We start from the raw sequence: 57,671 nt of genomic DNA, 5'->3' as shown, positions 1-57,671 counted from the left end.
ACAGCCGCCACCAAATGTTGCTACTTGCGTTGTTGAGCTCATAAGTATTCCTAAAATGTATATGGGGTTTAAAGGCGAGCATAAATTGTATGCGCCGCAACAACAAGGTTACGGCGCAATTAAGAGGCTAGATCTCTTCGAAAGGTTTTTCAGCAGCTTGTTTGTCTAATTTTTGCTGTAAAAACTCAGGTGATTGAGTGTTACGTGCAAGTGCATAATATGCAGCAGGTACAACAAAAAGAGTTAGTAGGGTCGATACAATAACCCCAGTAAACACGACTACACCTATCACCATACGGCTTTCAGCGCCCGGACCTGAAGCAAGTACTAAAGGTACCGAACTCATAACCGTAGTCAGCGAGGTCATAATAATAGGGCGCAAACGCTGAGTTGCTGCTTGCAAAATAGCTTCACTAAATTCAACGCCTTTATCGCGCAGTTGGTTAGTAAATTCTACAATCAAAATACCGTTTTTAGCACTTAGCCCTATGAGCATGACAATACCTATTTGGCTGTAAATATTTAAAGTAAGTCCTGTAGCCCAAAGTCCGAACATAGCGCCCATTAAACCAAGTGGTACGGTAAGCATAATGACGAACGGATGCATAAAGCTTTCAAACTGCGCTGCCAGTACTAAAAAGGTAACGGTGAGTGCAAGTATAAATACGTAGGTCATCGCTGATGCGCCTTCGTAATAAAGCTGCGACTCGCCTTTGTAATCTACGGCGCCATCTATATCGTTTTCTTGCGCGGCTACTTCGTTTAAAAAGTTAAGCGCTTGCTCAAGCGTATAACCGTCGGATAAGTTGGCGCTTAATGTAATTGCGCGCATACGGTTATATCGGTTTAAGCGCGATGCGGTTGCTTCTTCTTTTAAGCTGATAAGGCTATCAAGTGGGACTAGTTCACCGCTTCGTGATTTAAGGTATATATTTGAAATGTCAGTAGGGTTAGTAAAGTCTTCTTTAGTCCCTTTTAAAATTACATCGTATTCTTCACCACGGTCAATAAAGGTTGTAACACGGCGCTGGCCAAGCATTGTTTCAAGTGTACGGCCTACATCAGATACAGAAACGCCTAAATCAGCGGCCTTGTTTTTATCTATGCTGACTAAAAATTGCGGAAAGGTTTCTTTATAATCATGATCGATTCTTACTAAACCTGGGTTTTGCTCGGCACGCTTAATTATACGGTCACGCCAATCGGCAAGCTGAGCGTAATCATTACCTTGCAATACAAACTCAATAGGGCGAGATGAACCACCACCGCCAATACCACGGCGCATAATGGCAAATGCACGAACATCGGTAACTTCTTGCATTTTACCGCTTATTTCGTCCATTACTTCCCATGTTGAGCGTTTGCGCTTATCCCAATCGGCCATGCCAACAATTGCAACACCGCCGCTGCCCCCCCAGCCAGGCACTCGAACAAGTACGCGACTTAGCTCACCCGCTTGCGAGAAAGGCATTAAGCGTTCTTCAATTTTAGCCATATTAGCGGCATTATTTTCATAACTTGCGCCCTCAGGACCGCTCATCATAATAAAGAACGTGCCACGGTCTTCTTTTGGCGTTAGTTCAGAAGGAACTTGTAAAAACAACGAGTAACTAACAAAGCCAGCTAATAATAGGCTCACCATTAAACCCCATTTACGGGTTATGTTAGTGGAGAGTGAATTACGGTAACTTACTTCAATTTTAGTAAACTGGCGGTCCATCCATTGGCTAAATTTATTTGGTTTGTCTGATACTTTAAGTACTTTAGAACACAAGGCTGGAGCGAGTGTCAGCGCTGTAACACTTGAGAAAAATACGGCAGCACTTACCGCCATAGCAAACTCAGTAAATAACGCTCCTATACGGCCATCCATAAACACCAATGGCACAAAAACAGATATTAGTACAAGCGTGGTTGCTACTATGGCAAAACCTACTTCGCGCGCGCCTCTAAATGCAGCTAGTAACGGCGGCTCACCCAGTTCAATACGACGGTGAATGTTTTCAAGCATTACAATGGCATCATCTACTACTAAACCAATGGCCAGTACTAAGGCAAGCAAAGTGAGTAAGTTGATTGAGTAGCCCATTGCTAATAAAAACATAAAGCTACCAACAAGTGCAACCGGTACGGTAACAGCTGGAATAAGCGTTGCTCGTATATTGCCTAAAAACAAAAATATAACGAGTACGACTAAACCCATAGAGATGGCAAGTGTGCTGTAAACTTCACTAATTGATTCTTTAATAAATACTGATGAATCGTAGCTGTCTTGAATTGTAGTGCCTTCAGGCAAGTTTCGTTTGATTTTTTCAAGCTCACTACGTGCGTTATCTACTACGGTAAGTGTGTTTGCTTTAGCTTGTTTTACAATACCCAGGCCAATCATATTACGCCCGTTACCACGAAATAAGCTTTCGTCATCGGCAGCTTCTAATTGTACGTCGGCAACTTCACCTAAACGCACTAAATAACCTTCATCACCACGTTTAATAACAAGGTTTTTAAAATCGCGCTGATCTTTATAACTACGTGCGGTACGCACGGTAAAGTCGCGATCTATTGATTCTATTTCGCCGGCGGGTAATTCAACGTTTTCTGTACGCAGTGTATTTTCAATATCGCTTGAGGTAATACCGCGTGCAGCCATTGCTTGGCGGTTTAGCCAAATTTTCATAGCGTATTGGCGCTCACCACCAATACGCACGTTAGATACACCATCTACAACGGCTAAACGGTCAACAATGAAACGCTGCGCGTAATCAGAGAGCTGTAACGAGTCCATTGTTTCGCTGTTTAATACAAACCAGGCGATTGGGCTTTCATCACTATTTGATTTAGACACTTCTGGTGGGCGTACCTGATCGGGCAAGCTATCAAGTGCACGTGCAACACGTTCACGTACATCGTTAGATGCTGCATCTATATCGCGGTTAATATCAAACTCAATGGTAATGTTTGAACGCCCATTACGGCTTGATGAATTAATACTTTTAATACCTTCAATACCCGAAATACGGTTTTCTATTATTTGCGTTATTTTGGTTTCTATAATTTCGGCAGAAGCACCAGTGTATTCAGTGCTGATATTTACAATCGGTGTTTCAATATCAGGGTATTCACGAAGCGGTAACATAGTAAATGCAACCAGACCAAAAGTGAGAAGTAGTAAATTAATTACAATGGCAAAAACGGGGCGTTTAACGCTAGTATCAGTAATTTTCACGTATTACCCCTTTACGCTTACTTTACTTCCAGAGCGAATTTTTATTAGCCCTTCAGTAACAATTTGCTGACCATCAGTTAAACCTTCGTCGATAGCAACCCAGCCATTATTTCTGCTTGCAACATGTACTTCAACTTTATTGGCTACTCCGTCTTGAATTTGAAAAACAAAGTGTTTGTCTTGTAAAGGGATAACCGCTTTTTCTGGCACCATTAAAGCTTGGTTGCTGCTTAGCTCAAGTGCTGTATTTAGTAACATACCAGGGCGAAGTAATCCTGATTTATTCGCAAAACTTGCTGTTACTTCAACACTGCGTGTTACCGAATCAATACGTGAGCTAATATGCGTTACCTTGCCGTTAAATGTCTGCCCTGGGTAGGCATCGTTTTGGGTAAGTACTTTCATGCCCATGTTTAATTGTGCTAAATATTTTTCAGGCACTTTAAAATCAACTTTAATAATACTAATATCATCAAGTGTGGTGATTATTGTAGCGTTGTTTACGTATGCACCGACTGATATTTCACGTTTACCTAGCAGGCCAGAAAAAGGGGCTGTAATAGTCATTTCATTTAACTTAGTTTTAGCGCTTTCTAGTTGCGCCTCTGTTGCATCAACGCGAGATAGCTGCTCTTCTAACAATGACTTTGCAGTTGATTGAGAGCGTGAGAGTTCGGTTAAGCGGTTGAGTTGACGTTTCTCTTCTTGTAAATTAATGCCAAGCTCTTTAACTGCAAGTTGTTCTTGCTTACTTTGTAGTTGCACTAATTTTTGTCCTTTACTGACTAAGTCGCCATCTTTAAAATATATATCTGTGACATAATCGTTTTGCGCACTTTTTATATAAATAGCTTGGTTTGCACGTGCACTACCGATTGCTTCTATCATTACCGCGTTTTCTTGTGATGTCACCGTATGCGCAGATACCTGAGTAGACATTTTAGATAAGTCGGCTTGTTCACCATGGCTTGACGGTAAATATAAGTAAACGCTAAATATCAAAAGTAACGTAATAATAAATGGAAAAAGTGCTTTACCTGATTGTCTTGAGTACATCGTTTTCATACCTGAAAATTAATTGTAAGTATTGTACGAAATAAGACCGGAGAAAGGCGGTTATGTGTCTCATAAATTTGTGCGTTAAGCGTAAAAGTTAATGATCCTGATGCAGTGTCCCTCTTTTGTTACATATAAAGTGGTAAATATATGAATTTTAAAACATCCTGTAAGGCTTGTATAACTGCCCGCAAAGTTATTTTATGGGCTATTATTATGTTGATATTTTATATGGTGTTCTATCAGCATGGATAAAAACGATAGAAATCATGTGAAATACAGGGCACAAGGCGCACGTAATGGCATCGAAATATTAATAGTGGGTGCCATTGGGTTGGTGCTTATTATGGGTTTTAATTTATTACGTCCAGATAAAATAAGTATTGTTGAAGTTTTTTTAGTGAGTGCTTGTATCGGTGCTATTTTTATTGGGTTTTTAAAAACCCAAGAACCCTTCTATAGTTTAATATTAAGTGAATCTAAACTTATATATCAGCATAAGTATGGAGCATGGCACCTTTTTCAAAGTAATTTTAGGTATAGTGGTATACCTAAGGTTGAGGACGGGGTTGAATACATTGAGTTAAATACTGTGGGTATCAAAGTAAATGATATTGATGAGTTTTTAGCAAGTTTATCACCTAGAATTGCAGGGAAACTGCTAATAGAACAACGACATTTATTTATGCAAGCTGTTCAAAAACATTGCAAAAATGGTCATTGCCCATCAGAATGGTTAATAGAAGATACACAGTATATCTCTCAAAGGGGAATAAGCTATAATGGGCTTATAGCTATGTTTGCAAATAGAACAAAGCACCTTCAGCTGTTAACAGGTTATGATTTATTGTTACCTGCCAGTGTATTAGATAGAGATATTTGGGCGTTTAGTGCTAACTTAAATAAGTGGAAGCAAAACCCCAGTCAGTTTATAGCGACGCAGAGTAAATAACGTAAATACTCTAGTGCGGTAGTAGGAATAGTAATGAGTCAAGACAGATCCTTTTTAAAAAGTGGGCGAAATACCATAATACATAAAGATAAAAAACACGATTTAGTGATTGTTAACTCTGAAATTCATCCGCGAATTAAAGTAACACAAAATGGCCTAGAGCCTTTTAAAGAAGAGTTGCCAAAAAATCGACGTGATGCAAAAGATCGTTATTTAGAAATAGTGTATGTTGGAAGCCCAGATGTGTTTGGTGAAGAAAAACAGCTATTGTTCATTCAAGCCTTAGATGGGCGTGAATACAAAGTAGATTACAGTAAAATCGGTACTAAGTTGTTTGTACGTATTCATCAAGATACTTATATGTAGCACTTTAATGGCATCTTTATTGCTTATGATTACACTATAGTAATTATTTGACATAAAAGGTGCTTTGTATGAAAGCGTTTGCTTTAATTCCTCTTATTGCTTTGCTTTGCGCATGTGGAGGCGGTGGTGGCAGCGATGATGCCGATGTAGAATCATCTGTTAATGCTGGAAACGACTTACAAATTATTGAAAAAACCGATTTTTCCATTACAGCACAGGGTTCTCCTGCTGATGGAACTTTTACTTGGCAACAAGTAAGCGGTCCAAGCTTAGATGGCTTTCCGTTAGAGGGAGCAGAACAAACGCTCACCGCACCAGATGTAAAAACTGACAGTGAAATAGTTTTAAGAGTGAGCTATCAAAGCTCCGGCACTAGCGCCGTTAGTGACGACATTTCCATCTCAGTTAGTTCTAATAACCAGCTTCCCCTTGTTACTGTTACACAAACATCGCCTGAAACACTTCCTTCTGTATACAAAGACACGGTCACTTTAAGCGGTCTTGAGTCAAGCGATCCGGATGAAAATGGCCAAATTGATAGCTATTTTTGGCAATTGCTATCGGGGCCTGAGTTAAATATTGCGAGCTTTAATGAGTCAACACTCAGCTTTTCTCATCCATTGCTTGAAAGTAACGTAAATTTATCTTGGCAGTTAACTGTTATAGATGATGAAGGCGGTGAGGCAAGCACTCAATATTCAATGACCCTCAACAAAACAAATGAATTAGTGGATGCAAATGCGGGTGCTGATCAAAATATTGAAGAGTTTGAGCAGGTAACACTTGATGCAACTAGCAGTGAAACCGTAACAGATACATACCAATGTAAATGGCAACAACTTACCGGTAATACCGAAACATTAAGTAATAGTAATCAATGCACAACGACATTTTTTGCCTCAGATGTAGACACCGAGACCACATTGAGCTTTGAAGTAACGGTAACTGACTCAAAAGGACGTACAGACACAGATTCTTTATTTGTAGATGTATCGCCAAAAGCTCTCGGGCTTATAAATGATAGTGGTGTGGGTGAGTGTTATAACAATACCCAGCGTATTAATTGTGAAAGCGATGACTTTCCCGCGCAAGATGCAGAACTTGGCCGCGACAGCTTTGCAAACCGTTTGGATAAAGTAGGTAAAGGTAATTTAGCGTTTGATTATACGAAGTTAAATGAATTTGCCGATGAAGTGTCTGACACCAGCAATAGTTTTAGTTGTATTCGCGATAACGTAACAGGTTTGGTTTGGGAGGTGAAAAGTGTGGCATCTGGCACGGTACCAAATACTTCGTTACGTGATGGTCAAAATCATTATTTTTGGGATGTAGGCAACACGACCTTTACAGATACAAGTTCAGCTAATAGTACGTGCCCTGATAATACAAGTTGTGGTGTACAAAGCTATATAAACGAAGTAAATGACTTAGATTTTTGTGGCGGTACGAACTGGCGATTACCTAGTTATACAGAGCTTTTAGGTTTAATTGATTACGGAAAACAAGGTCAAAGTGTATTAATTGACGAGGCATTTTTCCCTAATATGCCAAGTGAAAGTGCATTAAGCCATTTACGTTACTGGACTTCACAAACAGCAGCTGATGGTACAAGTTTATCGCAAGCGTATATTATTGATATGAGTGATGGTAACGATCTTGCTTATCCAAAAGAAAATACTGCTTATGTACGTTTAGTTAGAAGTCGTTAGGAGAAAATAATGAAATTAAAATTACTCTATGCAATAGCAACTATAAGTTTGAGCTTTAATATTGCAGCGGCGCAAACGTGCTACGACGGTGCAGATACCACAACACCGACAGATAGATTTACAATAAATGCAGATGGCACAGTGTCTGATAGCGAAACTGGCCTTATGTGGCAACGCTGTAGTTATGGGCAGACTTACAATACAGAGACACAACTTTGTGAAGGCTCAACACCTTCTCTCACTTGGCAAGAGGCACTACGTGGAGCTAAAAATGATACAACCGCAGATTACGATGATTGGCAAATGCCTAACATTAAAGAATTGGCGAGTATTTTAGAGCACAGTTGCACAGAGCCGAGTATTAATGAAACTGTATTTTTTGGCACTAAGCTTCAAAATTATTGGTCAAATACATCGGGTGTGAGCACAATGAGCTCTGCATGGGTCTATCAGTTTGATAGTGGCCTAAATAGTTTGCATGCTAAAACAAGTAATGTGTATTTACGATTAGTGCGCTATGAAAAATAAAAAAGTGTAAATTTAAAGATATAAAGCGCAACTTTAAAACAGCTGCGCTTTTTTGTTTTTCATAAATTTACGTTATTTCAATAATAAAGCACTCACAGTGTTGTCACTTAGGGGCTTTTTTTGCCATTATAGGCCGTGATTTAATTATGAAGGAACATCACGGTGTATTTAAGCTATTTTGGCCTGAACGAAAAACCTTTTTCTATCTCGCCTAACCCCCATTACTTGTTTTTAAGTGAACGGCACAAAGAAGCCTTAGCGCACCTTACCTATGGATTGGGTGAAGATGGTGGCTTTGTATTATTAACGGGCGAAGTGGGCACCGGAAAAACCACGATCACTCGCAGTATGCTTGAGCAATTGCCTGAAAATACCCAAGTCGCAATGATCCATAATCCAGCACTTTCGGAGCTAGAGTTATTAGCCAGTATTTGTGATGAGCTTAATATTAGTTACGATACTAATAATTCGACGCTTAAAAGCCTTACCGATATTATAAAAAAGCATTTAGAGACTAATAATAAATCGGGTGGTCACACCATACTTATCATTGATGAGGCACAGTTACTTGCTCCTAATGTGCTTGAGCAATTGCGCTTGCTGACAAATATAGAAACCGATCATAAAAAGCTATTACAAATAGTGCTTGTGGGCCAACCTGAACTCCAAGAGCTTTTAAAGCGCAATGAATTAAGACAACTTGCTCAGCGAATAACAGCTCGTTACCATTTATTGCCGCTTACGCAAGGCCAAACCGTGGCTTATATAAAGCATCGTTTGCACGTTGCAGGGTGCGATAAAGGGATTTTTTCGATGGATGCGATGCAAGCAGTTCATCAATTAACGGGTGGTGTGCCGCGCCTAATGAACTTGGTGTGTGAACGTGCTTTAGTGGGCACATTTGCAAAGCAGCAGTTGATAGTTGATGGCGATATAATAAAAAAATCAGCACATGAGTCATTACCAATGGATTTTGTAGCGCCAGTTAATGAAGCGAACAAGGGAACATCATTTGTATCATACAGCTTTGCTTTCGCTACTTTATTTGCCGTAGGTATTGGGCTTTCATTTATTTTATAGTTAGGTAAGTTATGTCTTATTTATTAGATGCGCTAAAGCAGTCGCAGCAATCAGATATGAGTGCTGAGCAGTACGACTTGCAATCAGAGCAGTTAAAACAACAACAAGCACTCAAGCGTTATAAACGATTAGCATTAGTTTTTGGTACAAGCTTAGGTGCTTTTATTGCTGTCGCTGGTGGCTTTACCGCCGGAAAGTGGTTTCAAAGTTCTACCTTATTAAACGCAGCGGGACCCGCTGTAATTAAGGTGGTGGAAAGCAAAAAATCATCGCCTAAAGAAGATGCTAAAAAAATAGATACTGAAGCTGAAAAACAGCAAGTAGCTAAGTTAGAGCCTGCAAAAGTAGCTCCAACAAATACTGCAACAATTGAAGGTCAACTTGTGCATGTGCAAACCCCCAATGGTGTACAGCAAATGTTATTAACCCCAAATGGCCAGTATATTCCTATGCCGTCGAGCCAGGTCACGAGCGCAGCAGGTTATAATCAGCAAAATATGCAACAAGTAATGCCGGTTCAAAATTATAATCAGCCAGCGTTTAACCCACAAAATAATTACAATCCAAATAATGCACAAAATACTTCGGTATTCGGGCAAAATCAAAATACCGCATCGGCTCAACTAGATATGAGTAAATATAAAGTACTGGGTAAGCCAATTAATGGTAGTAATCAATCTCAACAAGTGAGCGATCCTGAACTTGATGCCGTGCCTACAACACTTAAAAATGCATTTGCGCAAGCGATACAAGATGTCGAAAAAAATCAAGATTATGAAGTTACTCAAGCATCAAAAACGTCATCACGTGTTGAGCCTGTGGAGCTACTGCCTGATGGTTTGCAATCAATGTTGCCTAGTATTAAATACCAAGCGCATATTTATTCATCCAGTGCTGATAAACGTTGGATAAAGTTAAATGGACGAGAGCTACATGAAGGAGAGAGTATTGGTGCGCTAACGGTTAGAGAAATAACACCAGAGCAGAGCGTCCTTGATTTTGATGGTTACGAGTTTAGTTTAAAAGCATTGCAAGATTGGCCGCAATAAGCGACCACTCTATGGCAGTATTGAATTTTTATAAAAACGTTCTAAATCAATATTATATTCTTTTGGTTTAACAGTAGATTCAAGGGTATCTAAAGTCTTTTTATTGGCTAAATCTATATCTTGTACTTCCGTATAACGGCTGTGTTTAGCGCTGTAAAATGTTTTTACTATCGGTTTTAGTGGCGATGCAGGGTTGCTTTCAGTCACTAGTCCGACTTTTTGGCTTGATAACCTTACTAAAGTCCCAACCGGGTGAATACCAATGCATTGAATGAATTTAGTAAGCAGCACAGGGTCAAAACTATCGGGGCAGCCTTCTTTTAATATTTTAAATGCTTTAATAGGTTCCATGCCAGCTTTATAAACGCGTTCAGCGGTTAATGCATCATAAACATCAACAATTGAGGCCATGCGCACATATTGGCTTATTTCATTGCCTTTTTTACCAAACGGATAACCTTTGCCATCCAAACGCTCATGATGCATACCAGCAATATCAACAGCGATTCCTTTTAAGCCAGACCCTTCTAAAATTTCTTTACTAAAAAGGGAATGTTTTTTCATTATTTCGAATTCAGCGTCGCTAAAACGACCCGGTTTATTGATAATTTCGTCAGGTATTTTTATTTTACCAATATCATGTAACAAAGCACCTGTTGTTAATTGTTCGATAATCTCTTTATCTATTTCTAAGTGCTTAGCAAAAATACTCATTAAAATAGAAACATTAATAGAGTGCTCAAGTAAATAAGCATCTTTTTGACGCATTTGTGTAAGGCACGCTAACGCATCTTGATTTCTAAACACTGAATCCATAAAGCCACTTGCAAGCTCTCTAAAAGGGGCTATATCTATTTTTCGGCCAGCTTTTATTTCTTTAAATGCTTTGAGTTGAAGTGTTTTAGCTTCGTCATAAAGCTTTTTAGCTTTGCCCATTTCTTGTTCTGCACTGTGTGCTTTTTGCCAAGGGTCTCGTTTGATTTTTACTGCAGAAGTGCTTTCTAGCTCTTTTTCAGGAACTGTATTGACAAGGGTTTTATCAGGATCTATTTCTACTTCTAAGATCCCTGCTTTTTTTAGCTTATCAATATCCGCTTGAGTTTTAACCCAGCCTTGGCTTTTAACTTTAATGCGACCTGTTTGCTTAGTAACATGTTGTACAAACATACCTGGAAGTAATTGTGAAATAAGAATGGTTTTCAATTTATTAACTTATATAGTTTGATTAACTGTAAAGTAACAAACTTTACGCTATTTACATAGTAAAAAGGCACCATTAGGTGCCTCTCGTGTCTATTAAGAAATTAGTTTTCTAATTACTCATCATCTTCAACAAGCGTCATTAGTGATGTGTTACCACCTGATGCTGTTGTATCAATACTGATTGTTTTTTCAGTAATAAGACGTTTGATTAACGTATCGTAATACTCAGAGCTAATTACTGGTAAAATAGCACCTTTACGCTGTGCTAGCTGCTGGCTAAAGTAGCCTAAGCGAGACGAGCGAGCAGCAACTACTGCACCTGCTAAATGAGGGTGAGCCAAGATAGCTTGTAACTGATTAGGTTTAGCAACTTGGAAAACACCTTCAGCAACACCTGTAGAGATAAATTTATCTTTAAAGGCAACAGCTTCATCATAAAACAGCTCAGACGCTACAGTAATTACCGTATTACCTGCGGCAATAGCGGTAATGATAGACAATGCCCAGAAGTTAAATGATGTGCTCTTATCTGCATAACACACGACACAACCACGCGCTTCTAGATGAAGTGTATTAGACTCACCCGTTGGCCCAGGCAGGGTAGTAAATTTACGCATGTGCTTTTCAAGGCGGTTAAGCTGTGCACGAGCTTCTGATAGTGTTAATGCCAAATCGTCTGCTAAATCGTCGATAATTTCTACCGTCGCGATTTTAGCAAGCAACTGACGTACAGCCGAAACACGGTCATTTAGCGGTGTTGCACGCCAAATCTTTTCATCGCGCATTGAGTTAGCCATTAGCTTTTTAACTTGTTCATTTGCACCACTGTAGTGGTGTAAATCAAGTTCGTCTGGCGTCAGGTTTGTCATTTGCACGTTATCTGGTGATGCCTTTTCTTTTACTAAACGTTGTAGGTAGTTAGGGCCACCGGCTTTAGGGCCAGTACCTGATAAACCACGGCCACCAAATGGTTGCACACCAACAATAGCACCAATCATGTTGCGGTTAATGTAAACATTACCCGCACGTGACATTTTAGCAAGGTATTCACAGCGCTCTTCAATACGTGAATGTACACCCATTGTTAAGCCATAACCTGTGTTGTTAATTTGATCCATCACATCATCAAGTTCGCTCGATTTAAAACGCACAATATGAACACATGGGCCAAATACTTCACGTTTAAGTACTGATAAGTCCTTAATTTCATATAAACGAGGCGCAAAAAAGAATGCACCATTTAATGTATTATCAGGAATTTTGCACTCGTAATGCAGTGTTGCATTACCTTTTAAGTACTCAACATGGTCGTTTAAGTTTTTAAGTGCTTTTTCATCAATTACAGGGCCTACATCAGTTGATAGTAACGATGGATCGCCAATGTGTAACTCAGCTAGAGCCCCTTTAAGCATATCGATGATGCCATCAGCTACGTCTTCTTGAATAAATAGAACACGAAGAGCCGAACAACGTTGCCCAGCACTTTGAAAACCAGAACTGATCACATCGTCAACTACTTGCTCAGGAAGCGCCGTTGAGTCAACAATCATACAGTTTTGGCCGCCAGTTTCTGCAATTAACGGTACTTGAATATCGTTACGTGCTGCAAGTGTTTGAGAAATTAATGTGCCTGTTTCTGTAGAGCCGGTAAACATAATTGCTTGAATGCGTTCATCAGGAACAATTGTTTTGCCTACTTCAGAACCACGAGCAATAACCGGTTGAACAACATGTTCAGGTAAGCCAACAGACAGCATTAGTTCAATTGCACGAAGGGCAATTAAGCTTGTTTGCTCAGCAGGTTTTGCTATTACTGTGTTACCTGTAACAATGGCAGCAGCAACTTGGCCTAAGAATATTGCAAGCGGGAAGTTCCACGGGCTGATACATAAAATAACGCCACGGGCTTCAAAGCGTTCATCTTGCGATAGCTCCTCAGCGCGCGCCGCGTAGTAACGGCAAAAATCAACCGCTTCACGTACTTCATCAATACCGTCTTGTGCTACTTTACCCGCTTCTTTAATACAGATAGCAACAAGTTCGTCGTGATGACGCTCTAAAATATCAGCAACGCGACGCAGTAAGTTAGCACGTTCTTTTACTGATGTTTGCGACCATGATTCAAAAGCTGCTTCAGCGTTAGCCAGTAATACTTTCATCTCTTCGCCAGTTTGTAATTTAACGTGGCCGATGATTTCTTTATGATTCGCTGGGTTTTTAACGGCCAATGAGCCTTCAGGTACTTGGCTTTGCTCAATTAAATGCTCATTAAACCAGCTTTCAAGATTCTCTTTGAAAGGGGTAATAACGTTAATGTCGGTTAAATCCATGCCTTTAGAGTTAGCACGTTCTTCACCGTATAAATTAATTGGCATTTTAATTTGCGTATTGTACTTGTTACGTAAGCCTTGTAGTGTTTCTACAGGATCTGGTAATAGCGATTCAACAGGTTTAGATGTATCTACAATGGCATTTACAAATGATGAGTTAGCGCCATTTTCTAATAAACGACGAACAAGGTAAGCAAGTAAATCTTCGTGTTGACCAACAGGTGCGTATACGCGGCACTGAATTTTTTCTTCGTTAACGATTTGGTCGAATAGTGACTCACCCATACCGTGCAAACGTTGAAATTCAAAACCTGTATTGTCGCCTTTGGCTACTTCTAAAATAGTCGCAGCAGTGTAAGCGTTATGTGTAGCAAATTGCGGATAAAGCACATCGCGCGCTTCAAGCATTTTAATTGCACATGCTTTGTAGGAAACATCGGTTGTGGCTTTACGTGTAAATACGGGGTAGTGATCCAAACCATCTTGTTGTGTGCTTTTAATCTCTGTATCCCAATAAGCACCCTTAACTAAACGGACCATCATTTTACGACCAACGCGGGTCGCAAGCTCGGTTAGCCATTCAATTACAAAAATAGCACGTTTCTGGTACGCTTGAACCGCTAAGCCAAATCCTTGCCAATCACCAAGATCTTCATCGCTAAATACCGCTTCAATTACATCTAATGAAATATCTAAACGGTCAGCTTCTTCGGCATCAACGGTAAAGCCGATATCGTATTTTTTAGCGGCAAGAGCAAGTTCTTTTAACTTAGGGACTATTTCTTCCATCACACGGTCTTTATGAGTGAACTCATAGCGTGGATGAATAGCCGAAAGTTTAACTGAAATACCAGGGCTCTTAATTGGACCACGACCATTGGCCGCTTTACCAATTGAGTGTATAGCATTCATGTAGCTGTCAAAGTAACGCTTTGCATCTTTCATTGTGCGCGCGCCTTCGCCTAGCATATCGTAAGAATATACATAGCCTTTTTGCTCTGTATCGGCAGCACGTTCAATTGCTTCGTCAATGGTACGGCCCATAACGAATTGCTTGCCCATAATTTTCATAGCAAAATTTACGGATTTACGAATAACTGGCTCACCTAAACGACCAATGGTCTTTTTAAGCATGCCGAACTGTTGTTCTTTCGTTTTATCTGTGTAGTTAACCATTTTACCGGTAACTAATAATCCCCAAGAGGACGCGTTTACAAATAAAGAATCGCTGCTTCCTAAATGAGAGCTCCAATCACCTTTGGCCAATTTGTCGCGAATAAGTACATCTTGAGTTGCTTTGTCTGGTACGCGAAGCAGAGCTTCGGCCAAACACATTAATACAACACCTTCTTCACTAGAGAGTGAGAATTCATTTAAAAGTGCGTCAACACCGCCTTGTCCATCTTGCTCTTTACGAATGTTTAAAACAATCTGGCGGGCTCTTTCCCATGCACGGCTTCGTGCTTTTACACCCACTTCTGCAAGCGGTAAAATATGATCGATAACCGCATTTTCGTCTATGCGGTAAAAGTCACGAATTTTCTGTCTAATAGGACAGTTAGTAGTTAAATCGCCGTTGAATAACATAAGCAACCCTCAGGAGTGTTTAGGATTTAAAGTAAAATTAATTACCAATAAATTATCAGTGATATTGTGAGTGCATTCTAATTAAAATTCCGCAGAATATGCTGGTTAAATTTCGCGATTTACGATAATTTACAGGGCATAAATTTAACTTATCCGCATAAAATTCTGTTATGACAATTCCAAATAGATTACGCATGCTAGATCGTATCGATTTAGCCATACTAGACGTTCTACAAAAGAACGGCAGAATTTCTAATGTTAACCTGGCAAAACAGGTTAACTTGAGCCCTAGCCCATGCCTTGATCGTGTTAAACGTTTAGAGCAAGAGGGCTACATAGAAGGCTATTATGCAAAACTTAGTGAAGCTAAGCTAAATCAAAGCTTAGTTGCTCATGTGCAAGTTTCGCTTGTTACCTCAAATACAGCCGTATTTAAAGTGTTTAGAGAGCATATTTTAAAAATTAAGCAAGTGGTTGAATGCGACATGGTTGCTGGTGGCTATGATTATTTATTAAAAATACGCGTGTCTAACATGGAAGAGTATAGACAAGTATTGGGGGATTTAGTTGATATACCGGGAGTCGGTACGCACCACACTTATATGGTGATTGAAAAAATTAAACAAGACGATGGTTTACTAATTGATATTTAGTTTGTTCTAAAATGTGTGAGCTTGCGGCTAAGTAAGCTCACACTTAAAACTAAATTAACTTTCTAAACCGTTTTTATTAATTGTAATAACGCGTTGAGGAAATGGAATTTCAATCTTAGCGTTGTTAATTGCTTTATAAACACCGCCGTTAATAGCCAGTTTGGTTTCGATAATTTTAGTAGTAGGCACCCAATATCTGTAGCTGATTGTAACACCGCTATCGGCAAAACGTTCAATACCGACCTGCGATAATGGGTTTTGCGCGACCAGTTTGTGCGCTTTAAGTACCTCTTCAATAAGACTAATGGCGCTATCAGAACATGCACTATAAGCTATGTCTATTTCACCTTTGACCAATGAGTAACTAAACGAGTTGTGAAGTATTTCGCCCACAATATGTTTATTTGGAATAGTAATTTCTACTTTTTCTTCATTGATTAAAATTGTGTAGCCAAGCTCAATTGTTTTAACTTGGCCGCTTACATTTTTAACTTCAATAGTATCACCAACAACAAAAGGTCGAGTGGCTATAATGGCAAGGCCTGCACCATAGTTAGAGAGCATTCCTTGTAGTGCTAAACCTGCACCTAAAGACGCAGCACCTATAGCTGCTACAAATGGCGTAACGCTGATACCTATTTTGCCAAGTGCAATAATTATAACCATTACAATTAGCAGTACTTTTACCACGCTACTGACAAAGTTAGTGAGCGTAATGTCAACATTATGGCGGGTCATTAACGCAGCTACAAATTTGGCAAGCTTTTGCGCTATCCACAAACCAATGAGGACGATAAAAATAGCACCGACAATTTGCATACTGTAGGTAACCATATACTCAGTAAGCATGGTGTAATATTTTTCAAACTGTTCGATTTCAGAACTGATCATAAAGCGCTCTATGTTAGGGCTATGTTGTATTTTTCCAACTATAGCAAAATGTTGACTAAAAATGGATATAACAGCGGTACTATAATCGCTGTTAGTAAAGCGCTTAGCGCCATTGCAACCGATGAGTAAGCGCCAACTTTTGGATGCTCGGCAATAGCAGCGGCAGTCCCAATTGCATGACAAGCTGTGCCCATGGCAACGCCTTGAGATTCGTGATTAAAAATATTAACGAGTTTAAAAAGCATAAAACCAAATAAAGCCCCAAGTAAACCAATAAAAATAACTAAAGCTGCAGCAAGTGAGCTGATTCCACCCAATGAATCAGTGACGATTAAAGATATAGGTGTAGTGACACTGAGTACGGCAACCGATGCACTTAACTGTGCAGGTACATTAAATAATATGCTTAGCAAAAATGCCACAACGGTTGCGTTAACAATTCCTAGGCTACATGTTGCGACTATGAGTAATAGGTTTTTTCGTACATGCGTAAACTGCTGATACAAAGGAAGCGCTAAAGCGACAATTGCGGGCTCTAATAACCAGCTTAGTAGTTTGCTGTTCGAGGCAAATTGCGTATAAGGCAAATTTAGATTAACGAGTAATAAAGCGATAATACTAATACTTAAAAATACGGGGTTGGTGAGCGATTTTAATACGCTGTTTTTTATACTTTGGTTTACGGCCCTTAGTGCTAAAAACAATACAATAATAAAAGGGATACTTAGCCACCATAAAGTAGGCGGTAGCTCTGAAATAGCGGAAAAAGTAAAATCAGTCATTATTTTCTTTTCCCTTAAAGTACGCAATTACACTGCTAACAAGCAATAAGGTAGTTATAGGAACTAGCAACACAACTGATGCTAAAAATGCCCAGTGCGATTTTATAAGGCCGAGATGTTCAATAAATCCCACACCCGCAGGAATGAAAAATATAGGCATAATATTTAAAATAGGGGAGGCGCATGGTTTTACATGTTGCTCTTTTACAATACCCGATAAGAGTAAAACTAATAAAATAACCATAGCGAGTAACGGTGCAGGAAAGCTTCCACCAATAAAGTGCATAATGAGTTTAGCGCAGGCTAAACATAGTAAAATAATAGCGCTACTGAGCAGATATTTCATCAAAGTGGCTCACAGAAAAGATAAGAGCTTAACTTTAACAAATCAAACTCTTTTATGCATTGTCTACCAGTGCTTTGCATTTGCGTAGGTTATGTCCGCTTTTCCTTTTGCTTTAGCAATTGCTTTTTTAGTGTTTGGGTTTAGCAATAAGCGAATTTGGCTGAAGGTTTCTTTAGCGAGTATTTTTCGTTGGTTTGGTTTATAGCTAAGTTGTGTAACACGTTTAATAGCAGCAAGCGTATCGGGTGAGCGCTCGAGTAATGTATTGAGCATGTTTTGCGTGGTTTGTTGAGTATCATCGGTAAGCTGAGTAACCAAACCTAGCTCATTTGCTTGTTGTGCTGTGATTGGGTTTGCGTGGCTTGCAAGCCAAAGTGCTTGGTCACGCTTAACTAAACCGCTCATCATTACATTTGCGCCCATATCGGGGCACAGCCCCCAGCGTGCTTCCATAATGGCAAGCTTGGCATCAACATGAACAATCCTGTAATCGGCACCTAGTGCTATTTGTAAGCCCCCTCCTAAACAGTTGCCATCAATTTGTGCAATAACAGGAACGCTTAGTGACTGCCAGCCTAATACTACTTTTTGCGCTAAGTTTTGATTGCCAGGTAACCATTTGAGCAATAATTTTATAATATTCAATGGTGCCGCCATGACAGCTGATATATCAAGGCCTGCACAAAAATGCTCGCCATCGCCTTTTATTACTACAGCACGAATACTGCGATCTCTTTTTATGCTTTTAATGGCTTTGTTTAGCTCGACAAACATTTGAAAGCTTAATGCATTTTGTTTTTTTGCTCTGCTAAGCGTGACGGTAGCAATGCCATGTTGTTTTTCTAGTTTTATCATTACACACTCCTCTGACCTGTTACTTGAGCTTATGTTGTTAAGTTAACTAAGTAAAGAGAGAAAGTTTTTACACAAAAAATGAATTAATTGAGTAATTCAAAGTCTTATATTGTTGATCTTGCTAATAACAATATAAATATTTTGAAATGAGTGCAGTGATGATAAAAAAGTAAGGTATTTAAGCGTTTTTTTATCTATATAGATGCTAGTTTTGTTATTATGATGTCACTTAAAAGCTTAGAGGTTAATCACTCATGTCTGGCCCACGTTTACACACGATAGAAGAAGCAACTCATCAAGCCTATGATATTTTTTTAGAGCTAGCGCCAAATAACTTGAGCGATAAAGATGTTGAAGACTTTAATCAATACCGAGAAGATCTTGGCTTTATTGAAGAAGATGAGCCAGATGACCAATGGCAAGATTTTGTGGCACTTGAAATTGAACCAGAGCACTTTATTCAAGTGTTAGTCGGTTTAGAATTTGAAAATGAAGATGCCTTATTTGCAAAAATTTTAATTAGTCGTGATAAAGACGCGCCGTTTTGTCATATTTTATGGAAAGAAAGTGAATAAGCCCATTTTGCTTGTTTGTTTATAATTGTGTGCAAGAGAGCGTATTTGTGCGTAAGTATTTATTTTTAATTCTCTTATTGATTAGTAGCCCAAGCTGGGCTGTTGATCCTTTTGAAGATTTTCATGAATATGGACAGCTTTCGGATGAAGAGATCCATGAGTTACACAAAGGTGAAATGCTTTATGGGGATACTGAGTTTGGCTTTATTCTTAGCAAAGGCAACGCTAATTCGACCAGTTTTAAGCTCAAAGGTAATTTATATCAAGACTTTGAGAAGTGGCGTAATCAATTCAAAATAGACTCCCTTTATAAGCGCGATGAAAACGATGAAACAGGCGACAGCGATGTAACAGCTAATCGTGTGTTTGTCTCTGCACAGGGTAATTATAAAGTGGGTGTGAAAAACTCATCCTTTTTTATTTACGGCGATTACGAAGAAGATGAATTTAGCGGCTTAGATTTTAAAAGCACAATTGCAACCGGTTACGGTACTCGTGTATATCAAGGTGTTAAAAACAAAGTTGATATTGATGTAGGACCCGGTTTATATCGCTCCGTTGCTGATGAAGAGTCAGATGTAAGTGAGGATGATATAAATAAAACGGGTTATTTAGTCAGAGTTGCAATGCAATGGGAGCGTTTGGTTTCTAAGCGAACTCGTTTTAATCAAGATGTCAGTGTAGAGCAATCGCTTTCGGGTCTTAATTCTCGCTTTAAATCAGAAACAGCATTAATAAGCCAAGTCATTGGTGCTGTATCACTTAAGTTTGCGTATATGTACCGTTATAATTCAAAACCCGAGGATGATAAACTTAAGTTTGATTCAGAGCTTAGTGCAACCTTGGTTTATAACTTTTAAGTATTTATTTAATTTTAGAGAGTGTTATGTATCAGCATAAGCAGTATGCGGTGTTCATTTTTTTTGTATTAGCATGGATAGGCGGATTTGTTGCACTAGCGTGGAACTTATTAGGTGCAGATGGACCTTTAATGATATTTACTGGTATTTTAGTGCTGGTGAGCTTTTTGTTTCATGGCTTAACAGTAAAAGTTGATGATAATAAAATAAGTTGGGCGTTTGGGCCTGGTGTTGCTGGGCAAAGTATTTTGCTTAGCGAGATTACTGAAGTAAAAGCAGTACAAAATTCATATCGCCATGGTATAGGTATCCGTATTACTCACGATGGTTGGGTGTATACAGTATCTGGTTTTAGTGCAATACAGCTAACGCTTAAGGATGGCACTATGTATCGTGTAGGTACAAACGATCAAAAAGGTTTACTAGCCGCATTGAAAGAAAAGAAAGTATCAATAGCACTTCCTAGTAAGACAAAAAGCGAAACTGAAGTGGTTAAGCGCAACAATATGATATAAAAAAAGCGCCTTAGGCGCTTTTTTATCTGCTGTATACAATATTAGTGGTCGTGGCCACACCCACCTTCGCCATGTACGTGGCCGTGAGTTAATTCGTCTTGTGTTGCATCACGCACTTCTAGAATTTCTACATCAAAGTTAAGTGTTATACCTGAAAGCGGGTTATTACCATCTACAATCACTTCTTCATCTTGAATATCGATGATCATTACTGATTGGTCGCCATCATCTGTTGATGCACGAAATTGCATGCCAACTTCAATTTCCATACCTTCAAACATTGATTTAGGTACCGCTTGCATTAGGTTGTCGTGGCGCTCGCCGTAACCTTCTTCAGGTTCAACCTTTACGCTAAGCGTGTCGCCTGGTTGCTTGCCCAGCAAAGCATTTTCTAGGCCTGAAATTAAATAGCCTGTGCCAATGATAAAGTGTAGTGGCTCACCACCGAACGAGTTATCAATGCTATTGCCATCATTATCCATTACCGAATAATGCATTTTTACCACTTTGTTTGCCGCAACGATCATAGTCATTCCTATTTATTCATCTTCAAGAGAGTAGGGTAGAGGCAGAATGCTTAGCTCTACCTGAGGTGTGTGTTTTGCACGAAGTACCTGAGTTACATCAGTATCGTTTGGCAACACAACGAGGCCTGTTAGTTTATTTGTTTGCTCATCAAAACTTTGCGTTATAAGTTTACCCGCACGGCGCCAGTTTTCGCCTAACTGGGTTTCCAGATCAAGCCCTGAAAGTAGCCCTTCGCTTTGTCCTGAAACGATATACATTGCGCGTTTATTCTTACCAAGGTATTTCATACGGGCCACAGTTTCTTGACCTGTATAACATCCTTTTTTAAAGCTAATGCCACCAATAGCTTGTAGGTTAACCATCTGCGGAACATATTCCCCAATAGCTTCACTACTTAATTGTGGTTCGCCGGCTAAAATTGCTGCTTGTTTCCAGGGCGCATCGTTATCAAGAGTCGATATATTATCAGGAATACTAAATTGGCTATCAACCATCAATAACACGCGATTATCTGCTAACTTTAATGCTTTACCATAACTAAAGTCGCACGCAGTAGCATCGTCTTCAAATGTTATACTAAGCTGAGCAAGTACGTCTGTTAAGTCATCGCCGATTAAGCCAATTAAACGCTCAGAGGAGACATTTATATCGACCTTTGCAAATACAGCGTATTTTTTAAGTTCAACTAACGACTTTTCTACTTCGGCTGCGCTGCCTGTAAGGTAATAGTTATCTTGATGAGAAAATAATTTAAATACACCCCAAAGCTTTCCTTTGGCACTGCAATGGCCAGTCCATAAATAGTTACTGCTGGTTAATTTATTGAGATCTTGAGTAATTTGCCCGTGCAAATAAGATAATTTATCAGCACCGCTAAGGCTAATAAGTTGATGAGATAACGGACATGCATAAACGCTCGACATAAAAACCTTCTTTGCAATATAAATGAAGTGACATAATAACGTAGTTGTTACGTATGGTACAGACAAGCGCTAATTGGCGTGGATTATTATTTTAATCGGCGATTAATAGCTGATAAGTTGACACGCATTTGTTAAACTCGAGTCAATTAAGTATGAGGTTTAAAATGGTTGAAATTCATAGTAAAGCACGTATTCGTTGGGCTTGCCGTCGTGGCATGTTAGAGCTAGATGTTTTGTTTATGCCGTTTGTAGAAGAAGCATACGACTCTTTGAGCACAGAGCAGCAAGCTATCTTTCAGCGTTTGCTAACAGAAGAAGACCCTGATTTATTTGCATGGTTTATGGGGCATCAAGAGTGTAAAGATGAGCAGTTAAATACAATGGTTTCACTTATTTTAGATAGAGTTCGTGTATAGATTTACAGTTACAGATAATAAAGCAGACCATAAACCAGTTGTGGTCTTTTTTTGTATGCTGGCTTTGATATTATGCTTATTTTTAAGTTCTGTGCTGGCAATGCTTTTTTGTGTTGTAGTAAATACAGTGGCTGGATTATTTGTTTGGCGAAAAGTTTTAGCTGCTCACCCGATACGGGGAGTTGTTATTTTAGAGCCAAACTTATTTAGATTTGAAAGTCAGTCGCTAAAAATTCAAGGTGAAATAAGTACTCAAAGTCGCATACTTGGTAGCAGTGTATGGCTTTATATTAAAGGCTTTAGTAAAAACCATTGGCTAATTATTTCAGCCAATGGAGTTAACGAACAAAGCTATGCTCGATTAAAACGTGCAACACTTAGCGCTATTAGTGGCGCTGCGGGGTCAAAATAGTTGGTGTTGGATTTTCGTTTTGCTCAGGGTAATCAATAGTGTAATGAAGGCCACGGCTTTCTTTGCGTTCCATTGCACTTCTAATGATTAATTCAGCTACTTGCACTAAATTACGTAGCTCCAACAAATTATTACTGACTCTAAAATTAGCATAGTAGTCATGTATTTCTTGCTGTAATAGTTCAACTCGATGCAGTGCACGTTCTAAACGCTTAGTTGATCGAACAATACCAACGTAATCCCACATGAATAATCGTAGTTCATGCCAGTTATGGGTAATTACAATCTCTTCATCGGAGTTACTAACTCGGCTTTCATCCCAATATGGAAGTGCTATAGGCTCTGGCGCATGCTCTATTTTACTTAAAATATCTTTTGCAGCAGCATGGGCAAACACAATACATTCAAGTAATGAATTACTTGCCATGCGATTTGCACCGTGAAGGCCTGTATAAGCTACTTCACCCACAGCGTATAAATTATCTAAATCGGTTTTTCCATTAAAATCAGTCATTACACCGCCGCAAGTATAGTGGGCTGCGGGGACAACTGGGATTGCTTCTTTGGTTATATCAAGCCCTACACTTAAGCATTTCGCATAAATAGTAGGAAAGTGCTCAATAATAAAATCTTTATCTTTGTGACTAATATCAAGGTAAACACAGTTTGCGCCGAGGCGTTTCATTTCAAAATCGATTGCGCGTGCAACAATGTCGCGTGGAGCAAGTTCTTCACGCTCATCAAAGTCTTTCATAAAGCGAGTGCCGTCAGGGCGTTTTAAATAAGCGCCTTCACCACGCATAGCTTCCGTAATTAAGAAGTTTTGTAATTCAGGGTGATATAAACTTGTTGGATGGAACTGATTAAATTCCATATTGGCCACTTTACAGCCCGCCCGCCACGCCATTGCAATACCATCGCCACTTGATACGTCAGGATTTGAGGTGTACAAATACACTTTACTTGCCCCGCCGGTCGCCAGAGCAACAAATTTTGCCGAAATGGTTTCTACCTTTTTAGCTTTTTTGTTCCACACATACATACCGTGAATATGCGAAGCTGTTTTTTCGGTGTTTTTATCAGTAATTAAATCAATTGCGTTGTATTGCTCTAAAAGTGTAATATTTTTATGCGCTTTTACTTGGCTTATTAATGTAGTTTGTACTGCTTTGCCAGTCGCATCAGCTGCATGCAAAATACGACGATGGCTATGACCGCCTTCGCGCGTTAAATGAAAGCGCTCTTTGCCTTTACTATCAAATTCCATATCAAAAGGCACGCCTTGATCAATTAACCATTGCAGGCAATCATGGGCGTTGCTTGCAGTGTAGTGGACGGCTTCTCTGTTGCACAAGCCGCCGCCAGCATCGAGTGTATCCTCTACATGGGATTCTATGCTGTCATTTTGTTTATCAAATACAGCAGCTATACCGCCTTGAGCATATAATGTAGAGCCTTCTGTCAGAGCCCCTTTACTAATTACGGTAACGTTACAAAAATTAGCTAAAGATAAAGCTAGTGATAAGCCTGCTGCGCCGCTACCGATAATAGCGACATCAGCAATGTGGTGTTTATTTTGGTTCATGTCAGAGGTACTTTGCGGTTACAATGCTCGTATAGAGCAATATTTGTTTTCAATATCTGTAGTTGTATCATATTTGTCATATTACTACGTAGTGATTTTAATAGCCTAACGCTGTTATTTATGAACTATTTTATAAAAAAATAATATTAAACAGAACTTTTTATTCATGTAGAGGTCAGAGTATTTGTGAACAATAGCGACACTATGAATAACAAGCAAAAATCAGACATAGGAGTACCGGCTCGAATGAGCGAGCAGGAATTAGATTTAGCGCTAGTAAAAAGGGTTCAGCAGGGTGATAAAAACGCCTTCAATCTATTAGTAAAGAAGTATCAAAATAAAATTGCAGGTTTGATATCACGTTATGTATCAAACCAAGGTGATATTGCAGATGTAGCACAAGAAGCATTTATAAAAGCTTATCGTGCACTTCCAAACTTTAGAGGTGATAGTGCCTTTTATACTTGGTTATACCGTATTGCCGTTAATTGTGCTAAAAATTACTTAGTAGCACAGGGCCGTAAACCGCCAGCAAATGATATCGACGCTGAAGAAGCTGAATTTTATGACTGTGCGGATTCGATGCGTTCAAATGCATCCCCTGAAAATCTACTTTTAAGCGAAGAAGTACGCGCTGTTATTTTTAATACGATTGATAGTTTGCCTGAAGATCTTAAAACTGCGATAACCCTAAGAGAAATCGAAGGGATGAGCTATGAAGAAATAGCAGTGGTCATGGATTGCCCTGTCGGGACGGTGCGTTCGCGTATCTTTCGTGCCCGAGAAGCAATTGATAACAAATTAAACCCATTAATAGGCGAGTCTTAGTATGACGAAAGCACACCTTAACAAGTTAGATAACGAAGTGTTATCGGCATTACTTGATGGCGAACAACATCTAACTGATGCAAAAATTGCAGAGCAAGATGTAACCACGTTTGGCCGTTATGCGTTAATTGGTGATGTAATGCGTGCTCAAAAAAATAATAATGACGTACATATTGATATTAGCGATAGCGTTGCATTAGCATTAGAAAGCGAGCCTGTTTATGCTGACTTCAACCAGCCAAACACAGAGCCTCAAGCAGTCACTGAAACTGTAAAAAATAATGTAGTTGCTTTTAATTGGCGCAAGCCTGTTGCCCAACTAGCGATTGCAGCAAGTGTGGCAATGTTTGCTATTGTGGGCGTTAATACACTTCCGCAAAGTAACAATCAGCAGCCAAGCGAAATCCCTTTACTGCAAACTACCCCTTTAACAGGTATGGCTTCGCCAGTAAGTTATTCATCTGAGCCAGCGCTTGAAAATGCTGAACAAGGCTTACGTGAATTGCAACAACAACGTATTGGCGCATTAGTTTTAGAGCATCAACGGCAAGCACGTGTTGCTAACTCGCTTCAAACAGCGCAAAATAGTATAAAAGCGCAAGAGGAAAAAACTAATTAAATGAAAGTAATCACTTTTGTTCTGTCGTTGGTAGTTAGCTTTACTGCATTTGCCAACGATATAAATCCTGCCAAAGATTTATTACTTAAAATGGCTAATGCCGTACATAACCGTAATTTTGATGCTTCATTTGTGGTTGTTAAGGGTAAAACAATGGAACCATATCGTTGGGTCCATGCCAAACAAGGCGACACAGAGCTTGAGCATTTAAGTTTACTCAATGGCGCAGGCCTTGAAATGGTTCGTGTTAATAATCAAGTCACTTATTTTGAACCGCAGTCAGAGCCATACTCTCTTAAAACTGATTCGATTGCTGGCCCCATTCCTGAAGTGTTATTTAAAGACATTGAGCGTTTGAGCGCACATTATGATTTTGTAATGGGTGGTAAAGGGCGCATTGCAGGGCGTGCGGCTCAATTAGTTCGAATTGAATCCAAAGATGAATTCAAATATAACTACTGGATTTGGCTTGATATGGAGTCGTCTTTACTTTTAAAAGCAGCGTACGTGAACCACGAAGGTGAGGCGCTTGAACAGCTACAGTTAACTCATGTTAGTGTTACTGAACAGCCTGCTAGTATGCTGTTGGAAGTACTCAATCGTAACTTTCCAACGCCTCTACCAGAAAGTGATTTAGGTGGTGCAGAGAATACAGCAAAGAATTGGAATATAAACTGGTTACCTAATGGCTTTGAATTATTAAAATCTGACAGACATAAACTCGATTTAAATAATGAGTTAACAGACTATTATTTATTTTCTGATGGTTTTGTTGAGATCTCTATATTTATACAGCGACCTTTACCTGGTAAGCGTTTAAGCGGTGCATTAACATCTGGTGCAACGACGGTATATGTGCATAATGGCGGTAATTTTGATGTATCGGTTGTTGGTAATGTACCGAGTATGACCGCAAAAGCAATTGCAGAGTCAGTTACCCGCGCATTATAAGCGATTTGTAAGGATTGTTATGATTGAACAAACCCTCACTATTGTGGCCCTTGATGGCCACATTGCTTATTTAGAAGCACAGCAAAAACAAGCTTGTGAAGGCTGCAATGGTCGTTGCGGCTCACAAGTGTTTGGCAAGTTATTTGGCACCGCAAAAAAAACCTTTCCATATAGATTCGACTTACCAGTCGAGGTCGGTCAAAAAGTTACTTTGTCACTTGATGATAGCCTCGTTGTTAAACATGCTTTTGCTGTATATATGTTACCTTTATTTTTAAGTCTAACGTTTGCATTTATTGCTTCTGAGTTACTTTTAATGGCCGAAGGCTGGCAAATCTTAGCGGCTGCTTTAGGTGGCATTACTGGATTTGTTATTGCTAAAACTCGCGTGAAATCGCTAAAGCACGATATAAAAGTTATAAAAATTCACCCAATTAGTATCCCTTTAACTCAAATAGATGGTGATTGACGCCAATTAAATGTAAAATTGCCGTTTTATACCAAAGTAACTTGGAAATACAGGGAACCGTGGTTTTTTAAATTATTTTATCTGACTGAATTATTTAAGTTAAGTAAATATAACTTATTGTTATTCAATGCATAAAATGTTTGTAACCCATCTTAAAAAGCGTGAGCTAAGTCTGTAATTTACAAACTCAGCTTATGGCATCCTAAAGCAAGTATTTTCAAGTCACTTAGGTATTCATATTTAGTCCATTAAAATAGAAGTATAGAATCCAGTTTATGAAGCATATCCGTAATTTTTCGATCATCGCCCATATTGACCATGGTAAATCGACCCTTTCAGATCGTTTGATCCAAGTTTGTGGCGGTTTAACCGACCGTGAAATGCAAAAACAAGTTTTGGATTCAATGGATATTGAGCGCGAACGTGGTATTACCATTAAAGCGCAAAGTGTAACGTTGAATTACAAAGCGAACGACGGCGAAACCTACCAACTTAATTTCATTGATACTCCAGGACACGTTGATTTTACGTATGAAGTGTCGCGTTCTTTAGCTGCATGTGAAGGTGCGCTACTCGTTGTTGATGCAGGCCAAGGCGTTGAAGCACAAACACTAGCTAACTGTTACACCGCTATTGAAATGGAATTAGAAGTAATTCCAGTACTTAATAAAATCGATTTACCGCAAGCAGACCCTTTACGTGTTGCAGAAGAAATTGAAGAAATTATTGGTATTGATGCCCTTGACGCAGTGCAGTGTAGTGCTAAAACAGGCGTAGGTATTGCTGAAGTACTTGAAATGATTGTAAGAGATGTTCCGCCACCAGTAGGCGACAAAGATGCACCTTTACAAGCACTTATTATCGATTCTTGGTTTGACCCATACCAAGGTGTTGTATCATTAGTGCGTATTAAGCACGGTGAATTACGCACTGGCGACAAAATAAAAATAATGTCGAACGAGCATATCCATACTGCCGACCAAGTGGGTGTATTTACACCTAAGCAAACTAACACCGGTATTTTAAGAACAGGTGAAGTAGGGTTTGTTATTGCTGGCATCAAAGAGATACATGGTGCGCCAGTAGGCGATACTATAACTCATCAAAAAAATGCGGCTCCACTTCGCTTACCTGGTTTTCAAAAAATTAAGCCTCAGGTTTATGCAGGTATGTTCCCAATTGCATCAGACGAGTATGAATCATTCCGTGATGCACTTAATAAATTAAGCTTAAACGATGCGTCGTTATTCTTTGAACCAGAGAATTCAACTGCACTAGGCTTTGGTTTCCGCTGTGGCTTTTTAGGCATGCTACACATGGAAATCATTCAAGAGCGTTTAGAGCGTGAATACGATATTGATTTAATTACTACGGCACCTACGGTAATCTACGAGATAGTTACCAAAGAAGGTACATTCCAGATTGATAACCCATCTGATCTACCTGCGGTAAACGATATTGTAGAAATTCGTGAGCCGATTGTTGAAGCAAATATTTTGGTACCACAAGAATACTTAGGTAATGTTATTACTTTGTGTATTGAAAAACGTGGTAGCCAAACAAAAATGACTTATCACGGAAAGCAAGTAGCTGTTACATACGAGCTGCCTATGGCTGAAGTGGTCATGGACTTTTTTGATAAATTAAAATCTACAAGTCGTGGTTTTGCATCACTGGATTATAATTTTAAACACTTTCAAACATCTGATATGGTGCGTGTTGATATTTTGATCAACAGTGAACGTGTTGATGCACTTGCGATTATTGTTCACAGAGATGGTGCACAATCTCGTGGTCGTCAGTTAGCTGATGCATTGAAAGAACTTATTCCACGTCAAATGTTTGATATTGCGATTCAAGCAGCGATTGGACAGCATGTTATTGCACGTACCACAGTCAAGCAATTACGTAAAAACGTAATCGCTAAGTGTTATGGCGGTGATGTGAGTCGTAAGAAAAAATTACTTAAAAAGCAAAAAGATGGTAAAAAACGAATGAAGCAAGTAGGTAATGTTGAAGTGCCTCAAGAAGCGTTTTTAGCTATTTTAAAAGTTGGTAAATAAAAACAAAGGATTATAAATGGCTGGTTATTTTTCAGTTTTATTGGTGCTATTAACTTTAGGCTCAGGCTTAATATGGTTAATAGATCACTTACTGTATGCACCTAAAAGACAGGCGCGCTTAGCGATAGCGCAAAAGTCTGCAGGTGCGCCGTTAGATGATGAAACAGCAGCATTAATAGCACCAGAACCAGTAATAACAGAAACGGCAAAGTCGATTTTTCCGATGATTGCTGCAATTACTATTTTTAGATCATTTATTTTTGAACCGTTTCAAATTCCATCGGGTTCAATGATGCCTACGCTGCTAGTTGGTGATTTTATTTTAGTGCAAAAGTACTCATATGGAATAAAAGACCCTGTTTGGCGTACCCAATTAGTTGATATGGGTGAACCTGAACGTGGTGATATTGTTGTTTTTAAATACCCGTTAGATGAAAAAGTTGACTATATTAAACGTACAATAGGTTTACCTGGCGATAAAGTTGTTTATCGTGATAAACGTTTATATATTCAGCCAAATTGTAAAGAAGGCGAAACCCAGCAGGGTGAGCTTTTATGTAATGAATTCAATAAAATTGATTTTAAATTAATTAATGATAATGAATTTAAACAAGGCCCAATGCCTCTAGCTCGCGTAAATGAAAATTTAACAACAGTTACGCATGATATTTTAATCAACCCACAAGCGCCTGAAAGAAAAGGGCGTTATTACCAGCAACCGGGCACGCCTTCTGATGAATGGACTGTTCCTGCTGATCATTATTTTATGATGGGTGATAACCGCGACAACAGCCAAGATGGTCGCTTTTGGGGCTTTGTACCAAAAGAAAACTTGGTGGGTAAAGCTGTCTTTATATGGATGAGTTTTGAATTTGAGAATGGCCCTGATGATATTTTACCAGGATGGGTTCCAACTGGTGTTCGCTTTGAGCGCCTAGGTAATATTCAGTAACAATGAAAAAAAATGTAACAGAATTATATGACAAAATTGGCTATGTATTTACTGATCAAGGTTTACTTGAGCAGGCAATGACGCACCGCAGCCACAAAGGTCAACATAATGAGCGACTAGAATTTTTAGGTGACTCTATTTTGAGCTTTGTGATTGCTAATGCACTTTATGCCAAATTCCCTAAAGCGCGTGAAGGTGATTTAAGCCGTATGCGCTCAACACTTGTACGAGGTCAAACTCTTGCCGAGTTTGGTCTTGAATTTGGCTTGGGCGATTATTTACGCTTAGGTCCGGGTGAGCTTAAAAGTGGCGGATTCCGTCGTGAGTCAACGCTTGCTGATGCAGTAGAAGCTATTATTGGTGCTGCATTTCTAGATTCAGGTATCGACCGCTGTGGCGAGCTTATATTAGCGTGGTATGAATCTCGCTTGGATGCTATTTCACCAGGGCTTAATCAAAAAGATCCGAAGACCCTGCTGCAAGAGCATCTACAAGGTCGTAAGTTGCCTCTTCCAGGTTACACTGTGGTTGATACTAAAGGCCAGGCACACAATCAAACATTCACGGTTGAATGTATTGTTGATGGAATGGATAGCATAATTTCTGTTGGTAGCTCACGCCGCAAGGCTGAACAAAAAGCTGCCGAAAAAGCATTGAAGATAATTAAAAATGAATCTTGATACCCTAATACAGCCTCGTGAAGGTGATGTAGATACGTTTTGTGGCATGGTCGCAATTGTAGGACGTCCAAATGTTGGTAAATCGACTTTACTCAATGAGATCATTGAGCAAAAAGTAAGTATTACCTCACGTAAACCACAAACAACGCGCCATCGTATTATGGGTATTCATACCGAAGGTAAACATCAAGCTGTTTACATCGATACGCCAGGGCTACACGTTGAAGAAAAGCGTGCTATTAACCGCTTAATGAACCGTGCAGCGTCTAGCTCAATCGGTGATGTAGAGCTTATTATATTTGTAGTTGAAGGCACTCACTGGAATGCTGATGACGACATGGTACTGAACAAAGTATCGCAAAGTGGTAAGCCAGTATTATTGGTTATTAATAAAATAGACCAAGTTAAAGACCGCGATCTTGTATTGCCTCATATGAAGTGGTTAGGCGATAAGTTTGATTTTGTTGGTATTATGCCTGTGTCTGCAAAACAGGGAAAAAATATAGACTTAATCAAAGCTGAAGTAACTAAGCGCTTACAACCGTGTGAGTTTTACTTCCCTGAAGATTACGTCACAGACCGCTCAATGCGCTTTATGGCGGCTGAAGTTATCCGTGAAAAATTAATGCGCTTCATGGGTGAAGAATTACCGTATTCTGTTACTGTTGAAATTGAACAGTTTAAATGGCAAGACAACGGTATTTGGCATATCAACGGATTAATTCTTGTTGAGCGCGAAACACAAAAACGCATGGTTATTGGTAATAAAGGCGAAAAGCTAAAAACCATTGGCCGTGAAGCCCGTAAAGACATAGAGGAAATGCTTGATAATAAAGTGTTTTTAGAGCTTTGGGTGAAAGTTAAATCTGGTTGGGCTGATGATGAACGAGCACTACGAAGTTTAGGTTATGGTGAAGACTAAACCAATAATTAGTATTATCTATGGATAGCGACTTCTACACTGCTTATTTATTGCATCGACGTCCTTACAGTGACTCACAAGTAATGCTTGATATGCTTGTAGAAGGCGTTGGGCAACTTAGAATGATTGCACGCATTAGTGGCCGCCAGGCCACTAAACATAAAGCTCAGTTACAACCTTTTCAACCACTACTTGTCCATTACAGTGGTAAATACGATCTAAAATACATCAATAAGTTTGAGCTACACGGCACACCACTTTTTTTAAAAGGTGATGAGCTTTATTGTGGCTTTTATTTAAATGAATTAACTAACCGAATAGTGCCTATTAATGAACCTATAGAACAGGTTTTTCATCTTTATAAAACGCATTTAGAAAACCTAAACAGTGGGGCTAATTTACAAGCTGTACTTCGCTCATACGAGTTTCAATTATTAGAGCTACTTGGCTATGGCGTCGATTTTAGTTTTGATGCCAGTGGTGAACCAATAGACGAGACGCAAACGTATAGTTACTTTCCTGAGTTTGGTTTTTTAGTGCAAGAAGATACGCGTTCTGGCTTTAGCGGTTTACAACTAAATGCGATAGCAAATCATGACTTTAGCCAAACTGATGTGTTATATATGGCAAAACAATTAAGTCGATATTTATTAAAGCCTTTGTTAGGTAATAAGCCATTAAAGAGCCGTGAGCTTTTTAGTGCTTCTCAATAATCGTAATTTTACAGGTAAAATAATGAAAGATATTCTTTTGGGTGTAAACGTTGATCATATTGCAACGCTTCGCCAAGCGCGTGGAACTACATATCCAGACCCTGCTCATGCAGCCAGTGTTGCTGAGCACGCAGGCGCCGACGGCATTACAATTCACTTACGTGAAGACAGACGCCATATTCAAGACCGCGACGTTTACGTGATGGCTAAAACGATTCAAACACGTATGAATCTTGAAACAGCTGTTACCGATGAAATGATAAAAATAGCGCTTGAAGTAAAACCTGAGTACGTGTGTTTAGTACCTGAAAAGCGCGAAGAATTAACAACCGAAGGTGGCTTAGATGTAGCGGGTAATATAGATAAAATTAAAGCCGCAACAAAAACGCTTACTGACGCAGGCATTAAAGTATCGTTATTTATTGATGCAGATAAAGTGCAATTAGATGCAGCCAAAGAATGTGGTGCTCCTTATGTAGAGATACACACAGGCGCGTATGCTGATGCAACAAATGATACCGATTTACACAAAGAGTTAGAGCACATTCGTGAAGGTGTTAAATACGCAGCGAGTTTGGGGTTGATTGTTAACGCGGGACATGGTCTTCATTATCATAATGTAAAACCGATTGCAGCAATGCCAGAAATTTACGAGCTTAATATAGGTCATGCTATCATTGCTCGCGCCGCGATTGATGGATTGGAAAAAGCAGTCCGCGATATGAAACGCCTAATGCTTGAAGCACGAACTTAAGTTATTTTAGTTAAAAAGACACGCTTATTATAGCGTGTCTTCTTTAGATTTTTCAGCTGATTTTGAATCGAGAAGTAAGCTTTCAAGTTCATCTTGTAGCTCAAAAAGCTCAGGTTCTATACTCTCAAGTATACATTCGCTCTTAAGTGATGTTTCGATGGTCTCTGCCAATGACTTAAGTCTTGGTACACCTGTGTAACAACACGCTCCATGGAACTTGTGGACAATGCTTAGCACTTGTTTACAACTGGTATCATCAATTGCTTTTGCAAGTAAGCTAAGTGTTTCAGGTATGCTTGATAACAGCATGTTGAGCATTTCAAGAGCAAGCTCATTTTTACCACCAGCACGTTGCAGTGCTAATGCCCAATCTATACGATTACTTTCGAAAGGAGCAGGGCTTTGTGGTACTTCATTTTTGGTTTTATCACGATTAACAGGTGTCTGCGGGCTATGATCGCTGATTATCTGTTTCAACATGTCTTCATCAATAGGCTTGGTTAGGTAACCTTTAAAGCCATCTTTAAGTAGCTGCTCTTTTTCGCTATTCAGTGCATGAGCAGTCACTGCAATGATTGGTGTATCTTCGTTTAGAGATGACTCTTGAATAAGTTTACATGCAGTAATACCGTCCATAATTGGCATTTGTATATCCATAAAGATGACATCATATTTATGGCTTTTACTTAAACTATAAGCCTGTGAGCCGTTATGAGCGGTTTCTATTACTTCAATCTGTTCACTTAATAAAGTATGGAGAAGCTTTAAATTAGCATCGTTATCATCAACGACAAGTACTTTAAGTGGAAGTAACTGGTGTTCATTCTGCTCAATATTATGAACAGGGTGGTCTAGTCTGTATGGTGCTGCAAGTACTTCACACAGTTTTCGGTGGTTAAGTGGTTTACTTAAACACGCATCAGCACCACTGCCTATAAACGCTTCTCGCATATTGTGCGAAACTGTATTTAACATTAAATATAAGTAGTCAGTCGATTCGCGAACTGATTTTACATAGCTTTTTAATTGCTGCATATCATCAACAGAAGCCATGTGACCTATTAAGCAAATATCGTATTTATGCTCTTTATTTGTTATAGCGTCTAAAAAACTGGTTTCGTTAAAGCAGGCTGTAACTGATGTTTGCCACTGTGTTAATAACGATAGAACAGCGTGATGAGTATGCTCATGCGGTTCTAAATATAAAATACGTTTACCAATGAGAGATTTACTCGGTAAATCGTTGGTAAATACGTGATTCGGTAATCTAAATATACTGTTGAATGTGAAACACGTGCCGTTACCAGGTGCTGAGTTGAGTGTTATTCGGCCATTCATTGCTTCAACAATATGTTTGGTAATGATAAGCCCCAAGCCCGTGCCACCGAATTTTCGGGTAATACTTGAATCAGCTTGGCCAAATGGGGTAAACAGCGAGTCTTGTTTATTCATAGGAATACCAACACCCGTATCAGTTACTGAAACTAATAAAGAAGCACGCTCTTCATCAAGTAATCGGTAACTCACATCTACTTTTATAGAGCCTTTTTCAGTAAATTTTATAGCGTTACTTAATAAGTTTATAAGTATTTGTTTAAAACGAGTTGGATCGCCAGTTAAGTCATCAGGGACTTGTTGATTAATATAAATAGATAATTCAAGTTGCTTATCATGAGCACTCGGAGCGAGCAATGTCATTACTTCGTTTATGGCATCCCTAAGTTGAAACTGAATTGATTCAAGTTCCATTGCACCGGCTTCTAATTTAGAAAAATCTAAAATATCACTAATAATCGTCATCAGGCTATTTGCAGAAAGTTCAATTGTGTCTAAATAGTCTTTTTGGTGTTTATTTAGCGGTGTTTTATAAAGTTGTCGTGTAAAACCAATCACCCCATTTAAAGGGGTACGTAGTTCGTGACTCATTTTAGCTAAAAAATCAGACTTAACTCTGTTGGCATCTTGCGCTTCTTTTTTTGCCATCGTGAGCTGGATATTTTGAGTTTCGTACTGCTCTAATGTTTCACGATAATCACTGGTTGCTTGATCGATGTTTTTTTGCATTTCATCTTTTTGCATTACCATTGTATGGGCTATCGTATTTAAACCTTCCCGCAATAGTTCAAACTCACCGATCATGGTATCAGTTAGTCCCGTATTTCTTTTTCCTTCAACCAACTTGTCGGTGGCAAGTACGAGTTTATTAAGCGGCGTCATAAACATACGACTAAGTCTTAATGCTAAAATAGCGGCAAACACCAAAGATAGAATAATAACAATACCGCTTATTAATAGCGCACGTTGTTGGCCTATTACAGCTTGATCTTTATTTAGCTGTAAAATAACCGTGCCTAAAGGTGATTGTAATTGAGTCGGTTCCCATTTCAAATCTTGGTTAGTGTGATTAAAAATGGGGGTAAAAAACGTGACGAGTTCATCTGACTTTTGCACTTGAGTAGTATTTAAGTTTTGCATTACTTTTTGATTAATTAATTTATCAAAAGAGCGATGATAATTACTGGTCATGATGAGCTGATTATTATCATCAAAAATGGCAATCGATTTTACTGTGGGTGAGTGCTTATTATGGGTATAGCTAATTAGTCGATTAAGCAGTTGTTTGTTTTTTTCTTGTAGTGGTTGTTCAAGCGCAATTGCTAAAGGCTCTGAAATAGTAGTCCCTTGTTGATATAAAATTTCATCAAGCTCAATGTAACGATTTATTGTAAAATACCCACCAAGTAACAATCCAATGATCACCGTCGGGATCAGGGTCAGTGTTAAAACAGAATCGCGTAAGCCTAATTTGGTCATAATGGAAGCATTTTTATCATTATTAGTATCCTTTGAGTATATACGGATCAACACCTATTCTCAAAGCATCTACCATCGTTGAAGATCAATTGTTTTAACCAATAATTATTTAAGGTAATGCCAAATGGCACAAATTTTTAAAGCTAAAAAACAGCCGCTACAAAAAAAGTCAGTGGTACTTGATATAACAGCAATGGATCATCAAGGGCGTGGTATAGCTAAGCATAATAATAAAGTGTGTTTTGTTAGTGGTGCTTTACCTAACGAACAAGTTAAAGCAACAATAATCGATGATAAAGCCCGCTACAGTAGCGCGGCAACGCAAAAGGTTATTAAAGCAAGTGATGCACGCGTAACCCCTTTTTGTGAACATTATAATCACTGCGGTGGCTGTCAATTACAGCATTTAGAGACAAGCCAACAAGTCATCGAAAAACAAACGGCGGTTAACCAGTTATTTGAAAAGTTCGCCAAACAAAAAAACTTAAATTGGGAGGCGCCATTATTAAGCAAGTCAACGCATTACAGGCGCAGCGCCCGTATTGCTGTTATGTTTGATAAAGCGGCTAAAAAAATACGCGTGGGTTATAGGGCAAGTGGTTCTAAAAATATTGTTAGTATTAACCAGTGTGCAGTATTGAGTGAAGCATTCGCAGATGTATTTACACTTTTTGATAGTTTAATTAATCAACATAAATCGCTGCACAGTATCAGTCATCTGCAATTGTGTGAAAGCGACGAGCACAGCTTTGTTGTTATTCGTCATACAAAAACAATCTCCGACGAGTTTAAAATATTAGTCGAGCAGGCTACTGTAAGTCATAAATATGAGATTGTATGGCAAAGTGAAAGTGACGTGATTGAACATTCACACTTTGCGATGCCGTATTATTATTTAAAAGAATTTGATCTTAAGTTTGAATTTGGTTTAGGTAATTTTATCCAAGTAAACGCGCAAGTTAATCAAGCTATGCTAAAGCAATCCGCAGACTGGCTTAATTTAAATGGCGATGAAAGCGTATTAGATTTATTTTGCGGCATTGGTAACTTTTCACTCGTGTTGGCAAAACAAGCAAAAACAGTTATTGGCGTAGAAGGTGTTACCTCAGCGGTTGCAATGGCGGCTCAAAATGCGCAAACTAACTCTATTACCAATGCCGAGTTTTATTGCTTTGATTTAACGCAAAAAATACAAAATGCGCCGTGGTTTAGTAAAGATTTAGATGTATTAGTGTTAGACCCATCTCGTACTGGTGCAATGGCTGTTTTAGAGCAACTACCTTTAAAGCAGTTTAAAACAATTTTATATGTCTCTTGCGACCCTGTTACTTTAGCCCGTGACAGCGCTATTATTTCGCAAGCAGGCTTTGAGCTTAATAAAATAGGGCTAATGAATATGTTTCCTCATACAGGACATATCGAAACTATGGCGTTATTTCAACGGAGGTAAAGCGCATTATGGTAGCTACACGTCAATCACATCAGCAAGTTGAAACAGGTGATTTTGCGACTCGTCTTAAAGTACTCAAACTTTGTGCTGAAAAGGCGGAGATGCTTAATCAAGCGCAAGCACTGTGTGTTAACAGTAATAGTCAGAGTCGACAAAATACAGCCATTGAAATGGTTGAGATTTTAGTTGAGTTAAATCTTGATGCTGAATCGTTAGCGACGGCGTATTTAACCCCATATTTTTTAGATGGCTTAGTGCCTTTAGAAGTGATCGAAGAGCAGCTAGGTAGTAATGTGGCCATACTGCTAACAGGCGTTGCGCAAATGGCGACTATTAGCACTTTATCGCATCAAGGCAAAGGCACGGTGCAAGTCGATAACATTCGAAAAATGCTGTTAACCATGGTTGAAGATGTCCGTGCAGTGGTTATCAAGTTAGCTGAGCAGGTTTGCCATTTACGTAACGTAAAAGATGCTGGCGAAGAAGATCGCGTTATTGCTGCAAAAGAAACTGCCGATATTTTTGCCCCACTAGCTAATCGACTCGGTATTGGGCAATTAAAGTGGGAGCTTGAAGATTTATCGTTTAGGTATCTTCGTCCAGATATTTACAAAAATATTGCTAAGCAACTTGATGATAAACGTTTAGCACGCGAAGCTTATATGGAAGATATGGTGGAGCAAGTCAAAAGCCGTTTGAGTGAAGCAGGCATAGAGGCTGAAGTTTACGGTCGACCTAAACACATTTACAGTATTTATAAAAAAATGGCGCAAAAAAACTACGAATTTGATCAACTGTTTGATATTCGTGCTATGCGTATTGTGGTTGAGCGCTTGCAAGACTGCTACGGTGCGTTGGGTATTGTGCATACCAATTGGCGTCATCTTAATAAAGAGTTTGACGATTACGTCGCGACGCCGAAACAAAACGGCTATCAGTCTATTCATACCGTGGTATTTGGCCCTGAAGGTAAAACAGTAGAAATTCAAATTCGTACCCAAGATATGCACCAAGATGCAGAACTGGGTGTGGCAGCGCATTGGATATATAAAGAAGGCGCATTGCCAGGGCGCGGCTCGGGTTATGAGCAAAAAATTAGCTGGCTACGTAAATTACTGCAATGGCAAGAAGAAGTGGTTGATGGTGGCGATTTAGCTGAAGAGCTTAAAAATCAGGTGGTTGAAGACCGCGTATACATATTTACACCCAGTGGCGATATTATTGATTTGCCACTTGGCGCTACACCGCTTGATTTTGCTTATTATATTCATTCGAACGTTGGCCACCGCTGTATTGGTGCAAAAGTATTTGGCAAAATAGTGCCGTTTACGCATCAACTTACAACGGGGGATCAAGTAGAAATACTGACACAAAAGCAACCTAACCCGAGTAGAGATTGGTTAAACCCGTCACTAGGTTACATTAAGTCATCGCGTGCAAGAGCTAAAATACATCATTGGTTTAAGCAACTTGATCGCGACAAAAACTTAAGTGCTGGTAAAGAAATACTTGATAATGAACTGCAAAAATTAGGTTTAAGCTATAAAGCTCTAGAGCCAGCAATAAAGCGGTTTAACTTTAAAGAGCTTGACGATTTAATGGTTGCCATTGGTGCGGGTGATGTACGCCTCAATCAAATGCTAAATTTTGTTACCGACCGCACAGAAGACGAACCGGTAATTCGTATTAAAGCACCCAGTAAAGTAACGGGTGATAAAAACGGCATTGTAGTTGATGGCGTTGGTAGCTTAATGAGCCATGTTGCAAAATGTTGCCGCCCTGTACCTGGCGATGAAATTATCGGCTATATTACGCAAGGGCGTGGTATTGCGGTGCATCGTGAGGATTGTGACTCATTTAACCACCTTAAGGCACAACACCCAGAGCGTGTTATTGCAGTGAGTTGGTCAGACGATATTAGTGGTTCATACGCACTAAGTATTAAAATAGAAGCAACCGATCGTTCAGGGCTAATACGCGATATAAGCTCAGTACTTGCTAACGAAAAAGTCAACGTACTTAATATGAATGTAAATACAGTTGAAGATAATCAGTTAGCAGTGTTCACAATGCAAATAGAAGTACATGACTTATCGGGTACTAACCGTGTTCTTTCTAAGTTACACCAAATTGAAGGTGTACACGATGCCAAGCGTGGTCATTAACCATGAATGATAATGCAGCGCTTACACAACTTCTTAGCATAATGAACACACTGCGAGATCCCAAGGGCGGTTGTCCGTGGGATCTCAAGCAAGATTTTAAATCTATTGTGCCGCATACATTAGAAGAAGCATACGAAGTTGCTGACTGTATTGAGTCAGGCAACTTAGGTGAGCTTAAAGGTGAGCTCGGTGATTTGTTATTTCAAATCGTGTTTTATGCCCAACTAGCTCAAGAGCAAAACCTATTTGATTTTAATGATGTAGTTGAGCAATTAAACAGCAAATTGATCCGTCGACATCCACATGTATTTGCCGATAAAAAAGTACTCACTGCTGAGCAATTATCGCAGCAGTGGCAAGCAATAAAAGCGCAAGAACGCAGTACCAGAGCAAAAAGCGAATCACCTTCCTTTTGGCAAGATATTCCTGCAAATATGCCAAGTTTAAGCAAAGCTAAAAAAATCCAACAACGCGTGGCTTCTCTTGGTTTTGATTGGCCAACGTATCATGGTGCTCTTGATAAAGTGAGCGAAGAAGTGCTTGAAGTAAAAGAAGCGATTGAACAGGACCCTTTGTCGGATCATACCGCAGAAGAACTTGGCGACTTACTTTTTGCAACCGTGAATGTAGTACGCCATGTAAAACGCGACCCTGAGCAACTTCTTCGCAGTGCCAATGATAAGTTTTCAACGCGCTTTGAAAAAGTCCAAGAGTATTTAAACGCACAAGGCAAAAGTTTAGATACTGCCACCTTTGAAGAAATGGATCGCGCATGGGATGCGATTAAAAAATTGTAATTAAATTATGCACATTTTTTGTGCGCACATTTGCTATTTTTAGCTGGATTGATAAGCCGTGTTTTGGTACAATTTCGCCCCGTCTTGATGATATACCCTTAGGCTCTTCTTTGGGTGTTATATTCCTTTTAATTCCTGATATTCTAGGGTTCGCATGAGTACAAAATTTATCTTCGTTACTGGCGGAGTTGTTTCTTCGTTGGGTAAAGGTATTGCAGCAGCATCGTTGGCAGCTATTTTAGAAGCCCGTGGTTTAAATGTTACCATTTTAAAGCTGGATCCTTACATCAACGTTGACCCAGGCACAATGAGCCCAATTCAACACGGTGAAGTATACGTTACAGAAGACGGCGCAGAAACTGACCTTGATTTAGGTCACTATGAGCGTTTTATTCGTACCAAAATGACTAGTCGTAATAACTTCACACAAGGCCGTGTATACGAAGACGTATTACGTCGTGAGCGCCGTGGTGAATACCTAGGTGCAACTATTCAGGTTATTCCACATATCACTAACGATATTAAGCAACGTGTATACGACGGTGCTGAAGGTTATGATATTGCTATTGTAGAAATTGGCGGCACAGTAGGTGATATAGAATCACAACCGTTTATTGAAGCAATTCGTCAGATGGGAACTGAAATTGGTCGCGAACGCGCGCTATTTATTCACTTAACGTTAGTGCCATTCTTAGGCCCTGCCGGTGAAGTGAAAACTAAACCAACTCAGCACTCTGTTAAAGAGTTACGCTCAGTCGGTATTCAACCAGATATTCTTATTTGTCGTTCTGACCGTAAACTACCAAATAATGAGCGTGCAAAAATCTCATTATTCACAAACGTAGAAGAAAAAGCGGTTATTTCACTGCCAGATGTAGACAGCATCTATAAAATTCCAGCATTATTAAAGTCGCAAGAATTAGATAATTTTGTATGTCGTCGTTTTCACTTAGATCCACCAGAAGCTGATTTAGCTGAGTGGGAACAAGTACTTTATCAAGAGTCTAACCCAACAGGTGAAGTGACAATTGGTATGGTTGGTAAATACATTGAATTACCAGATGCGTACAAATCGGTTAACGAAGCATTAAAGCATGCGGGCCTTAAAAACCGTTTAACAATTAATATCGAATACGTAGATTCACAAGATCTTGAAAGTAAAGGTGTTGAGTTACTCTCGCATTTAGATGCTATTTTAGTGCCAGGCGGCTTTGGCGGTCGTGGTGTTGAAGGTAAAATATTAGCGGCTAAATATGCGCGTGAAAATAAAGTGCCTTACTTAGGTATTTGTTTAGGTATGCAAGTAGCGCTTATTGAATATGCACGAAATGTTGCAGGCCTTAGTGATGCAAACTCAACCGAGTTTAATGCAAAATCTGCAGCACCTGTTGTTGGTTTAATTACTGAATGGCTAGATGCAGAAGGCAATGTTGAAACGCGTGATGCTGAATCTGATTTAGGTGGCACAATGCGTTTAGGCGCTCAAAAATGTCATTTAACACCAGGCTCTAAAGTACATGAAGTATACGGTAGTGATGAAATTGTTGAGCGTCATCGCCATCGCTACGAAGTTAACAACAACTTTGTAGAGCAATTAGAAAAAGCAGGTTTAAGCTTTACCGGTTTATCAGAAGATAAAAAACTGGTAGAAATTATCGAAAATAAAGATCACCCTTGGTTTATTGCCGCGCAGTTCCACCCGGAATTCACGTCAACCCCACGTGATGGTCACCCGCTATTTGAAGGGTTTGTAGCAGCCGCTCATATCCACCAAAAAGCGTCATCGTAATTTAAAAAGGCCGTGCATATTGCACGGCTTTTTTGTTTTAAGGGCTGACTAATACCAATTTTATTAAAAACATGAGCATTGTATCGCATTAAATAACTCACTCACTGCGTTAAAAATTACTCATATAGAACAACTATATGTCATAATTTCTGCCTTGTTATTGAGCTATTTTCTTAGCGCTATAATAGCTCACTAATTTAATGCAATTGGTATAAACTATATAAAACGTAGTAAAGTTAGTCGAACTCACCATTTTGGGAATATAGAGGAATCAAGATGTCAAAAATCGTAAAAGTAATAGGTCGCGAAATTATGGACTCGCGTGGTAACCCAACTGTTGAAGCTGATGTACATTTAGCTGATGGTTCATGGGGCCGTGCTGCAGCACCTTCTGGTGCATCTACAGGTACTCGCGAAGCATTAGAGTTACGTGATGGTGACAAAACGCGTTATTTAGGTAAAGGCGTATTAAAAGCAGTTGGTTATATCAACAAAGAAATTGCTGACGCTTTAGCTGGTCAAAATGCATTAGAGCAAAGTACTGTTGATAAAGTAATGCTAGATTTAGATGGTACCGAAAATAAAGAAAAATTAGGTGCCAATGCAATCTTAGCTGTATCACTAGCAACAGCAAAAGCAGCTGCACAATCTAAAAAGGTTGAGCTTTATGAACATATTGCTGACTTAAACGGCACGCCGGGTGTTTATTCAATGCCACTTCCAATGATGAACATCATCAATGGTGGCGAGCATGCAGATAACTCTGTAGACATCCAAGAGTTTATGATCCAACCTGTTGGCGCTACTAACTTCCGCGAAGGTCTACGTATGGGCGCTGAAGTATTTCATAGCCTTGCTAAAGTACTTAAAGCTGATGGCCATTCAACAGCAGTTGGCGATGAAGGTGGTTTTGCGCCTAACCTTGCATCTAACGAAGCGGCTCTTGCTGCAATCAAAGTAGCTGTCGCAAACGCAGGTTACGAGCTAGGTAAAGATATTACTTTAGCGATGGATTGTGCAGCTTCTGAGTTTTACGACAAAGAAGCAAACATCTACGACCTTAAGGGTGAAGGCAAAAAATTCACTTCTGAAGAATTTAACTTTTTCTTACAAGATCTTACTGAACAGTACCCAATCGTTTCTATCGAAGATGGTCTTGATGAGTCTGATTGGGATGGCTTTGCACATCAAACTAAGCTAATGGGTGATAAAATCCAATTAGTAGGTGATGATTTATTCGTAACAAATACTAAGATTTTAAAACGTGGTATCGACAACGGTATTGCTAACTCAATCTTAATTAAGTTTAACCAAATCGGTTCTTTAACTGAAACGTTAGCAGCAATTAAAATGGCTAAAGACGCTGGTTTCACTGTTGTTATTTCTCACCGTTCTGGTGAAACTGAAGATTCAACAATTGCTGATTTAGCAGTGGGTACTGCTGCAGGTCAAATTAAAACAGGTTCATTGAGCCGTTCTGACCGTGTTGCAAAGTACAACCAATTGCTACGTATTGAAGAGCAATTAGGCGATAAAGCACCGTACAACGGTCTTAAAGAAGTTAAAGGTCAGTAATTCTATTTTATATAGAATCTAATTTTTAATTTTAGATGATAAAATCCTCGCACAAGCGGGGATTTTTTATGCCTGATACTTTTATTCAAAGAGATGAAAATAAGTTGTAGGTGTTAAGCTTGCTGACGCGCACGTAGTGCGAAAAGGAAGATTCACAAATAATAACTCTTTGTTTAAGTCTTACTACTTTACAGAGCACTCAAAGCTGAAATTGCTGTTTTAAAATCTCGCCAGTAAAGCTGGTTTTTAGATAAAAGCCACGGGGCAGGGTTTTTATTATTTGCCCATTAGGGCCAATGGCATCAGTGACTATTTTGCTATGGGCCGCTTTTGGGCGTATTTGCATTGCATCGCCTAAATGGCCCGATATTTCGTCAATTCGGCCAAGTGCAATTAACTCCATTTGCTCTTCCCAGTCGCGCTGTAATAAAGCGTCCTGCTCAGGTGTGGGTTGCCATAAAAAGCCACTGCCGATTGTTCTATCAAATGGAGCAATATCACGCTCGCTTAAAATAGGTAGCCATAAAACGTGATTAAGCTTTTTGCGAACGCTGCTGGTATGCCACGTCATCCCCGTCACGTTCATTAGTGGCGTTACAGATACAAATGTTGTTTCCAGTGGTTTCCCTTTATAAGAAATGGGGAGTGTTTTTAGCTCTATGCCTAAATCTTCAAAATCGGGTAGTGGTTTAGAGCCTGCAGTTGCACCTAAAACGTATTCTATTAATTGTCCCGTCCAGCCTTTTTCTCGCAGTAAATCGTCAGGCGTTTTAAAGTTATACTCATTGGCTAATTGGCCAAGTGTCAGGCCTGCAATATTATCAACCCGCTTTATTAGGTCATTAATTGAATGTGGTTTTGTTGGTCGCATATCACTAATTTGAGTTGAATAAATCACCTTGTCATGATAGCAAATCAGCTAAGCCGTGGATATCTTTGCGTTTGTGTGTTTTTTGTACATGAGGTGTTTGCTGTAATTTTACACACGCTAAAAAGTGAGCGAATTAACTTAAGTAACTGAACTGCTTTGTAATTTTGTGTTTTATAGTTCAGCTTTAATTAAGTGAGATTAGAGTTGCAGGGATAAATACAGATGTATGAACAAGTTTATCCACAGATTCTGTGGAGAAAGTCAGTTTTTAGATCTCATATTGTGGATTTGTTTGCAAAATGAGCGTGTTTTACAAAAGTTATGCACAAGCTGTGGGTAAGCAGAGTAAAACTCGTAATAGTATTTGCCGTATTGCGGGTTATGTGGAACAATCATAAAAAATCGACTTACAAATGAGGCACTAAGGTGATTGATGCCGAAGGTTTTCGTGCCAATGTCGGAATTGTAATTTGCAATAATCAGGGACAGGTGTTTTGGGCCAGACGCTATGGTCAACATTCTTGGCAATTTCCCCAAGGTGGTGTTGATGATGGTGAAACCGCAGAACAAACCATGTATCGCGAATTATACGAAGAAGTAGGGCTGCGACCAGAAGATGTAGAAATAGTCGCAAGTTCAAAACATTGGTTACGCTATAAATTACCCAAACGATTAATCCGCCGAGACTCTAGTCCGGTGTGTATTGGGCAAAAACAAAAATGGTTTTTACTAAAATTACGCTGTAAAGACGAAGATGTAAATTTACTTAAAACCCATCATCCTGAATTTGATGATTGGCGCTGGGTAAGTTATTGGTATCCTGTAAGACAGGTTGTATCGTTTAAACGGGATGTTTATCGACGAGTAATGAAAGAGTTTGCTCCTTTCGCCATGCCTTTTAATAAGAGAGAACAACATAAAGATCATTGGCGAAGTAAAAGGTAGTAATTTCTCGATACAATAAAGGAGCAGGGTATGCTGGCTACACTGAGATCTATTGCGGAGTCTGTATCGCGACAAGCGAATTTAGACAGCGCATTAGTGTGCTTTGTGCAAATGGTGAAAGATGCCATGAAAACCCAGTGCTGCTCCATTTATTTTGCAGATTACAGCCAAGACAATTTTGTACTTATGGCAACTGAAGGACTAAACCCCGATGCGGTAGGTAAGTTTAGAATTGGTTTTACCGAAGGTTTAGTTGGCCTAGTAGCGCAACGCGAAGAACCTATTAATATTGCATTTGCTAAATCGCATCCGCGTTTTAAGCTCTCCCCTGAAGTAAATGAAGAAGGCTACAACGCTTTTTTATCTGTACCCGTTGTTCATCAAAAAAAAGTACTGGGTGTTATTGTTGTTCAACAAAAAATGGCGCGTGTATTCAGTCAAGATGAAGAGTCATTTTTAATTACGCTTTCTGCTCAACTGGCTTCACAGTTAGCACATGCCGAAATTAAAGAAGTTTTGCGCCAAGATGAATCATCTCATCAAACATCGGTATTAAAAGGCGTATCGAGTGCGCCGGGCATCGGTATTGGACAGGCATTTGTACTTTTGCCTAAACTTGATTTTAAATCGATTGAACTCAAAAAAGATCATGATACAACAGAGCAGCGCCGTTTGTTTACACAAGCCGTAGCTGCAACACGTAAAGAATTTAGTACCCTTTCGATGACGCTAAGTGATTCTATTCCGCACGAAGCTCTTGCTGTATTTGATGTTTACCAACAGCTGCTTGATGCAAAAAGTTTAGGCCACAATGTAGAAATGCAATTACAAGAAGGCTGGTGTGCTAAAAGTGCATTAAAAATTGTAATAGAGCGTTTAATATCTCAATTTAATGCCATGCAAGACCCTTACATAAAAGAGCGCGCCGTTGATGTTAAAGACATTGGCTTGCGGGTACTGCATCATCTTGTAAATACCGAACATGCTGTTAAAAATTACCCTCCCAATACAATTTTGATTGCCAATACGTTAACACCAGCAATGCTTGCAGAAGTACCAAAAGGGCATTTAACCGGTGTCGTTAGTGTAAATGGCTCAGCAAATAGTCACGCGTCTATATTAACGCGTGCAATGGGTATTCCTGCTATTTGGGGTATAGAGGATTTACCTTTATTGCAGTTTGACGGTAAATCAATGATTTTAGATGCATTTGCAGGGCGTTTATACATATCGCCATCGCAAATGTTAATGGATGAATACACCGAATTACAGCATCAAGATAATCTACTTAATAATCGCTTTTTAGCAGAGCAAGACTCAGAATCAATTACGCTTGACGGTGAGCATGTTAGCTTATTATTGAACGCAGGCCTTGAGCTTAATACCGAGCAAAGTAGTTCACATATTTGTGACGGTGTAGGGCTTTATCGAACCGAAGCGTGGTTTATGCAAAAAGGTCAGTTTCCTTCGCAATCAGAGCAAGAAAATTGGTATCGAGAAGTACTAACTAGCTATCATCCCAATCCTGTGGTTATGCGAACATTAGACATAGGTGGCGATAAGGTTCTTGATTACTTTAACATAACCGAAGAAAACCCATTTTTAGGTTGGCGTGGTATTCGTATCAGCCTTGATCACCCTGAATTGTTTTTAGATCAACTCAAAGCCATGCTTAAAGCCAATATAGGTTTAGGTAATTTAAAAATAATGCTGCCAATGATCAGCGGAACCGAAGAAGTAGACGAGTCACTCGCATTGTTTGAGCAGGCTTATTTTGAGCTAAGTGAAAAATACCCAGAACAACAAATAGAAAGACCCGATATAGGTATTATGCTTGAAGTGCCATCAAGCGTATTTATGCTGCCAGAGTGGTCTAAAAAAGTTGATTTTTGCTCCGTAGGCAGTAACGATTTAACGCAGTATTTATTAGCGGTAGATAGAGCAAATGCCCGAGTTGCTGAGTTGTTTAATCCCTATCACCCTGGCGTACTTAGAGTGCTTAATAAAATAGCCTGCGAGTGCGAACAGTATGAGTTACCTTTTAGTTTATGTGGAGAGTTAGGCGGCGATCCTGAAGGTGCAATACTCCTTATTGCTATGGGATACAGACGTTTAAGCATGAATCTATCATCACTTAATAAAGTTAAGTGGGTACTTAGACGTTTAAGTGTAAGTGATATGGAACAATTACTAACTGCATGTTTGGCGCAGTCGACTGCAAAGCAAGTACTGCGTTTAACACGTAATTTTATGTTAGAACATCACTTAGGTGACTTGTTTTACACGCCAAAATAACTAAGTGCGTCGAATTAATTTAAATACGAAGATGCTATTAGTTTTATAATCCTTTAATATATAAGTCTCCAAAGGGTATTTGAGATTACTATGTATGACTTAGGTTTGTTAGTCGCAAGCTGCGCACTACTAGGCTGTATTGTCGGGTTTTTAGCGGGTTTACTAGGCATTGGCGGCGGTTTAATTATTGTCCCAGTACTCAGTGCGTTACTGCTGTCATTTAATGTAACCTCAGCAGATCATGTATTAGTGATTGCTATTGCAACGTCACTTGCTTCTATTTTATTTACCTCCACCTCTTCAGCGTTGGCTCATCATAAAAATGATAATGTGCCTTGGGCAATTGCGCCTTGGGTTATGTCGGGTGTGGCTTTAGGCGCGCTTATTAGCGGCTTTGCAGCTAGCCTTATTCCAGAGCAAATATTGCGCACTGTGTTTGCTGTAAGTGTTGTATTTATAGCAGGGAGAATGGTGCTCTCAACTCGTAATAAACCAATGTCAGAAAAACCGTTACCAGCAGGTCCTATTTTAGGCGGGATTTCGGCAATAATGGGCGGGTTATCAGGTTTAATAGGTATTGGTGGCGGCGCATTAATAGTCCCTATGCTTAATTATTTTTCGGTTGATATAAAAAAAGCAATTGGTTGTGCCGCAGCCTGCGGAATTGTTATTGCATTATTTGGCTCTGTTGGCTATGTCAGTGCCGGCTGGCACGTGACTGATTTAGAACATGGTTTTGCAGGATTTGTGTATCTTCCTGCGTTATTTGGTATTGTATTAACGTCGTGGTTTGTTGCACCTATTGGTGCTAAAGCAACTCATTATTTACCTGTTAATACAATTAAGAAAGTTTTCGCGGTGCTGCTTGTAGTTATCGCAATTAAAATGGTTTTTAGCTAAAGGTTTATTTTTATGGCACTTGAGTTTCCTCAAATCGATCCAATAATTTTTTCAGTTGGGCCACTTAGCGTACGTTGGTACGGCTTAATGTATTTAATAGGTTTTGCATTTGCGATGTGGTTTGCAAATCGTCAAGCGTCAAAACCAAACTCTGGTTGGACTAAAGACCAAGTAAGCGATTTACTGTTTTACGGCATGTTAGGGGTAATACTAGGCGGGCGTATTGGCTACGTATTGTTTTACCAGTTTAGTTACTTTATAGAAAACCCACTGTATTTATTTAGAATAGATCAGGGCGGCATGTCGTTTCATGGTGGAACACTTGGCGTTATAACCGCCGTCGCAATTTTTTCGTGGACGCGCAAAAAATCGCTTCTTCAAGTAGGCGATTTTGTTGCACCACTTGTGCCTGTAGGGCTTCTTGCTGGACGTATTGGTAACTTTATAAACGGCGAATTATGGGGCCGAGTTACCGACGTGCCATGGGCAATGGTATTTCCAACGGGCGGGCCGCTTGCGCGTCATCCATCGCAATTATACGAAGCATTTTTTGAAGGCTTAGTGCTCTTTTTAATCTTGCAATGGTTTATTAAAAAACCGCGCCCAGCAGGCAGCGTAGCCGGTGTGTTTTTATTAGGTTACGGCGTGTTTAGGTTCTGTATTGAATACTTCCGCCAACCAGATGCACAACTCGGTTTATTTGCCGACTTTATTTCAATGGGGCAAATACTTTCGCTTCCTATGATAGTAGGCGGATTAGGGTTATTAATTTGGGCTTATAAGCAACCACAACACGTTACAACAGCTAAGGCATAATACAAAAAACATGAAACAATATTTAAAGTTATGTCAGCGTATTGTTGACGAAGGGCAGTGGGTAGAAAACAAACGTACAGGCACGCGTTGTTTAACTGTAATTAATGCTGATTTAGAATACGATGTAGCTAATAATCAGTTTCCGATGATCACCACACGAAAAAGTTACTACAAAGCAGCGATTGCTGAATTACTAGGTTACTTACGTGGTTACGACAGTGCTGAGCAGTTTCGTGATATTGGTTGTAAAACATGGGATGCCAATGCGAACGATAATAACGCATGGCTTAATAATCCTAACCGTAAAGGTGAGGACGACATGGGACGCGTTTATGGCGTGCAAGGGCGTGGTTGGCAACGCCCAGATGGTTCAACACTTGATCAGCTCGCTAAAGTTATTAATAACTTAAAAAATGGCATTGATGACCGTGGTGAGATAATCACGTTTTATAACCCAGGCGAATTTGAGCTTGGTTGTTTGCGCCCGTGTATGCATACGCACACCTTTTCGTTGCTTGGCGATACCTTATATTTAACGTCTTATCAGCGCAGCTGTGATGTGCCGCTTGGCTTGAACTTTAATCAAATACAATGCTTTGTATTATTGGCGTTAGTAGCTCAAATTACTGGTCATAAAGCGGGTAAGGCATACCATAAAATTGCCAATGCACATATTTATGAAAACCAACTTGAGTTGATGCGAGATGTGCAGCTAACACGTCAACCATTTGCATCGCCTCAATTAAAAATTAATCCAAAAATTAAATCGTTAGAAGATATAGAAACGTGGGTAACACGAGACGATTTCGAAGTAACAGGCTATCAATGCCACGAAGCGATTCAATATCCATTTTCAGTATAATAAAAGATTAAGGAAAACATAATGAAAGCAGTGATCCCCGTAGCGGGCCTTGGTACTCGCATGTTACCAGCAACAAAAGCAATTCCTAAAGAAATGCTGCCAGTGGTAGACCGTCCTTTAATTCAATACGTAGTTAATGAAGCAGTTGCTGCCGGTATTAAAGAGATAGTGCTAGTAACGCATTCAAGTAAAAACTCAATCGAAAATCACTTCGACACCAGTTTTGAACTAGAAGCGACTTTAGAGAAGCGTGTTAAGCGGCAATTACTTGCCGAAGTGCAAGCTATTTGCCCTAAAGACGTAACCATTATTCACGTACGCCAAGGTGAAGCCAAAGGCCTAGGGCATGCTATTAGCTGCGCGGCCCCGATTATTGGTAACGAACCATTCGTAGTTATTTTACCAGACGTAATTATTGATGATGTCGAGAGCGATCTTAAAAAAGATAACTTAGCAGAAATGATCGCACACTTTAACGAAACCAAGCACAGCCAAATTATGGTAGAGCCAGTACCAATGGCACAAGTAAACCAATTTGGTGTAGTTGATTTAGGTGACGTTGAGTTAAAGCAGGGCGAAAGCTCGCCAATTATGAATATGGTAGAAAAACCACCTGTAGACGAAGCACCATCAAACTTAGCGGTAGTGGGTCGTTATGTGTTAAGTGAAAATATCTGGCCTTTACTTGCAAAAACTCCGCAAGGGGCAGGCGATGAAATTCAGTTAACAGATGCAATTGCGATGCTAATGGAACACGAAAAAGTAGATGCATACGCTATAAAAGGCCGTAGCCACGACTGTGGAAGTAAAGTTGGTTATTTAAAAGCGACTATTGAATTTGCACTTCGCCGTGATGAATTTGCAGATGAACTAAAAGCATTTATTAAAGCGTTGATTTAATTTAAAAGATAACGTTAATAATAAAAAGGCGCCAACATGGCGCCTTTTTTAATGTTTAACCAGAGCTCTGGTTAAGAGATATACTAACATATTGAATTATGGTGATATTTAAATTTATTTTCTCTAGCCAGAGGTTTTCAGTGAAAACAAGGCGAATTTACGCGTCAATAGCTTTTGGGGATGAAGTTATTATCGAAATTTTGGGTTAAATACACTGTTGCAAACGTAGTATCTAAAAATACAACAACTCAAAAACTGTTGTTATTTTAAGGATTGAATATGTTTAAATGCGCGGTTTTTAAGTTATATTGTTTTTTTTGTGTTAATTGGCACTAAATTTGTATTAAATGTTTTCTTAAGGATAAAGGGACCCGCGTTAATTGTTTTTTAAAACACAATTAAAGCTGAAATGAGTTGTTCCCATGGCCTATTTAAAGTTAAACACTTAGTACCAACTTGCAATAATGTTTAATTAAGCGAATTGGTATAATTTATAAGAATGTTTAGCTGAAATGTAAGTGTAATTACACTGCTTTCAGGATAACGAATACATGTTTAAACATAAAAATAATAATAAAAATATAATTCTGAGTCTTTTAACGTTTGTATTTTGTACTGCCTGTGCTTCTACGTCAGAAGTAAACCAGTTAGAAAAACCAAGTAATTTACCAGAATATGTGTCAATCACGGCCTTAGAGCTTGCTCAGTTAAAAGATGCAGCAATGCAATGGCAACAAGCTAGAGCGGGCCTTGAGCGTATTTTAAGGCTCGAAAAAGAGATCACTTATTTAGTTGACCATATCGACATTATTAACACTAAAGCGATAACGCAATCCAACCAACGTTATACTCGTGCTGATACACGCAATCCTATAGCTGCTCATACCATAAAAGCGCTTTCGAAAGCGCCTAAACATAGCTACAGTAAAAAACGAGCTGTAAAATTAAATACGCTTAAGCATTCATTTTCATTACAAGTGGCATCAGTTAGCTCTGAGCCAAGCTTAAAAAAAGTATGGCAAAACCTGAACATACAGGCAGCTCCATTGTTTAGAAAAAAAATAGAGACTAACGTAGAGCAAATCCGTATTAACGATAAAACATTTTACCGCTTAAAACTGGGTTCATATCAAAAGTTAAATAACGCCAAAGCGGATTGCGAAGTATTTAAACTTTATAAACTCGATTGCATAGTAAGTAGTTACACAGATAAACCCATTAAACTATAGTTTAAACAAATAGTTGAGGTAGGCATGTTAATCGGGTTTAGGTTAAGCATTGGTGTAGGTTAACTAGCAAAATTATTCAAACACCTTTTAGGCATAATAATTGCTTTATCTTTTGTATATTTGAAAGAGGATGGCAATTATGCGCCTTTTATTACCCCTATTATTAGTTAACTTAGCCGCTTGCAGTTTGATACCGCAACCAGCGCCAAGTATAAGCACACACGCTCCTAAAGCGGCTATGGCACCTTACACAGTTAATGATTATGTAAATACGCTAACAGTGCAGCTCAGTCATTTAAAAGAGCCGTTAAGTCGTAATTCCCGCATTGGTGTAAGTAGCTTTTATTTTGCTGATGGGCTCGACACCAAGTTAATGACAGAGCAAGCTTCAGGGCTTAGCCAACAAATCCAAGAAAGTCTATTAACCCAAATGACCCAGCTTGGTTACCATACGGTAGAGTATAGATTAGACAATAATATAACATTATCGAGTAATGCCGATAATGTACTAAGTCGCGATTTAAATAAATTACGTAAACGTCAAAAAATTGACTTAATAGTTACCGGTACTGTGACTCGTCAGCAGCATGCATATATAGTAAATGCGCGACTAGTTAATATAAACAGCAAACAAGTTTTATCAGCAGGCAGTACCGAGATCCCTATTAATGTAATGTGGGGAAATGAAAAAATTCAGCAGCGCGACGGCCTTTTATACCGCAGCGAATACTAATTTGGAGCACAAAATGAGAAACCTACTAATTACATTATGTTTGCCATTGGGATTTGGCTGTTCGCAAATGTTTAATGGCATGGAGTCAGAACAAGTAGAAGAACCGCAAAGCAATAGCCCTGTAATGCTTGTAAGTGAGCAACGCGAAGTTGCGTCGCCTGTTGTAAATAATCAACTTTTTCAGTCTGGGTTGGTTGAGCAAAATAACTACACTAAATCAATGCCCGCCAAGCGTAAAAATATTAACCATTACGTGCGTGGCATAATGCAAGACATGGTCGAAAACTTACAGTACGTAAATGATAAAACACCACTTGCTGTTTCAAGCTTTGTATTTTTAGATGATAACTACAACGATGGCAGTTTATTAGGAAATCAGATATCAGAAAGCTTTATGCACGAACTGCATAGTTTTGGTATACCGGTCATTGATTTTAAAACAACCGACTTTATGCGAGTAACACCGGCGGGTGACTTTGTATTTAGTCGCGACTATTTAGAGTTAAATCAAGATCAAAATTTTAACTACGTCCTAGCCGGTACCTTAGTGAGCCACCAAGGGGGGGTATTAGTAAATGCTCGTATTGTTGGTTTGAAAAGTAAAGCGGTTGTAGGCAGTGCACAAGGCTTTATTCCTCAGTCAGTTGTTGATGCGCTTAACAGCAGCTACCGAACTGATGGCATAATGCTTAAGCAAGCGGATGAGTGAGGTGATTATGCGTTATACATTAAACAGCGTGCTTAGCGCTTTTAGCATGCTAGCATTGGCTGGGTGTTCTATGACACATATTACTCAACAGCAACAAAACACAAATACCCGCGTAGATGTAAACACACAGCATGAGCAAACACCGGAAATGCTGTCGTCGGCTAAAGTAGATGTACATGACGAATACGATTCATCACAACAATTTATGCCCCTTAACCACCATCAAACATTGGTTAATTATGTAGAGCAAATGGCCCTCGATCTAGTCGACACCCTCGAATCAGGTAATGATACTAATGCGCATTTAAATATTGCGGTTACAACCTTAGTTAATTTAGATGCCACACTAAACAACACAAATCAGCTTGGAAATCAAATATCTGAAACCTTAATCCATCAATTACAAAAATTTGGTTATGGTGTTGTTGATTTTAAAACCACAGAAACCATAGACGTAAATAGCCGTGGCGACTTTGTTTTATCGCGTGATATAGCAAAACTTAATGAAGACCAAATGGCCAGCCACGTACTTGCAGGTACTTTAATTTATCGACGTAATGGGGTTGCGGTCAATGCGCGTGTTATTAACATAGACACCAAGCAAGTTGTTGCCACTAGCCGAAAATTAATACCGTTATACGTACTAAATAAAGAAGATATATACTTATCAAGCAATTAAGTTCAGTTGTCGCTTGATATAAAAAACCAGATACCGTTATAATTCACACCTCTAAGCACACGCTTATTTGTGGCCTCTTAGTTAAATGGATATAACGGCCCCCTCCTAAGGGGCAGTTGCAAGTTCGATTCTTGCAGGGGCTACCAATTAAATCAATGAGTTATAATATTCTCTCATTCACCATCCTTTTCTGTGTAGCACATATGTAGCAGTGGCGTATATGTCTATAATCCAAGTTACAGTTACCTACTCACGGCAAGATCATTATAAATTGAACTTATAGAACAAGTTGCGATCAGATCAAGGCATAACAATCCTTTGGTCACTAATATGAGCGCTACTTTTCTGAAACACTTTAATTCAATTGCAGACCCTCGCATTGAACGTTGTAAAAAGCATGAACTTATCGATATTCTTCTACTCGCTATCAGTGCTGTGCTCTCTGGTGCAGAAGGCTGGGAGGATATTGAAGACTTTGGACATCTAAAGCTTGGCTGGCTAAAAAAATATGGCATTTTCAAAGAAGGAATTCCAAGGCATGACACCATCGCTCGTGTTATTTGTCGGTTAAAAGCAGATGAAATAGAAAGTGCATTTCAATCTTGGATGTCATCACTTATTGAAACCACAGGCGCTGATATCATAGCTATTGATGGTAAGACCGCCCGACGTTCATTTACGACAAAAGATAGAAAAAGTGCATTACATACTGTCAGCGCATGGAGTTGTCAGCACCAATTAGTGCTAGGGCAAACCGCCGTTGATAGCAAGACAAATGAAATCACAGCAATACCTGAGTTACTCACCATGCTCGATATTGAAAACAGTATCATTACGCTTGATGCGATGGGATGCCAACAAGAAATCGCGAAACAAATCATCAAACAAAAAGCCGATTATATTCTCGCACTTAAAGGCAACCACTCAGGTATGCAGGGCGAACTAGAAGCTTGGTGGCATAAGAGTGAACGTGAAGGTTTAACCAATAGTAATTCTGATGAGCATATCGAAATAAGCTCAGGACATGGTCGTATTGAAACAAGGACTTGCCAGCAGTTACTTATTAATAAAGGCTGGTTAGCCAAAACTTACCGGTGGTCAGGCTTAAATAGTCTCATTAAAGTTACTGCTGAAGTTCACGATAAGTCGGCAGGTACGGATACAAGAGAAATCCGCTGGTATATCAGTTCGCTAGACCTAAATGCAGAACAAGCATCACATGCTGTGCGTAGCCATTGGCAAGTTGAAAGTATGCACTGGGTGCTAGATATGACGTTTAGAGAAGATGAATCGAGAATACGTAAAAAGCAGGGACCGCTGGTATTTAATGTAATGCGAAAAATAGCGATGGCACTCTTTAAGCAAGATACAACGAAATCAGTCAGTATGGCGAGGAAAAAGAAAATGGCAGGGCTAGACGATGATTATCGCACAACACTGCTAGAGTCTGCGGTTAAAATGCGCTAGCCGTGGTTACCTACTATTGAAAGCTATTTAATTTGTTAGTTACACATTACTTTTATAAACTAATGTGTAAGTCTAATTCTTATCTGTAATTATTATTAATTAATGTTGTGCTTTGAGTTAGTAGCCTTGTGGATAAAAAATCAGCATACTAATGTTATTAAAAACATATTTAAAGGAGTGATAATGTCGGTACAAATAGAGGAACTAGTTAAACTACTTTACAGGGAACCTGTAAATTTATCTATTTCAGGGGCGTGGGGAGTTGGAAAGACATATTTATGGAAGGAAGTTAGTCAAAAGCTTCAAAGTGATAATAAAAAAGAAGTTTTATATATGTCCCTTTATAATATATCGTCCATAGATGATTTGTATACAAAGATCTCACTACATTCTGTGACTAACAAAGTTGAGAATGAAAATTTTAGTAAGATAAAACCATTTATAAATAGTATTACTGAAGTTTTCAATGGAGATAAATTTAAAAATACACTAAAGCATGTTACGTCTAATTTTTTAAAAGATCAGATAATTTGTTTTGATGATATTGAGCGGGCAACAGAAGATTTCGATGCTACTGATTTCTTATCCTTTATTTCCCATCTTAAAGAAGATAAATCATGTAGTGTGGTTTTAATTCTAAATGAAGATCAAATTAAAGATTCAGAAAGCTTTAATTTACACAGGGAAAAGTGTATTGATCATGAAATATATTACAGACCTACAACTGAGGAGAACATCAGGAAAGTATTTGAGGAAAGTGAGACCGAAGCTGCTCATGTGGCTTCATTTTTTAAAAAAGTCAAAGTAAGCAATATAAGACTTTTTCAAAGAATTAGATTTTTAATTTCTCAGTGTAAAGTGGATTTTTCAATAGAGAATCCATTGACATTTAATGATTGGACAAAAGGTTTACTTACATTGATTTGTTTGTATGTATACCTAAAATATGACTCGGAAAGACAAAACAAACCAAACCTTGAGGTTTTATTCAGTGATGATAGTGACATCGAGGATGATTATCTTTCTGAATATATCGAGTCTGTTATATTCCCAAACAAACTTTCAAAATCAAAACAGTAATAACAAAGACACCCATTCTAATTTTGCACTTTATGAAACGAAGTACTAGGCTTTATTTAGTGCAAAAAACAAGCAGGGTGTTACATGGAAACAGTAATAACAAAGACACCCATTCTAATTTTGCACTTTATGAAACGAAGTACTAGGCTTTATTTAGTGCAAAAAACAAGCAGGGTGTTACATGGCAATCGCAAGAAAGCGCCAAGTAAGTTTGGTC

The 57,671-nt window shown here is 39.1% G+C and carries 53 protein-coding genes and 1 tRNA gene (1 of these 54 running past the window's edge); 40 read left to right on the top strand and 14 right to left on the bottom strand.

Annotated elements, in window-relative coordinates:
* The 3 genes from msrA to P20495_RS14460 all read right to left on the bottom strand — a co-directional run.
* On the bottom strand, nt 1–42 hold the 5' portion of the coding sequence (msrA, locus tag P20495_RS14450) for a peptide-methionine (S)-S-oxide reductase MsrA (protein WP_008134848.1). The gene continues 495 nt to the left of window position 1, outside the view; 42 of the gene's 537 nt are visible here — the first part of the coding sequence; it begins with the start codon at nt 40–42; its stop codon lies off the left edge, out of view.
* An 85-nt stretch (nt 43–127) separates the two neighbouring features.
* On the bottom strand, nt 128–3,226 hold the full coding sequence (locus tag P20495_RS14455) for an efflux RND transporter permease subunit (protein WP_008134846.1): 3,099 nt from the start codon (nt 3,224–3,226) through the stop codon (nt 128–130).
* Between the two features lie 3 nt (nt 3,227–3,229).
* Nucleotides 3,230–4,282: an efflux RND transporter periplasmic adaptor subunit gene (locus tag P20495_RS14460; protein WP_008134844.1), complete on the bottom strand. Its 1,053-nt coding sequence runs from the start codon at nt 4,280–4,282 to the stop codon at nt 3,230–3,232.
* A 247-nt stretch (nt 4,283–4,529) separates the two neighbouring features.
* On the opposite strand from P20495_RS14460, the gene P20495_RS14465 reads away from it, so the two are divergent.
* The 6 genes from P20495_RS14465 to P20495_RS14490 all read left to right on the top strand — a co-directional run bounded on the left by P20495_RS14465 (nt 4,530) and on the right by P20495_RS14490 (nt 9,966).
* Complete coding sequence (locus tag P20495_RS14465; protein ID WP_007377554.1) at nt 4,530–5,234, top strand: DUF2982 domain-containing protein; 705 nt, start codon at nt 4,530–4,532, stop codon at nt 5,232–5,234.
* Nucleotides 5,235–5,267: 33 nt separating this feature from the next.
* Nucleotides 5,268–5,600 (top strand): hypothetical protein, encoded by a 333-nt coding sequence (locus P20495_RS14470; protein ID WP_007377553.1) that lies wholly within the window; start codon nt 5,268–5,270, stop codon nt 5,598–5,600.
* A gap of 68 nt (nt 5,601–5,668) precedes the next feature.
* Nucleotides 5,669–7,309 carry a DUF1566 domain-containing protein gene (locus tag P20495_RS14475; protein ID WP_007377552.1) on the top strand — a complete coding sequence of 547 codons (1,641 nt, stop codon included), beginning with the start codon at nt 5,669–5,671 and terminating at the stop codon, nt 7,307–7,309.
* Nucleotides 7,310–7,318: 9 nt separating this feature from the next.
* On the top strand, nt 7,319–7,837 hold the full coding sequence (locus tag P20495_RS14480; protein WP_007377551.1) for a DUF1566 domain-containing protein: 519 nt from the start codon (nt 7,319–7,321) through the stop codon (nt 7,835–7,837).
* A gap of 162 nt (nt 7,838–7,999) precedes the next feature.
* Nucleotides 8,000–8,917 carry an ExeA family protein gene (locus tag P20495_RS14485; RefSeq protein WP_007377550.1) on the top strand — a complete coding sequence of 306 codons (918 nt, stop codon included), beginning with the start codon at nt 8,000–8,002 and terminating at the stop codon, nt 8,915–8,917.
* Nucleotides 8,918–8,928: 11 nt separating this feature from the next.
* Nucleotides 8,929–9,966, top strand: coding sequence for a general secretion pathway protein GspB (locus P20495_RS14490; RefSeq protein WP_008134839.1), 1,038 nt, complete (start codon nt 8,929–8,931; stop codon nt 9,964–9,966).
* 9 nt (nt 9,967–9,975) lie between these two features.
* Here P20495_RS14490 and P20495_RS14495 read toward each other — a convergent pair whose 3' ends face one another.
* Nucleotides 9,976–11,169: an HD-GYP domain-containing protein gene (locus tag P20495_RS14495; protein WP_033015328.1), complete on the bottom strand. Its 1,194-nt coding sequence runs from the start codon at nt 11,167–11,169 to the stop codon at nt 9,976–9,978.
* A 113-nt stretch (nt 11,170–11,282) separates the two neighbouring features.
* Nucleotides 11,283–15,086 carry a bifunctional proline dehydrogenase/L-glutamate gamma-semialdehyde dehydrogenase PutA gene (gene putA, locus P20495_RS14500; protein ID WP_008134836.1) on the bottom strand — a complete coding sequence of 1,268 codons (3,804 nt, stop codon included), beginning with the start codon at nt 15,084–15,086 and terminating at the stop codon, nt 11,283–11,285.
* Between the two features lie 170 nt (nt 15,087–15,256).
* On the opposite strand from putA, the gene P20495_RS20300 reads away from it, so the two are divergent.
* Nucleotides 15,257–15,739, top strand: coding sequence for a winged helix-turn-helix transcriptional regulator (locus P20495_RS20300; RefSeq protein WP_033015324.1), 483 nt, complete (start codon nt 15,257–15,259; stop codon nt 15,737–15,739).
* Nucleotides 15,740–15,793: 54 nt separating this feature from the next.
* Here P20495_RS20300 and P20495_RS14505 read toward each other — a convergent pair whose 3' ends face one another.
* The 4 genes from P20495_RS14505 to P20495_RS14520 form a co-directional block, all read right to left on the bottom strand.
* Nucleotides 15,794–16,630, bottom strand: a complete 837-nt coding sequence (locus tag P20495_RS14505; protein ID WP_007377545.1) for a mechanosensitive ion channel family protein — start codon at nt 16,628–16,630, stop codon at nt 15,794–15,796.
* Between the two features lie 38 nt (nt 16,631–16,668).
* A complete protein-coding gene (locus P20495_RS14510) occupies nt 16,669–17,412 on the bottom strand; it encodes an LrgB family protein (protein ID WP_008134833.1) in 744 nt (247 codons plus the stop codon).
* Nucleotides 17,405–17,758: a CidA/LrgA family protein gene (locus tag P20495_RS14515; RefSeq protein ID WP_007377543.1), complete on the bottom strand. Its 354-nt coding sequence runs from the start codon at nt 17,756–17,758 to the stop codon at nt 17,405–17,407. The genes P20495_RS14510 and P20495_RS14515 overlap by 8 nt, the downstream gene beginning before the upstream one ends.
* A gap of 63 nt (nt 17,759–17,821) precedes the next feature.
* Nucleotides 17,822–18,613 carry a crotonase/enoyl-CoA hydratase family protein gene (locus P20495_RS14520; protein ID WP_008134831.1) on the bottom strand — a complete coding sequence of 264 codons (792 nt, stop codon included), beginning with the start codon at nt 18,611–18,613 and terminating at the stop codon, nt 17,822–17,824.
* A gap of 254 nt (nt 18,614–18,867) precedes the next feature.
* Between P20495_RS14520 and P20495_RS14525 the strand changes: the two genes are divergently transcribed.
* From P20495_RS14525 to P20495_RS14535, 3 genes are read left to right on the top strand one after another with little or no spacing between them, the layout of a single operon-like run.
* The gene (locus tag P20495_RS14525; protein ID WP_007377541.1) at nt 18,868–19,188 is read left to right on the top strand and encodes an HI1450 family dsDNA-mimic protein; all 321 of its coding nucleotides are present in this window, start codon (nt 18,868–18,870) and stop codon (nt 19,186–19,188) included.
* Between the two features lie 47 nt (nt 19,189–19,235).
* Complete coding sequence (locus P20495_RS14530) at nt 19,236–20,048, top strand: DUF481 domain-containing protein (protein WP_033015350.1); 813 nt, start codon at nt 19,236–19,238, stop codon at nt 20,046–20,048.
* A gap of 26 nt (nt 20,049–20,074) precedes the next feature.
* Nucleotides 20,075–20,563 carry a hypothetical protein gene (locus P20495_RS14535; protein ID WP_008134826.1) on the top strand — a complete coding sequence of 163 codons (489 nt, stop codon included), beginning with the start codon at nt 20,075–20,077 and terminating at the stop codon, nt 20,561–20,563.
* A gap of 41 nt (nt 20,564–20,604) precedes the next feature.
* Here the strand turns inward: P20495_RS14535 and P20495_RS14540 are convergent, their stop codons facing one another.
* Both P20495_RS14540 and ygfZ read right to left on the bottom strand, forming a co-directional pair.
* Nucleotides 20,605–21,090, bottom strand: a complete 486-nt coding sequence (locus P20495_RS14540; RefSeq protein ID WP_007377538.1) for a peptidylprolyl isomerase — start codon at nt 21,088–21,090, stop codon at nt 20,605–20,607.
* A gap of 12 nt (nt 21,091–21,102) precedes the next feature.
* Nucleotides 21,103–22,014 carry a tRNA-modifying protein YgfZ gene (gene ygfZ / locus P20495_RS14545; RefSeq protein ID WP_008134823.1) on the bottom strand — a complete coding sequence of 304 codons (912 nt, stop codon included), beginning with the start codon at nt 22,012–22,014 and terminating at the stop codon, nt 21,103–21,105.
* Nucleotides 22,015–22,178: 164 nt separating this feature from the next.
* On the opposite strand from ygfZ, the gene P20495_RS14550 reads away from it, so the two are divergent.
* Entirely contained in the window at nt 22,179–22,430 is a 252-nt protein-coding gene (locus P20495_RS14550; RefSeq protein ID WP_008134821.1) for a succinate dehydrogenase assembly factor 2, read from the top strand.
* Nucleotides 22,431–22,485: 55 nt separating this feature from the next.
* Nucleotides 22,486–22,842, top strand: coding sequence for a hypothetical protein (locus P20495_RS14555; RefSeq protein ID WP_007377535.1), 357 nt, complete (start codon nt 22,486–22,488; stop codon nt 22,840–22,842).
* On the opposite strand, the gene nadB is transcribed toward P20495_RS14555, so the two are convergent.
* Nucleotides 22,817–24,427 carry an L-aspartate oxidase gene (nadB, locus tag P20495_RS14560; protein ID WP_008134820.1) on the bottom strand — a complete coding sequence of 537 codons (1,611 nt, stop codon included), beginning with the start codon at nt 24,425–24,427 and terminating at the stop codon, nt 22,817–22,819. The two genes, P20495_RS14555 and nadB, sit on opposite strands and share 26 nt — an antisense overlap.
* A gap of 246 nt (nt 24,428–24,673) precedes the next feature.
* On the opposite strand from nadB, the gene rpoE reads away from it, so the two are divergent.
* The 10 genes from rpoE to pdxJ all read left to right on the top strand — a co-directional run bounded on the left by rpoE (nt 24,674) and on the right by pdxJ (nt 33,378).
* Entirely contained in the window at nt 24,674–25,255 is a 582-nt protein-coding gene (rpoE, locus tag P20495_RS14565) for an RNA polymerase sigma factor RpoE (RefSeq protein WP_007377533.1), read from the top strand.
* 1 nt (nt 25,256) lies between these two features.
* Nucleotides 25,257–25,874, top strand: a complete 618-nt coding sequence (locus tag P20495_RS14570) for a sigma-E factor negative regulatory protein (RefSeq protein WP_008134819.1) — start codon at nt 25,257–25,259, stop codon at nt 25,872–25,874.
* Nucleotides 25,875–26,825, top strand: a complete 951-nt coding sequence (locus P20495_RS14575) for a MucB/RseB C-terminal domain-containing protein (protein WP_007377531.1) — start codon at nt 25,875–25,877, stop codon at nt 26,823–26,825.
* 19 nt (nt 26,826–26,844) lie between these two features.
* Nucleotides 26,845–27,294: a SoxR reducing system RseC family protein gene (locus tag P20495_RS14580; RefSeq protein WP_007377530.1), complete on the top strand. Its 450-nt coding sequence runs from the start codon at nt 26,845–26,847 to the stop codon at nt 27,292–27,294.
* Nucleotides 27,295–27,569: 275 nt separating this feature from the next.
* Nucleotides 27,570–29,357 carry a translation elongation factor 4 gene (gene lepA / locus P20495_RS14585; RefSeq protein ID WP_008134818.1) on the top strand — a complete coding sequence of 596 codons (1,788 nt, stop codon included), beginning with the start codon at nt 27,570–27,572 and terminating at the stop codon, nt 29,355–29,357.
* Nucleotides 29,358–29,373: 16 nt separating this feature from the next.
* Nucleotides 29,374–30,309, top strand: coding sequence for a signal peptidase I (gene lepB, locus P20495_RS14590; protein ID WP_008134817.1), 936 nt, complete (start codon nt 29,374–29,376; stop codon nt 30,307–30,309).
* Between the two features lie 2 nt (nt 30,310–30,311).
* Nucleotides 30,312–30,989, top strand: coding sequence for a ribonuclease III (rnc, locus tag P20495_RS14595; RefSeq protein ID WP_007377527.1), 678 nt, complete (start codon nt 30,312–30,314; stop codon nt 30,987–30,989).
* The gene (gene era / locus P20495_RS14600; protein ID WP_007377526.1) at nt 30,979–31,911 is read left to right on the top strand and encodes a GTPase Era; all 933 of its coding nucleotides are present in this window, start codon (nt 30,979–30,981) and stop codon (nt 31,909–31,911) included. The genes rnc and era overlap by 11 nt, the downstream gene beginning before the upstream one ends.
* 20 nt (nt 31,912–31,931) lie before the next feature.
* The gene (gene recO, locus P20495_RS14605; RefSeq protein WP_007377525.1) at nt 31,932–32,624 is read left to right on the top strand and encodes a DNA repair protein RecO; all 693 of its coding nucleotides are present in this window, start codon (nt 31,932–31,934) and stop codon (nt 32,622–32,624) included.
* 22 nt (nt 32,625–32,646) lie between these two features.
* Complete coding sequence (gene pdxJ / locus P20495_RS14610; RefSeq protein WP_007377524.1) at nt 32,647–33,378, top strand: pyridoxine 5'-phosphate synthase; 732 nt, start codon at nt 32,647–32,649, stop codon at nt 33,376–33,378.
* 27 nt (nt 33,379–33,405) lie between these two features.
* Here pdxJ and barA read toward each other — a convergent pair whose 3' ends face one another.
* A complete protein-coding gene (gene barA, locus P20495_RS14615) occupies nt 33,406–36,192 on the bottom strand; it encodes a two-component sensor histidine kinase BarA (RefSeq protein ID WP_008134816.1) in 2,787 nt (928 codons plus the stop codon).
* 124 nt (nt 36,193–36,316) lie between these two features.
* On the opposite strand from barA, the gene rlmD reads away from it, so the two are divergent.
* The 5 genes from rlmD to eno all read left to right on the top strand — a co-directional run bounded on the left by rlmD (nt 36,317) and on the right by eno (nt 43,968).
* Nucleotides 36,317–37,642, top strand: a complete 1,326-nt coding sequence (gene rlmD / locus P20495_RS14620; RefSeq protein ID WP_008134815.1) for a 23S rRNA (uracil(1939)-C(5))-methyltransferase RlmD — start codon at nt 36,317–36,319, stop codon at nt 37,640–37,642.
* Nucleotides 37,643–37,650: 8 nt separating this feature from the next.
* Nucleotides 37,651–39,807, top strand: a complete 2,157-nt coding sequence (relA, locus tag P20495_RS14625) for a GTP diphosphokinase (RefSeq protein WP_008134814.1) — start codon at nt 37,651–37,653, stop codon at nt 39,805–39,807.
* A gap of 2 nt (nt 39,808–39,809) precedes the next feature.
* Nucleotides 39,810–40,604, top strand: a complete 795-nt coding sequence (gene mazG / locus P20495_RS14630) for a nucleoside triphosphate pyrophosphohydrolase (RefSeq protein WP_008134813.1) — start codon at nt 39,810–39,812, stop codon at nt 40,602–40,604.
* Nucleotides 40,605–40,758: 154 nt separating this feature from the next.
* Nucleotides 40,759–42,393 (top strand): CTP synthase, encoded by a 1,635-nt coding sequence (locus P20495_RS14635; protein WP_033015319.1) that lies wholly within the window; start codon nt 40,759–40,761, stop codon nt 42,391–42,393.
* A 276-nt stretch (nt 42,394–42,669) separates the two neighbouring features.
* Nucleotides 42,670–43,968, top strand: a complete 1,299-nt coding sequence (eno, locus tag P20495_RS14640) for a phosphopyruvate hydratase (RefSeq protein WP_007377517.1) — start codon at nt 42,670–42,672, stop codon at nt 43,966–43,968.
* 199 nt (nt 43,969–44,167) lie between these two features.
* Here the strand turns inward: eno and mutH are convergent, their stop codons facing one another.
* On the bottom strand, nt 44,168–44,839 hold the full coding sequence (gene mutH, locus P20495_RS14645; RefSeq protein WP_007377516.1) for a DNA mismatch repair endonuclease MutH: 672 nt from the start codon (nt 44,837–44,839) through the stop codon (nt 44,168–44,170).
* Nucleotides 44,840–45,265: 426 nt separating this feature from the next.
* Here mutH and rppH point away from each other — a divergent pair, with 426 nt between their 5' ends.
* The 13 genes from rppH to P20495_RS14710 all read left to right on the top strand — a co-directional run bounded on the left by rppH (nt 45,266) and on the right by P20495_RS14710 (nt 57,454).
* Entirely contained in the window at nt 45,266–45,784 is a 519-nt protein-coding gene (rppH, locus tag P20495_RS14650) for an RNA pyrophosphohydrolase (RefSeq protein WP_008134797.1), read from the top strand.
* Between the two features lie 30 nt (nt 45,785–45,814).
* On the top strand, nt 45,815–48,079 hold the full coding sequence (gene ptsP / locus P20495_RS14655) for a phosphoenolpyruvate--protein phosphotransferase (protein ID WP_007377514.1): 2,265 nt from the start codon (nt 45,815–45,817) through the stop codon (nt 48,077–48,079).
* A gap of 90 nt (nt 48,080–48,169) precedes the next feature.
* Nucleotides 48,170–48,979 (top strand): sulfite exporter TauE/SafE family protein, encoded by an 810-nt coding sequence (locus P20495_RS14660; protein WP_007377513.1) that lies wholly within the window; start codon nt 48,170–48,172, stop codon nt 48,977–48,979.
* 12 nt (nt 48,980–48,991) lie between these two features.
* Nucleotides 48,992–49,795, top strand: a complete 804-nt coding sequence (lgt, locus tag P20495_RS14665; RefSeq protein ID WP_007377512.1) for a prolipoprotein diacylglyceryl transferase — start codon at nt 48,992–48,994, stop codon at nt 49,793–49,795.
* 10 nt (nt 49,796–49,805) lie between these two features.
* Nucleotides 49,806–50,657, top strand: a complete 852-nt coding sequence (locus P20495_RS14670; protein WP_008134796.1) for a thymidylate synthase — start codon at nt 49,806–49,808, stop codon at nt 50,655–50,657.
* 21 nt (nt 50,658–50,678) lie between these two features.
* Entirely contained in the window at nt 50,679–51,557 is an 879-nt protein-coding gene (galU, locus tag P20495_RS14675; RefSeq protein ID WP_007377510.1) for a UTP--glucose-1-phosphate uridylyltransferase GalU, read from the top strand.
* A gap of 551 nt (nt 51,558–52,108) precedes the next feature.
* On the top strand, nt 52,109–52,786 hold the full coding sequence (locus P20495_RS14680) for an SPOR domain-containing protein (RefSeq protein ID WP_008134795.1): 678 nt from the start codon (nt 52,109–52,111) through the stop codon (nt 52,784–52,786).
* 139 nt (nt 52,787–52,925) lie between these two features.
* Nucleotides 52,926–53,519 (top strand): FlgO family outer membrane protein, encoded by a 594-nt coding sequence (locus P20495_RS14685; RefSeq protein ID WP_008134794.1) that lies wholly within the window; start codon nt 52,926–52,928, stop codon nt 53,517–53,519.
* Between the two features lie 13 nt (nt 53,520–53,532).
* Nucleotides 53,533–54,228 (top strand): FlgO family outer membrane protein, encoded by a 696-nt coding sequence (locus tag P20495_RS14690; RefSeq protein WP_007377506.1) that lies wholly within the window; start codon nt 53,533–53,535, stop codon nt 54,226–54,228.
* A 7-nt stretch (nt 54,229–54,235) separates the two neighbouring features.
* A complete protein-coding gene (locus tag P20495_RS14695; protein ID WP_007377505.1) occupies nt 54,236–54,907 on the top strand; it encodes a FlgO family outer membrane protein in 672 nt (223 codons plus the stop codon).
* 71 nt (nt 54,908–54,978) lie between these two features.
* Nucleotides 54,979–55,053, top strand: a tRNA-Arg gene (locus tag P20495_RS14700).
* A gap of 184 nt (nt 55,054–55,237) precedes the next feature.
* A complete protein-coding gene (locus tag P20495_RS14705) occupies nt 55,238–56,374 on the top strand; it encodes an ISAs1 family transposase (protein ID WP_033015316.1) in 1,137 nt (378 codons plus the stop codon).
* A 183-nt stretch (nt 56,375–56,557) separates the two neighbouring features.
* Nucleotides 56,558–57,454 (top strand): P-loop NTPase fold protein, encoded by an 897-nt coding sequence (locus P20495_RS14710; protein ID WP_008134785.1) that lies wholly within the window; start codon nt 56,558–56,560, stop codon nt 57,452–57,454.
* Nucleotides 57,455–57,671: the final 217 nt, after the last annotated feature.

The organism is Pseudoalteromonas sp. BSi20495 (assembly GCF_000241185.1).
GTDB classification, from domain to species: domain Bacteria; phylum Pseudomonadota; class Gammaproteobacteria; order Enterobacterales; family Alteromonadaceae; genus Pseudoalteromonas; species Pseudoalteromonas fuliginea.
The sequence above is the reverse complement of the archived record's forward strand: the minus strand, read 5'-3'. Positions and strand labels throughout refer to the sequence as shown.

Bases quoted from the DNA above. Each gene is read 5' to 3' on its own strand.
- rlmD (WP_008134815.1), top strand. From the start codon at position 36,317: ATGGCACAAATTTTTAAAGCTAAAAAACAGCCGCTACAAAAAAAGTCA.
- barA (WP_008134816.1), bottom strand. From the start codon at position 36,192: ATGACCAAATTAGGCTTACGCGATTCTGTTTTAACACTGACCCTGATC.
- putA (WP_008134836.1), bottom strand. From the start codon at position 15,086: ATGTTATTCAACGGCGATTTAACTACTAACTGTCCTATTAGACAGAAA.
- galU (WP_007377510.1), top strand. From the start codon at position 50,679: ATGAAAGCAGTGATCCCCGTAGCGGGCCTTGGTACTCGCATGTTACCA.
- P20495_RS14670 (WP_008134796.1), top strand. From the start codon at position 49,806: ATGAAACAATATTTAAAGTTATGTCAGCGTATTGTTGACGAAGGGCAG.
- P20495_RS14635 (WP_033015319.1), top strand. From the start codon at position 40,759: ATGAGTACAAAATTTATCTTCGTTACTGGCGGAGTTGTTTCTTCGTTG.
- nadB (WP_008134820.1), bottom strand. From the start codon at position 24,427: ATGAACCAAAATAAACACCACATTGCTGATGTCGCTATTATCGGTAGC.
- ygfZ (WP_008134823.1), bottom strand. From the start codon at position 22,014: ATGTCGAGCGTTTATGCATGTCCGTTATCTCATCAACTTATTAGCCTT.
- ptsP (WP_007377514.1), top strand. From the start codon at position 45,815: ATGCTGGCTACACTGAGATCTATTGCGGAGTCTGTATCGCGACAAGCG.
- lepA (WP_008134818.1), top strand. From the start codon at position 27,570: ATGAAGCATATCCGTAATTTTTCGATCATCGCCCATATTGACCATGGT.
- rnc (WP_007377527.1), top strand. From the start codon at position 30,312: ATGAAAAAAAATGTAACAGAATTATATGACAAAATTGGCTATGTATTT.
- P20495_RS14695 (WP_007377505.1), top strand. From the start codon at position 54,236: ATGCGTTATACATTAAACAGCGTGCTTAGCGCTTTTAGCATGCTAGCA.
- P20495_RS14460 (WP_008134844.1), bottom strand. From the start codon at position 4,282: ATGTACTCAAGACAATCAGGTAAAGCACTTTTTCCATTTATTATTACG.
- P20495_RS14660 (WP_007377513.1), top strand. From the start codon at position 48,170: ATGTATGACTTAGGTTTGTTAGTCGCAAGCTGCGCACTACTAGGCTGT.
- rpoE (WP_007377533.1), top strand. From the start codon at position 24,674: ATGAGCGAGCAGGAATTAGATTTAGCGCTAGTAAAAAGGGTTCAGCAG.
- P20495_RS14465 (WP_007377554.1), top strand. From the start codon at position 4,530: ATGGATAAAAACGATAGAAATCATGTGAAATACAGGGCACAAGGCGCA.
- P20495_RS14525 (WP_007377541.1), top strand. From the start codon at position 18,868: ATGTCTGGCCCACGTTTACACACGATAGAAGAAGCAACTCATCAAGCC.
- P20495_RS14470 (WP_007377553.1), top strand. From the start codon at position 5,268: ATGAGTCAAGACAGATCCTTTTTAAAAAGTGGGCGAAATACCATAATA.
- P20495_RS14515 (WP_007377543.1), bottom strand. From the start codon at position 17,758: ATGAAATATCTGCTCAGTAGCGCTATTATTTTACTATGTTTAGCCTGC.
- P20495_RS14510 (WP_008134833.1), bottom strand. From the start codon at position 17,412: ATGACTGATTTTACTTTTTCCGCTATTTCAGAGCTACCGCCTACTTTA.
- P20495_RS14580 (WP_007377530.1), top strand. From the start codon at position 26,845: ATGATTGAACAAACCCTCACTATTGTGGCCCTTGATGGCCACATTGCT.
- P20495_RS14475 (WP_007377552.1), top strand. From the start codon at position 5,669: ATGAAAGCGTTTGCTTTAATTCCTCTTATTGCTTTGCTTTGCGCATGT.
- P20495_RS14570 (WP_008134819.1), top strand. From the start codon at position 25,257: ATGACGAAAGCACACCTTAACAAGTTAGATAACGAAGTGTTATCGGCA.
- P20495_RS14680 (WP_008134795.1), top strand. From the start codon at position 52,109: ATGTTTAAACATAAAAATAATAATAAAAATATAATTCTGAGTCTTTTA.
- P20495_RS14685 (WP_008134794.1), top strand. From the start codon at position 52,926: ATGCGCCTTTTATTACCCCTATTATTAGTTAACTTAGCCGCTTGCAGT.
- P20495_RS14540 (WP_007377538.1), bottom strand. From the start codon at position 21,090: ATGATCGTTGCGGCAAACAAAGTGGTAAAAATGCATTATTCGGTAATG.
- P20495_RS14575 (WP_007377531.1), top strand. From the start codon at position 25,875: ATGAAAGTAATCACTTTTGTTCTGTCGTTGGTAGTTAGCTTTACTGCA.
- recO (WP_007377525.1), top strand. From the start codon at position 31,932: ATGGATAGCGACTTCTACACTGCTTATTTATTGCATCGACGTCCTTAC.
- P20495_RS14555 (WP_007377535.1), top strand. From the start codon at position 22,486: ATGCTGGCTTTGATATTATGCTTATTTTTAAGTTCTGTGCTGGCAATG.
- P20495_RS14710 (WP_008134785.1), top strand. From the start codon at position 56,558: ATGTCGGTACAAATAGAGGAACTAGTTAAACTACTTTACAGGGAACCT.
- P20495_RS14480 (WP_007377551.1), top strand. From the start codon at position 7,319: ATGAAATTAAAATTACTCTATGCAATAGCAACTATAAGTTTGAGCTTT.
- lgt (WP_007377512.1), top strand. From the start codon at position 48,992: ATGGCACTTGAGTTTCCTCAAATCGATCCAATAATTTTTTCAGTTGGG.
- mazG (WP_008134813.1), top strand. From the start codon at position 39,810: ATGAATGATAATGCAGCGCTTACACAACTTCTTAGCATAATGAACACA.
- P20495_RS14705 (WP_033015316.1), top strand. From the start codon at position 55,238: ATGAGCGCTACTTTTCTGAAACACTTTAATTCAATTGCAGACCCTCGC.
- pdxJ (WP_007377524.1), top strand. From the start codon at position 32,647: ATGAAAGATATTCTTTTGGGTGTAAACGTTGATCATATTGCAACGCTT.
- P20495_RS14535 (WP_008134826.1), top strand. From the start codon at position 20,075: ATGTATCAGCATAAGCAGTATGCGGTGTTCATTTTTTTTGTATTAGCA.
- P20495_RS20300 (WP_033015324.1), top strand. From the start codon at position 15,257: ATGACAATTCCAAATAGATTACGCATGCTAGATCGTATCGATTTAGCC.
- P20495_RS14490 (WP_008134839.1), top strand. From the start codon at position 8,929: ATGTCTTATTTATTAGATGCGCTAAAGCAGTCGCAGCAATCAGATATG.
- P20495_RS14690 (WP_007377506.1), top strand. From the start codon at position 53,533: ATGAGAAACCTACTAATTACATTATGTTTGCCATTGGGATTTGGCTGT.
- relA (WP_008134814.1), top strand. From the start codon at position 37,651: ATGGTAGCTACACGTCAATCACATCAGCAAGTTGAAACAGGTGATTTT.
- lepB (WP_008134817.1), top strand. From the start codon at position 29,374: ATGGCTGGTTATTTTTCAGTTTTATTGGTGCTATTAACTTTAGGCTCA.
- era (WP_007377526.1), top strand. From the start codon at position 30,979: ATGAATCTTGATACCCTAATACAGCCTCGTGAAGGTGATGTAGATACG.
- eno (WP_007377517.1), top strand. From the start codon at position 42,670: ATGTCAAAAATCGTAAAAGTAATAGGTCGCGAAATTATGGACTCGCGT.
- P20495_RS14550 (WP_008134821.1), top strand. From the start codon at position 22,179: ATGGTTGAAATTCATAGTAAAGCACGTATTCGTTGGGCTTGCCGTCGT.
- P20495_RS14505 (WP_007377545.1), bottom strand. From the start codon at position 16,630: ATGATCAGTTCTGAAATCGAACAGTTTGAAAAATATTACACCATGCTT.
- mutH (WP_007377516.1), bottom strand. From the start codon at position 44,839: ATGCGACCAACAAAACCACATTCAATTAATGACCTAATAAAGCGGGTT.
- P20495_RS14520 (WP_008134831.1), bottom strand. From the start codon at position 18,613: ATGATAAAACTAGAAAAACAACATGGCATTGCTACCGTCACGCTTAGC.